This is a genomic window from Microcoleus sp. T2B6 (assembly GCF_036700475.1).
Lineage (GTDB): Bacteria > Cyanobacteriota > Cyanobacteriia > Cyanobacteriales > Microcoleaceae > Microcoleus.
In genome coordinates, this window is the sequence record NZ_JAUBOZ010000044.1 from 1 (window position 1) to 57,107 (window position 57,107).

General features: G+C 46.6%; 57 protein-coding genes and 1 tRNA gene. 32 read left to right on the forward strand and 26 right to left on the reverse strand.

Features of this window, described 5'->3' with window-relative positions:
- The first annotated feature begins 371 nt into the window (after positions 1 to 371).
- Complete coding sequence (locus tag QUA00_RS19355; RefSeq protein WP_333410860.1) at positions 372 to 2,624, forward strand: transglycosylase domain-containing protein; 2,253 nt, start codon at positions 372 to 374, stop codon at positions 2,622 to 2,624.
- Positions 2,625 to 2,931: 307 nt separating this feature from the next.
- On the opposite strand, the gene cobA is transcribed toward QUA00_RS19355, so the two are convergent.
- The gene (gene cobA, locus QUA00_RS19360; RefSeq protein ID WP_333410829.1) at positions 2,932 to 3,741 is read right to left on the reverse strand and encodes a uroporphyrinogen-III C-methyltransferase; all 810 of its coding nucleotides are present in this window, start codon (positions 3,739 to 3,741) and stop codon (positions 2,932 to 2,934) included.
- On the reverse strand, positions 3,738 to 4,472 hold the full coding sequence (locus QUA00_RS19365; RefSeq protein ID WP_333410830.1) for a sirohydrochlorin chelatase: 735 nt from the start codon (positions 4,470 to 4,472) through the stop codon (positions 3,738 to 3,740). Before QUA00_RS19365 ends, cobA begins: the two co-directional genes overlap by 4 nt.
- 153 nt (positions 4,473 to 4,625) lie before the next feature.
- Between QUA00_RS19365 and QUA00_RS19370 the strand changes: the two genes are divergently transcribed.
- Positions 4,626 to 4,868, forward strand: a complete 243-nt coding sequence (locus QUA00_RS19370; protein ID WP_333410831.1) for a hypothetical protein — start codon at positions 4,626 to 4,628, stop codon at positions 4,866 to 4,868.
- 44 nt (positions 4,869 to 4,912) lie between these two features.
- Here the strand turns inward: QUA00_RS19370 and QUA00_RS19375 are convergent, their stop codons facing one another.
- Both QUA00_RS19375 and QUA00_RS19380 read right to left on the reverse strand, forming a co-directional pair.
- Positions 4,913 to 5,596, reverse strand: coding sequence for a manganese catalase family protein (locus QUA00_RS19375; protein WP_333410832.1), 684 nt, complete (start codon positions 5,594 to 5,596; stop codon positions 4,913 to 4,915).
- 196 nt (positions 5,597 to 5,792) lie between these two features.
- Positions 5,793 to 7,322, reverse strand: a complete 1,530-nt coding sequence (locus QUA00_RS19380) for a serine/threonine-protein kinase (protein WP_333410833.1) — start codon at positions 7,320 to 7,322, stop codon at positions 5,793 to 5,795.
- Between the two features lie 607 nt (positions 7,323 to 7,929).
- On the opposite strand from QUA00_RS19380, the gene QUA00_RS19385 reads away from it, so the two are divergent.
- From QUA00_RS19385 to QUA00_RS19405, 5 genes are all read left to right on the forward strand, one after another.
- Positions 7,930 to 8,002: transfer RNA gene (locus QUA00_RS19385), tRNA-His, on the forward strand.
- A gap of 368 nt (positions 8,003 to 8,370) precedes the next feature.
- Positions 8,371 to 12,675: an AAA domain-containing protein gene (locus tag QUA00_RS19390; protein WP_333410834.1), complete on the forward strand. Its 4,305-nt coding sequence runs from the start codon at positions 8,371 to 8,373 to the stop codon at positions 12,673 to 12,675.
- Positions 12,653 to 13,555: a hypothetical protein gene (locus tag QUA00_RS19395; protein ID WP_333410835.1), complete on the forward strand. Its 903-nt coding sequence runs from the start codon at positions 12,653 to 12,655 to the stop codon at positions 13,553 to 13,555. Before QUA00_RS19390 ends, QUA00_RS19395 begins: the two co-directional genes overlap by 23 nt.
- Before the next feature lie 129 nt (positions 13,556 to 13,684).
- The gene (locus QUA00_RS19400; protein WP_333139445.1) at positions 13,685 to 14,101 is read left to right on the forward strand and encodes a XisH family protein; all 417 of its coding nucleotides are present in this window, start codon (positions 13,685 to 13,687) and stop codon (positions 14,099 to 14,101) included.
- Positions 14,089 to 14,424: a XisI protein gene (locus QUA00_RS19405; RefSeq protein ID WP_333139447.1), complete on the forward strand. Its 336-nt coding sequence runs from the start codon at positions 14,089 to 14,091 to the stop codon at positions 14,422 to 14,424. Before QUA00_RS19400 ends, QUA00_RS19405 begins: the two co-directional genes overlap by 13 nt.
- Positions 14,425 to 14,600: 176 nt before the next feature.
- Here QUA00_RS19405 and QUA00_RS19410 read toward each other — a convergent pair whose 3' ends face one another.
- Both QUA00_RS19410 and QUA00_RS19415 read right to left on the reverse strand, forming a co-directional pair.
- Entirely contained in the window at positions 14,601 to 14,948 is a 348-nt protein-coding gene (locus QUA00_RS19410; RefSeq protein ID WP_333410836.1) for an S-layer homology domain-containing protein, read from the reverse strand.
- 219 nt (positions 14,949 to 15,167) lie between these two features.
- Positions 15,168 to 15,911: a DUF3747 domain-containing protein gene (locus tag QUA00_RS19415; protein ID WP_333410837.1), complete on the reverse strand. Its 744-nt coding sequence runs from the start codon at positions 15,909 to 15,911 to the stop codon at positions 15,168 to 15,170.
- Between QUA00_RS19415 and QUA00_RS19420 the strand changes: the two genes are divergently transcribed.
- Positions 15,903 to 16,097, forward strand: a complete 195-nt coding sequence (locus tag QUA00_RS19420; RefSeq protein WP_333410838.1) for a hypothetical protein — start codon at positions 15,903 to 15,905, stop codon at positions 16,095 to 16,097. The two genes, QUA00_RS19415 and QUA00_RS19420, sit on opposite strands and share 9 nt — an antisense overlap.
- 247 nt (positions 16,098 to 16,344) lie before the next feature.
- On the opposite strand, the gene QUA00_RS19425 is transcribed toward QUA00_RS19420, so the two are convergent.
- Complete coding sequence (locus tag QUA00_RS19425; protein ID WP_333153616.1) at positions 16,345 to 17,337, reverse strand: ribose-phosphate pyrophosphokinase; 993 nt, start codon at positions 17,335 to 17,337, stop codon at positions 16,345 to 16,347.
- Between the two features lie 288 nt (positions 17,338 to 17,625).
- The gene (locus QUA00_RS19430) at positions 17,626 to 17,787 is read right to left on the reverse strand and encodes a hypothetical protein (RefSeq protein ID WP_333410839.1); all 162 of its coding nucleotides are present in this window, start codon (positions 17,785 to 17,787) and stop codon (positions 17,626 to 17,628) included.
- Here QUA00_RS19430 and QUA00_RS19435 point away from each other — a divergent pair.
- The 5 genes from QUA00_RS19435 to QUA00_RS19455 all read left to right on the forward strand — a co-directional run bounded on the left by QUA00_RS19435 (position 17,775) and on the right by QUA00_RS19455 (position 22,804).
- Positions 17,775 to 17,993 (forward strand): hypothetical protein, encoded by a 219-nt coding sequence (locus QUA00_RS19435; protein WP_333306763.1) that lies wholly within the window; start codon positions 17,775 to 17,777, stop codon positions 17,991 to 17,993. The two genes, QUA00_RS19430 and QUA00_RS19435, sit on opposite strands and share 13 nt — an antisense overlap.
- A gap of 81 nt (positions 17,994 to 18,074) precedes the next feature.
- The gene (locus tag QUA00_RS19440) at positions 18,075 to 18,533 is read left to right on the forward strand and encodes a GatB/YqeY domain-containing protein (protein WP_190661707.1); all 459 of its coding nucleotides are present in this window, start codon (positions 18,075 to 18,077) and stop codon (positions 18,531 to 18,533) included.
- Between the two features lie 423 nt (positions 18,534 to 18,956).
- Positions 18,957 to 20,645, forward strand: coding sequence for a serine/threonine-protein kinase (locus QUA00_RS19445; RefSeq protein WP_333204542.1), 1,689 nt, complete (start codon positions 18,957 to 18,959; stop codon positions 20,643 to 20,645).
- Positions 20,646 to 20,705: 60 nt separating this feature from the next.
- Entirely contained in the window at positions 20,706 to 21,413 is a 708-nt protein-coding gene (gene bioD / locus QUA00_RS19450) for a dethiobiotin synthase (RefSeq protein WP_333107093.1), read from the forward strand.
- A 173-nt stretch (positions 21,414 to 21,586) separates the two neighbouring features.
- Positions 21,587 to 22,804 (forward strand): M20 family metallopeptidase, encoded by a 1,218-nt coding sequence (locus tag QUA00_RS19455; RefSeq protein WP_333204539.1) that lies wholly within the window; start codon positions 21,587 to 21,589, stop codon positions 22,802 to 22,804.
- Positions 22,805 to 23,012: 208 nt separating this feature from the next.
- Here QUA00_RS19455 and QUA00_RS19460 read toward each other — a convergent pair whose 3' ends face one another.
- Both QUA00_RS19460 and QUA00_RS19465 read right to left on the reverse strand, forming a co-directional pair.
- Positions 23,013 to 23,993, reverse strand: coding sequence for an aldo/keto reductase (locus QUA00_RS19460; RefSeq protein WP_333410840.1), 981 nt, complete (start codon positions 23,991 to 23,993; stop codon positions 23,013 to 23,015).
- 346 nt (positions 23,994 to 24,339) lie between these two features.
- Positions 24,340 to 25,731, reverse strand: a complete 1,392-nt coding sequence (locus tag QUA00_RS19465; RefSeq protein WP_333410841.1) for a glycoside hydrolase family 10 protein — start codon at positions 25,729 to 25,731, stop codon at positions 24,340 to 24,342.
- 283 nt (positions 25,732 to 26,014) lie between these two features.
- Between QUA00_RS19465 and QUA00_RS19470 the strand changes: the two genes are divergently transcribed.
- From QUA00_RS19470 to QUA00_RS19480, 3 genes are all read left to right on the forward strand, one after another.
- Positions 26,015 to 27,283, forward strand: coding sequence for an FAD-dependent oxidoreductase (locus tag QUA00_RS19470; RefSeq protein WP_445305753.1), 1,269 nt, complete (start codon positions 26,015 to 26,017; stop codon positions 27,281 to 27,283).
- Positions 27,284 to 27,409: 126 nt separating this feature from the next.
- A complete protein-coding gene (locus tag QUA00_RS19475) occupies positions 27,410 to 28,072 on the forward strand; it encodes a DUF2834 domain-containing protein (RefSeq protein ID WP_333139469.1) in 663 nt (220 codons plus the stop codon).
- Positions 28,073 to 28,274: 202 nt separating this feature from the next.
- On the forward strand, positions 28,275 to 29,027 hold the full coding sequence (locus QUA00_RS19480) for a gamma-glutamyl-gamma-aminobutyrate hydrolase family protein (RefSeq protein WP_333410843.1): 753 nt from the start codon (positions 28,275 to 28,277) through the stop codon (positions 29,025 to 29,027).
- A 4-nt stretch (positions 29,028 to 29,031) separates the two neighbouring features.
- Here the strand turns inward: QUA00_RS19480 and QUA00_RS19485 are convergent, their stop codons facing one another.
- The 9 genes from QUA00_RS19485 to QUA00_RS19525 form a co-directional block, all read right to left on the reverse strand.
- A complete protein-coding gene (locus QUA00_RS19485) occupies positions 29,032 to 29,220 on the reverse strand; it encodes a CPXCG motif-containing cysteine-rich protein (protein WP_006635525.1) in 189 nt (62 codons plus the stop codon).
- Positions 29,204 to 29,686 carry an SRPBCC family protein gene (locus QUA00_RS19490; RefSeq protein ID WP_333410844.1) on the reverse strand — a complete coding sequence of 161 codons (483 nt, stop codon included), beginning with the start codon at positions 29,684 to 29,686 and terminating at the stop codon, positions 29,204 to 29,206. The genes QUA00_RS19485 and QUA00_RS19490 overlap by 17 nt, the downstream gene beginning before the upstream one ends.
- Positions 29,687 to 29,699: 13 nt before the next feature.
- Positions 29,700 to 30,053, reverse strand: coding sequence for a transcriptional regulator (locus QUA00_RS19495; protein WP_333410845.1), 354 nt, complete (start codon positions 30,051 to 30,053; stop codon positions 29,700 to 29,702).
- Positions 30,054 to 30,057: 4 nt separating this feature from the next.
- Positions 30,058 to 30,387 carry a type II toxin-antitoxin system RelE/ParE family toxin gene (locus QUA00_RS19500; RefSeq protein WP_333410846.1) on the reverse strand — a complete coding sequence of 110 codons (330 nt, stop codon included), beginning with the start codon at positions 30,385 to 30,387 and terminating at the stop codon, positions 30,058 to 30,060.
- A gap of 41 nt (positions 30,388 to 30,428) precedes the next feature.
- Entirely contained in the window at positions 30,429 to 30,842 is a 414-nt protein-coding gene (locus QUA00_RS19505) for a transcriptional regulator (protein WP_333410847.1), read from the reverse strand.
- A 20-nt stretch (positions 30,843 to 30,862) separates the two neighbouring features.
- Positions 30,863 to 32,518, reverse strand: a complete 1,656-nt coding sequence (locus QUA00_RS19510) for a radical SAM protein (protein WP_333410848.1) — start codon at positions 32,516 to 32,518, stop codon at positions 30,863 to 30,865.
- Between the two features lie 205 nt (positions 32,519 to 32,723).
- Positions 32,724 to 33,233 carry a signal peptidase II gene (gene lspA, locus QUA00_RS19515; RefSeq protein WP_333410849.1) on the reverse strand — a complete coding sequence of 170 codons (510 nt, stop codon included), beginning with the start codon at positions 33,231 to 33,233 and terminating at the stop codon, positions 32,724 to 32,726.
- Positions 33,234 to 33,476: 243 nt separating this feature from the next.
- Complete coding sequence (locus QUA00_RS19520; protein ID WP_333139483.1) at positions 33,477 to 34,055, reverse strand: biotin transporter BioY; 579 nt, start codon at positions 34,053 to 34,055, stop codon at positions 33,477 to 33,479.
- 123 nt (positions 34,056 to 34,178) lie between these two features.
- Positions 34,179 to 34,394: a hypothetical protein gene (locus tag QUA00_RS19525; RefSeq protein ID WP_333410850.1), complete on the reverse strand. Its 216-nt coding sequence runs from the start codon at positions 34,392 to 34,394 to the stop codon at positions 34,179 to 34,181.
- A 141-nt stretch (positions 34,395 to 34,535) separates the two neighbouring features.
- On the opposite strand from QUA00_RS19525, the gene pstS reads away from it, so the two are divergent.
- The 5 genes from pstS to QUA00_RS19550 all read left to right on the forward strand — a co-directional run bounded on the left by pstS (position 34,536) and on the right by QUA00_RS19550 (position 40,555).
- Positions 34,536 to 35,723, forward strand: coding sequence for a phosphate ABC transporter substrate-binding protein PstS (pstS, locus tag QUA00_RS19530; protein WP_333139621.1), 1,188 nt, complete (start codon positions 34,536 to 34,538; stop codon positions 35,721 to 35,723).
- 333 nt (positions 35,724 to 36,056) lie between these two features.
- The gene (gene pstC, locus QUA00_RS19535; RefSeq protein ID WP_333410851.1) at positions 36,057 to 37,013 is read left to right on the forward strand and encodes a phosphate ABC transporter permease subunit PstC; all 957 of its coding nucleotides are present in this window, start codon (positions 36,057 to 36,059) and stop codon (positions 37,011 to 37,013) included.
- 34 nt (positions 37,014 to 37,047) lie between these two features.
- Positions 37,048 to 37,941 (forward strand): phosphate ABC transporter permease PstA, encoded by an 894-nt coding sequence (pstA, locus tag QUA00_RS19540; protein ID WP_333139489.1) that lies wholly within the window; start codon positions 37,048 to 37,050, stop codon positions 37,939 to 37,941.
- A 91-nt stretch (positions 37,942 to 38,032) separates the two neighbouring features.
- Entirely contained in the window at positions 38,033 to 38,833 is an 801-nt protein-coding gene (gene pstB, locus QUA00_RS19545) for a phosphate ABC transporter ATP-binding protein PstB (RefSeq protein ID WP_333139491.1), read from the forward strand.
- 471 nt (positions 38,834 to 39,304) lie between these two features.
- Entirely contained in the window at positions 39,305 to 40,555 is a 1,251-nt protein-coding gene (locus QUA00_RS19550; RefSeq protein ID WP_333139493.1) for a transposase, read from the forward strand.
- Positions 40,556 to 40,584: 29 nt separating this feature from the next.
- Here the strand turns inward: QUA00_RS19550 and QUA00_RS36885 are convergent, their stop codons facing one another.
- Entirely contained in the window at positions 40,585 to 40,848 is a 264-nt protein-coding gene (locus QUA00_RS36885) for an NblA/ycf18 family protein (RefSeq protein WP_445301031.1), read from the reverse strand.
- Positions 40,849 to 40,983: 135 nt separating this feature from the next.
- On the opposite strand from QUA00_RS36885, the gene QUA00_RS19560 reads away from it, so the two are divergent.
- The 3 genes from QUA00_RS19560 to QUA00_RS19570 all read left to right on the forward strand — a co-directional run bounded on the left by QUA00_RS19560 (position 40,984) and on the right by QUA00_RS19570 (position 43,309).
- The gene (locus tag QUA00_RS19560) at positions 40,984 to 41,580 is read left to right on the forward strand and encodes a phycobiliprotein lyase (protein WP_333139497.1); all 597 of its coding nucleotides are present in this window, start codon (positions 40,984 to 40,986) and stop codon (positions 41,578 to 41,580) included.
- 272 nt (positions 41,581 to 41,852) lie between these two features.
- Positions 41,853 to 42,611 (forward strand): phycobilisome rod-core linker polypeptide, encoded by a 759-nt coding sequence (locus QUA00_RS19565; RefSeq protein ID WP_333139500.1) that lies wholly within the window; start codon positions 41,853 to 41,855, stop codon positions 42,609 to 42,611.
- Between the two features lie 272 nt (positions 42,612 to 42,883).
- Positions 42,884 to 43,309, forward strand: coding sequence for an NERD domain-containing protein (locus QUA00_RS19570; protein ID WP_333410852.1), 426 nt, complete (start codon positions 42,884 to 42,886; stop codon positions 43,307 to 43,309).
- On the opposite strand, the gene QUA00_RS19575 is transcribed toward QUA00_RS19570, so the two are convergent.
- Positions 43,298 to 43,420: a hypothetical protein gene (locus QUA00_RS19575; RefSeq protein ID WP_333306770.1), complete on the reverse strand. Its 123-nt coding sequence runs from the start codon at positions 43,418 to 43,420 to the stop codon at positions 43,298 to 43,300. The genes QUA00_RS19570 and QUA00_RS19575 overlap by 12 nt on opposite strands.
- An 18-nt stretch (positions 43,421 to 43,438) precedes the next feature.
- On the opposite strand from QUA00_RS19575, the gene QUA00_RS19580 reads away from it, so the two are divergent.
- On the forward strand, positions 43,439 to 43,678 hold the full coding sequence (locus QUA00_RS19580; protein ID WP_333139504.1) for a hypothetical protein: 240 nt from the start codon (positions 43,439 to 43,441) through the stop codon (positions 43,676 to 43,678).
- On the opposite strand, the gene QUA00_RS19585 is transcribed toward QUA00_RS19580, so the two are convergent.
- Both QUA00_RS19585 and QUA00_RS19590 read right to left on the reverse strand, forming a co-directional pair.
- Positions 43,673 to 44,107, reverse strand: a complete 435-nt coding sequence (locus tag QUA00_RS19585) for a transposase (RefSeq protein ID WP_333139506.1) — start codon at positions 44,105 to 44,107, stop codon at positions 43,673 to 43,675. The two genes, QUA00_RS19580 and QUA00_RS19585, sit on opposite strands and share 6 nt — an antisense overlap.
- Positions 44,082 to 44,891: a transposase gene (locus tag QUA00_RS19590; RefSeq protein WP_333410853.1), complete on the reverse strand. Its 810-nt coding sequence runs from the start codon at positions 44,889 to 44,891 to the stop codon at positions 44,082 to 44,084. Before QUA00_RS19590 ends, QUA00_RS19585 begins: the two co-directional genes overlap by 26 nt.
- A gap of 592 nt (positions 44,892 to 45,483) precedes the next feature.
- Between QUA00_RS19590 and QUA00_RS19595 the strand changes: the two genes are divergently transcribed.
- Positions 45,484 to 45,687, forward strand: coding sequence for a hypothetical protein (locus tag QUA00_RS19595; protein ID WP_445252010.1), 204 nt, complete (start codon positions 45,484 to 45,486; stop codon positions 45,685 to 45,687).
- A 227-nt stretch (positions 45,688 to 45,914) separates the two neighbouring features.
- On the opposite strand, the gene QUA00_RS19600 is transcribed toward QUA00_RS19595, so the two are convergent.
- The 3 genes from QUA00_RS19600 to QUA00_RS19610 are packed head-to-tail and all read right to left on the reverse strand — an operon-like array spanning position 45,915 to position 47,148.
- Positions 45,915 to 46,316: a biopolymer transporter ExbD gene (locus QUA00_RS19600; RefSeq protein ID WP_333139509.1), complete on the reverse strand. Its 402-nt coding sequence runs from the start codon at positions 46,314 to 46,316 to the stop codon at positions 45,915 to 45,917.
- Positions 46,300 to 46,959, reverse strand: a complete 660-nt coding sequence (locus tag QUA00_RS19605; protein WP_333139512.1) for a MotA/TolQ/ExbB proton channel family protein — start codon at positions 46,957 to 46,959, stop codon at positions 46,300 to 46,302. The genes QUA00_RS19600 and QUA00_RS19605 overlap by 17 nt, the downstream gene beginning before the upstream one ends.
- 15 nt (positions 46,960 to 46,974) lie before the next feature.
- Positions 46,975 to 47,148 carry a hypothetical protein gene (locus QUA00_RS19610; RefSeq protein WP_333139514.1) on the reverse strand — a complete coding sequence of 58 codons (174 nt, stop codon included), beginning with the start codon at positions 47,146 to 47,148 and terminating at the stop codon, positions 46,975 to 46,977.
- A gap of 568 nt (positions 47,149 to 47,716) precedes the next feature.
- On the opposite strand from QUA00_RS19610, the gene QUA00_RS19615 reads away from it, so the two are divergent.
- The 6 genes from QUA00_RS19615 to QUA00_RS19640 all read left to right on the forward strand — a co-directional run bounded on the left by QUA00_RS19615 (position 47,717) and on the right by QUA00_RS19640 (position 56,605).
- Positions 47,717 to 49,345, forward strand: a complete 1,629-nt coding sequence (locus QUA00_RS19615) for a TonB family protein (RefSeq protein ID WP_333139516.1) — start codon at positions 47,717 to 47,719, stop codon at positions 49,343 to 49,345.
- 102 nt (positions 49,346 to 49,447) lie between these two features.
- Positions 49,448 to 50,521 (forward strand): hypothetical protein, encoded by a 1,074-nt coding sequence (locus tag QUA00_RS19620; protein ID WP_333139518.1) that lies wholly within the window; start codon positions 49,448 to 49,450, stop codon positions 50,519 to 50,521.
- A gap of 32 nt (positions 50,522 to 50,553) precedes the next feature.
- Positions 50,554 to 50,841: a penicillin acylase family protein gene (locus tag QUA00_RS19625; RefSeq protein ID WP_333300296.1), complete on the forward strand. Its 288-nt coding sequence runs from the start codon at positions 50,554 to 50,556 to the stop codon at positions 50,839 to 50,841.
- Between the two features lie 964 nt (positions 50,842 to 51,805).
- Positions 51,806 to 54,616, forward strand: a complete 2,811-nt coding sequence (locus tag QUA00_RS19630) for a TonB-dependent receptor domain-containing protein (RefSeq protein ID WP_333410854.1) — start codon at positions 51,806 to 51,808, stop codon at positions 54,614 to 54,616.
- Between the two features lie 383 nt (positions 54,617 to 54,999).
- Entirely contained in the window at positions 55,000 to 56,181 is a 1,182-nt protein-coding gene (locus QUA00_RS19635) for a PepSY-associated TM helix domain-containing protein (protein ID WP_333139524.1), read from the forward strand.
- A gap of 259 nt (positions 56,182 to 56,440) precedes the next feature.
- Positions 56,441 to 56,605 carry a hypothetical protein gene (locus QUA00_RS19640; RefSeq protein WP_333410855.1) on the forward strand — a complete coding sequence of 55 codons (165 nt, stop codon included), beginning with the start codon at positions 56,441 to 56,443 and terminating at the stop codon, positions 56,603 to 56,605.
- Positions 56,606 to 57,107: the final 502 nt, after the last annotated feature.

Sequence of the window (57,107 nt, forward strand, 5' to 3'; positions counted from 1 at the left end):
GCATAGGGCATAGGGCATAGGGCATAGGGCATAGGGCATAGGGCATAGGGCATAGGGCATAGGGCATAGGGCATAGGCATAGGACTCACCCCATACCTCACCACGCTTGAGAACCGCTATAAATGTTATCGAAAGTATTAATTTTTGGGCAATTTATGATAATTTAATTTCCTGGTGAGATCGGGATTTGTTGTGGTTGGGTGGAGATTTGCTCAATCAACTGCAGGCCTTCCGGGTTCACCAATAACCCCAAAATCGATCGCCACTAGCCGACGATAGCCGATCGAGTGTGGGCAGATCGTGAAATTAGCCAAAAGTTGCGAGTAGAATGGTGCAAGAGCCGATCGCTCGATCGTAGTGCACAGCGAAATATGACCCCACCGCCGCCGCCCCGCAAACCTCAAACCGTCTTGGGTGCGATTACCCAAGCAGTCCAGACTATTGCTAAGGTTAATTTTAACCAGCTAGCGCTGAAACCTAATGCCAAAGTACCCGAACTGTGGGTGCAGGATGCGGGTGCAGCTAAAGCTGAGGTTTATCCGCTGTTGGGCGATCGATATTTGTTAGGTCGATCGTCCAAATCTTCAGATATTGTAGTTCGCAATCCCGTTGTCAGTCACGTACACTTATCCCTGTCGCGGGATAGTCGGCGGCGGACTCCTTTTGTCATCAAAGATGAAGACTCCACAAACGGCATTTACAATGGCAAAAGGCGAGTTAAAAGTATGTCCCTGCGTCACGGAGACGTGTTCACTTTAGGGCCGCCGGAACTAGCCGCCGCTGTTAGAATTCAATTCGTATATCCGCCGCCTTGGTATTTGGAACTTGTGCGTTACAGCTTTTACGGCGTCAGCGGAATCACCGCTTTGATTGCCGTGTTGGTAGGCATGGAATCCACAAAGTTTCAAGTGCGGCCTCTGCCGAGAAGTATCAATGGCCCCGTGATTGTTTACGCCCGCGACGGGCAAACTCCACTGCGTCCTCCTCAGAATAACGCTCACTTAGAATTAAAGCGATTGCAGGATTTTTCGCCTTATTTATCCAAGGCGGTACTTGCTTCGGAAGACAGCCGCTACAATTGGCATTTGGGGGTAGATCCGATCGGAGTTTTGCGCGCGCTTTTGACCAATGTTCGCGGGGGAGGAATTCGCGAAGGCGGGAGCACTGTGACGCAGCAGTTAGCGAGGAGTTTGTTTCGAGATTATGTGGGAACTCAAGATTCGGCAGGGCGCAAGTTACGGGAAGCTGTAGTTGCCTTGAAACTGGAGAATTATTACAGCAAAGATGAACTGTTGCTGACTTATTTGAATCGCGTCTTTTTGGGAATTGACCTTTACGGTTTTGAGGATGCGGCTCGGTTTTATTTTGGCAAGTCTGCGAAGGATTTAACTTTGTCAGAGGCGGCAACTTTGGCGGGCATTTTGCCGGCGCCAAACAGTTTTAATCCGATTCAAAATTATCAGTTGGCGGTACAGTATCGCGATCGAGTGATCGAACGGATGCGGGCCCTGGGGACGATTTCTCAGGAAGAAGCCGATCGCGCGAGGCGATCGCGAATTGAGATTAATCCCAAAGCACGCCAATATCTGCAAAGTACGATCGCTCCTTATTTCTACAGTTATGTATTTGACGAATTAGAGTTTTTGCTGGGGGAGCAGTTAGCCAGAGAAGGCAATTTTATTGTAGAAACAGGTTTGAATCCCGGCCTGCAAAAAGTGGCTGAAGCTTCCCTCAGAAATGCTGTTGAAAATGCCGGAGCAAGTGCTGGCTTTTCTCAAGGAGCCGTGGTAACTCTCAATAGTACAACCGGGGAAGTCTTAGCTTTAGTTGGGGGCGTAGATTACTTGAAAAGTCAGTTTAATCGGGCTACCCAAGCTTTGAGACAGCCCGGTTCTACATTTAAGATTTTCAGCTATGCAGCCGCCCTGGAACGGGGAATCTCACCCGATAAAACTTATTCTTGCGCGCCCCTTTCTTGGGGCGGACAAAGTTACAGCGGCTGCGAAAGAACCAGCGGTAATGCTGATATGTATCGGGGTTTAGCACAGTCGGAAAATGCAATTGCGTTGAGAATAGCACAAGATGTCGGTTTAGACAATGTAGTGGGAATGGCCAGACGTTTGGGAATTACTTCGGAACTGCGTTCTAACCCTGGTTTAGTATTAGGTGAAAGTGAAGTTAATGTATTGCAATTAACGGGCGCTTTCGGGGTTTTGGCCAATCGGGGTTTGGGAAATCGCCCCCACGTAATTAAGCGAATTATTGACAGCAGCGATTGCAAAGATCGAAATGATTTTAAGAGTTGCCGGGTGATTTATGAGTATCAAAAAGATGGCATTGCCAATCGGCAGTTAGTTTCGGAAGCCGTAGCGGATACGATGACTGATATGCTGCAAGGTGTGGTGCGGGGAGGTACGGGTAGCAGTGCTGCTTTGGGGTTGGGAGAAGCTGGAAAAACAGGTACGACTAATGATAATAGAGATTTGTGGTTTGTCGGTTATATTCCGAGTCAGCAACTGGTGACTGGAGTTTGGTTGGGAAATGATGATAATTCTCCGACTGGGGGAGGTAGTTCAAATGCCGCTCAGTTGTGGGGGGAATATATGCGGCAGGTGGCGCGTTAAGTCATTAGTCATTAGTTTGGTAGGGTGCGTCGCTGCGATATCTTAGATAAAACTTGCAGATTTATAGATGGCGACGCACCTTACAGGGGATCTCGTAATATTGTGTGTATCACATATACCAAATCCGGGTAACATATCCCCTTTATTAGTGGTAGGGTGCGTCGCAGGGCAATAGTCGCCATCCGCAGGATCTACTGGTGGCGACGCACCCTACGCCTGAGAAATGATAAAAGGGTTCCTTACGCCCCGGATTTGATATAAGGTGCGTAGCGCGCACCCTACGAGGATTTAGGGGCAATTTCCCCGCTTATTCTACAGTCTGAGAAACAGGCCGACAGCCAGACAATATCGAGTGCAAATTGACAACATTTCCGATGACCGCGATCGCAGGTGCTGCAAATCCGACCGCCTCAACTTGCTCTACAATACTACCCAAAGTTCCGATCAATTCTTCTTGTTCCGGCCGCGTTCCCCAGCGCACTAATGCTATGGGCGTTTCTGCACTTAATTCTGCTGCTGTTAACTGGCCGATAATGTAAGGCAAATTGTGGATTCCCATGTATACTACAATGGTTTCGGAGCCGCGGGCGATCGCCTGCCAATTTACTTCCGGTCGATATTTTCCCGCTGATTCGTGGCCGGTGACAAAGGTGACAGAGGAACTGTACGATCGGTGTGTTAAAGGAATTCCCGCATAAGCAGGGGCCGCAATCCCAGAAGTTACACCGGGGACGACTTCTACTGAAACTCCAGCTTTTACCAACTCTTCCATTTCTTCGCCGCCGCGGCCGAAGATAAACGGATCACCGCCTTTGAGACGAACTACGATCGCATTATCTCCAGCTTTTTCTATCATTAACTGAGTTGTTTCGTCCTGCATTAACGAGTGACGCCCTTTGCGTTTTCCGGCATCAATTCGTTCTGCTTCGGGGTTGATTGCTGCCAAAATTTGAGGGCTGACTAAAGCGTCGTAAATCACCACATCCGCACACTCTAACAAAGCTTTTCCCTTCAAAGTCATCAAACCCGGATCTCCCGGCCCCGCACCTACTAAATACACTTTTCCTAAAGACATTTTTCTTTCTTCCTTTACCTCTTCTGTGCCTCTGCGGTTCATTTTTGAATTAAATCCCTAATTAAGTCTGCTAATTGTACACTTGGGCCTAGAGGATTTGCGAGATGAAGTTCCGCCGCAGGAAATTGCTGCTTTAGCTGTGCGACATTTTTGGCGATCGCATCTGTAATTCCTCCATTAAATAAGAAGTATGGCACAATTCCTATTTGCTGCTGTCCACCACGAACCAAACTGTCAATTTGTTCTGACAAACTCGGCTTTACCGACCAATAAGCGGTCTGTACACCGAGTTTGCTGGCGATTTTCTCAACAGTCGAGTTACCTCCGGGCCGACGGCTGCCGTGAGATAATAAAATCCATTTTGGCAATAGCAGATTGGGGAGAAAAGCCACCTCTTCCATCTGACTTTTCACCAATTTTGTTAAGCCTGCTTCCTGAGAACCTAAATGCGGGCGCAATTCAATTTTTAGCTTGTCACCAAAAGTTTGTTGGGCAATTTCCACCTCGGCCGGTATGTCTTCGGCGACGTGAACTCCCGGCAATAAAAATACAGGCAGTATTTGCAATTCTGTCAGTCCCAGGGACAGTGTACGTTCGCCAAAACTGCAAATTTGTTCGTGCAGCGGTGCGGGGCCGAGTTCTAAGGTGGCGGTTGCTACTGCGGGGAATGAGTCAGCCAATTTTTGAGACAGCAGTTGACCTAGGTTTTCCAAAGCTAGTTGGGGTCTGGGGTCACGGCTGCCGTGAGAGACTAATAAATATGTCGATCGCAATTTCAATATGGATTTGATGTTAATGTTCGAGCCGGATTTCAAATAATTATAACACCGTTGGGCGCGTGACTTGAAAAATACTCAACCCTCAACCTGAAGCTTGCGAGTCACGCACCTCGGGAGCATCTCACTTATGCAGCCCTCCGCTAGAAATTGGAGCCAGGAGTCAGGAGTCAGGAGTCAGGAGGAAAGAAGAAGAAGGAAGAAGAAGAAGGAAGAAGGAAGGAGGAAGAAGGAAGGAGCCATAATAAGTGTTTTTACAAATATGAGATGCTCCCCACACCTCTAACAACTAAAGCAAAGTACCCGGCTTGGAAATTAATCAACACAGGGCTTAAATCTTCTAAGCCGCGCACCTTACAAAAGAAGGTGCGCGGCTTAAAAATTACTTACTAGAGGGCTTAAATCTTCTAAGCCACACATCCTAAACAAATCTCAAATTAAGCTTTGGGAGCGGGATCGGCAATGTATTGGAAAGTAGGTTCCGAGTTCCAAGGCCCGCGTTCATCCTTGCCATTTGTGGACAAGTTAAAGTAGAGATCCACAGTGGAATCGGGCGGAATATTGCCGAACATCGGATCGGTGAGTTTGCCCAGCGCTTCCAGAGCTTTCATGAACATTTGAGTGTGAGAAATTTCGCGAGTCAGCAGAAACTGCAACGTCTTTTTCGTTCCCATATCCGGTGCTAGTTTAATCAACTCTTCGTAGGTTTGGCGGGCTCCTGCTTCCGCACCGATATTAGCACGCAAATCGCGCACCACATCGCCGCCTTCGTTGACATAAGCTGCCGTCCAAGCTTGACCTTGGCTGTCCAACAAGTGTGGGCCTACGCCACGCACCGCAAACAAAGTGCTTTTGTAAGCTTCTGTTTGGTCAACGTTTTTGGTGTGCATTTCTATGAGTTGACCCACCATTTCTAAGTGGCTGAATTCTTCTATTGCAATATCTTGGAGCATATCCTTAATCCCTGCATCTTCACAGTGAAAGGACTGCACCCAGTATTGCAGAGCTGCTGTCAGTTCTCCGGTTGCTCCGCCAAACTGTTCTAGCAGCAATTGGGCAAAACGGGGGTTGGCTTCGTCTACAGTCACCGCAGCCATTAATTGTTTTTTGTGAAAAAACATGGATTGATACCTCTCTTTAATTCTGTTGTTACAGTCTCAGGATCGCAGACTTGTAGCTGTGTTCACCTTCAGCATCCATTGTGCGACAATCGATCGCACCGAGCCTCGGTCGATGGATACATCTAGCTCGACAAATTTCTCTGCTTTCAGGTAGAGTTTAAATATGAAATTTTACTTAGTGAGTCGGTAGACCAAATTACAATTTACAAGCAGGATTATTGTCGCACTCGGTTAATTTTGCTGACAGGGCATCGAGGTGTCGCAGCCACTGAATGCCGCCAACCCAACTGCGAGAGGGGAGGTGTCCGATTGGTGCTTGCTGACTAAATTTAATCTGCCCTAAAGTAGTAGCAGAATTGTAGGTTTGCCAGTTGACCCGATCGCAAAATCTGATATAGTCTCCCTTAACGCTTTCGTAAATTTGTTTTTGGACGCTGAAGCCAAACCGACCTTGACTGTAGTGCAACCAAAGGCGATCGACTGTTTGCAAATCTTCGCAGGGTAGCTGGTAAATTTGGCTAATTTCTAGCTGAGTTCCCGGTTGCTGGGAAAGAGATTGACACATCAAGCCCCAAGTTTCGCGATCGGCTTCTTTCCACTTTTTGTTTGACAAAAAATCTCGCAGTTTGGTATAATTAATTCCCCGTGCAGAAATCATGGTCTGATCGAGATTGGAAGTAACAGATAAGGGAAAAGTTTCTGCGGAATTGGCTACGGCATTTGTGGGTAAAATCGGAGAATCAGGAGTTGGTAGCGCGCTGATATCGGCCGAGTTGTCGCTATTATTAAGAGCAGGAGCGATGATCGGCTTTTTGGGCGAAAGCAAATGTTGATGGCGAATATCTAAAGCTGCTGTGATATCTTGCAAAACTTCCGTAGCAAAACTGTAACGCTGAGTGAGACGAGTTTGCAGCAATTTATCTAAAATTTCACCTAACTCGTCGCTAATACTCGTGGCTTTGGGAAGAAACTCGCGCCACCACCAACGCTCGTTGTTGCAGTCGTACATATCCAAGGGAGGAACTTGCGTCATTAGGCGAATGCAAGTAACCCCTAAACTGTAAAGGTCGCTAGCAGGAAATACTTTGCCGCGCATTTGTTCGGGAGCTACATAATCTTGACTGCCGATGAGCGTTGCTGAACGGAGTATCGCTGAATCAGTCAGGAGTTTGGCAATGCCGAAATCGATCAATACGAGTTTGTTGTCTGACTGTCGGCGGATAATATTTTCGGGTTTGATGTCGCGGTGAATTACGCGCTTGTCGTGGATAAATTGCAGCACGGGCAATAAGTCTTGCAGCACTTGCCAAATTTGCTCTTCATCGTATACACTCTTGTCTAATTCTTGTTTAAGAGTCGCTCCCTCTATAAACTCTTGAACTAAATAAATATGACCTTCTTGTTCAAAGCAGGCTAATAATGTGGGGATTTGCGGGTGTTTTCCTAGTTCGTCTAAACGGACGGCTTCTTGGCGAAATAATTCAACGGCTTTGTTGAAAATTTCGGGGTCACGGTCGTAAAAATAAAATTGCTTGACTGCACAGCGCGGTACAGATGGGATGTCTTGATCAATTGCTAGGAAAGTTTTACCAAATCCGCCTCTACCTAAAAGTTCAATCGGGCGATATCGCTGTCTCAGCAACAGGTTAAAGCCGCAGTTTAAGCAAAATTTGGCGGTGTGGGAGTTTTGAGGATTTTGACATTCTGGGTTGATACAGTAGCTCATATCGATTTTAGATTTTAGATTTTAGATTTTGGATTGCGGAGAAGAGTTTTTTTTAAACGAACCGCGAAGACGCGAAGCGGCGCGAAGGAATAGGGAAGAGAGAAGAGACAGAAGAGAGAGGGTTCATAACTGTCCCGCTTCTGGCGTTGTATTTTTCGGGCTGGACACCCCACAAGCATTTCATCTGAGATGTTGCACCATTCTCAATCAGGCTTTTAGGGGCGGGCTAGAAGAGCCCACCCTAAAAGAAATTCATTCTTTGTGGAACAGGCCGGAAAGCCTGTTCTTAAAAATGGTGCCAGAGGTGAGTTTTACCAAACTGGACTTTAGATGCGCCTGGGCTGATAAGGCTATTTTAATGCGCTGGATCGAATCGGGACGCTGCCAGAGCTGCCGAACCCACGCCGCATAAGTGCTGAGGGCGAGATAATTGCCGATCGCACAGGCCGATCGCGCGGAGCGAAAATTGTGCTATAGTCTTACTGTGCTTGGAACTTGAGGCACCATCGATCTGTCCGGTTCAGGGACGCTCAGAAATATTTCAAAATATTTTTGCCTTACCCCTAGACTTGTGCTGAGATATGATGCTATAGTTAAAACAGATACGGCGAGCGTAGCCAAGTGGTTAAGGCAGTGGTTTGTGGTACCACCATTCGTGGGTTCAAGTCCCATCGTTCGCCCTTTTGATTCTCAACTGTTTAATTCGATCGCCTCCGGGTGGGCTTCGGCACACCTTAATCTTTGGGATTTAGCGGTTCTGTCGGCATCATTTGTGTCAACTTAACGTTAAAAGTAGTATGGGTCTGCTGTTTGACAGTTAGGGAGCGATCCCCCCTAACCCCCCTTAATAAGGGGGGGACAAGAGCGTACTCAAAGTCAACCCCTACTCCCCTTATTAAGGGGGATTTAGGGGGATCTAGACTCAGCGAAAAGCGAGATTTCTCAGGGGTTTCAGGCTGGTTATTGACACCAATGTGTCGGTACAAGTTCCGATGTGCTAATCTTAAATCCAATCTAAAATCTAAAATCTAAAATCTAAAATCTAAATATGCCATCTTTAGTAACAGAAGATTGGGGATATAAATTTAGTGGCGATCGCACAATTAATAAGTTTATTCGGGATATAGAAGGAGAAGCGGCTTTAGGGAAATATTGCGATTGGGAATGCAGAGAACGTGCGGAAATTCTGATGTCGGAGATAGCTGGCAAATCCCACAATCTTTTCTACGTGCGTCGCCAAAAGGTAAATGAGAGATTTTCGGAAGAAGAAATCTGGGAATTGCTGCTTGCTACGGATGGAGATGATTTTGAATTACCTCAATTGTTGCAAAAAGCCGATCGCACTTTGCGGTTGTTAGCAACTGTACGCTGTGAAGACGGAATTGGCGGTTTAAAACTGCTGGATGCTGGTTTGGTGGCGGTTCCCAGAGGGAGGAAAGATGGGTATTCTTTGCCGGTTCAGTTGCGACTTTTGGCTAACAGTAGAGCGCCAATTCCTGTAAAGTCGATCGCCCGCGTCCAACAAATGCCATTTTGGGACGACAGACACATACCAACTACGGAACAACTAAAAGTTTGGCATACTTTTTTAAATGTGGAAAAACGCATCGCCGAAGCGCGTCAATTTTGTGTACCTTTCCGAGGACACAATTACGGTTCCGGCTTCAAAATCGTCACTTTTGAAATTGAGCGTAATTCCGCAACTCTTGATGGCTATGAGGAAAATCCCTTAGAATTGGGCGACTTTCGCGAAAGGCTGAAAAAAGCCAGAAATGAAGAAATTATCCTGTTTGATTCGCCGCCCGGAAGCAGAAGCAGCCGCGATGGAGAGACATTAGGCAGCATCGCCGAAATAGACTTTGAACATGGTAAATTACGGATTAAGTTAGATGTTGATTTAGGATCTCGCATGGCGGGCGGCAGATATCAAATGCCCAAACAAGGATTCTTGTATTTTGAGGCGGCGGGCGATATCAGTCAGATTGAACGTAAGAAAAAAGCTTTAAAAATGCTGACAGATGGCCGCGCTCAAAATCCCTATTTGAGTGAGTTTTTATTCGACTCTTCTCAGGCGAGAATGCCCGAAAAAATGATTAAATTGGATCGGGAAAACTTATTAAATCGCAATGCTAATGACGATCAACTGGCCGCCGTAGAAACGGTGCTTTCGGCGCGGGATTTAATTTTGATTCAAGGCCCGCCGGGAACGGGCAAAACGACTGTGATTGCGGAGATTTGCTATCAAATTGCCCGTCAGGGTGGCAAAACGCTCATTGCTTCCCAAGCAAATTTGGCTGTAGACAATGCTTTGAGTCGGTTAGTTCACAATCCGGCGATTCGGGCTTTGCGGAAGGGAAAAGCTCATAAGGTGCAGGAAGAAGGGCAGCCGTTTTTGGAGGAAAATGCGATCGGCACTTGGCTGCAAAATACGGCGACTGACTGCGAACAAAAGCTCTCGCAGCGCCTGACTAATGTCAAATCTTTGCGGCAGTTGGTGGCAGACTCAGAGCGATTTACCGCCTACTGTGCCGCAGAGAGAGATTTTTTTAATGAATTAAAACACCTGCACGACAGTAAAGCAAATATTGAGGAAAAGTGCAACCAGCAAGCAGCAGATTATGAACGGAATTTAACCGACAAAAGCGAGCTTGAATCTCTAGTTAGTGGGTTAGAAAATCTGCTGGATGCGCCTAATGTCAACTGGGAATCTCCCGAAGTTGCCGAGTTTATGCCCCGACTAAAACCCTATTCAGAAGGCAATGTTTTAGTAGAAAACTTTATGGCAAATGTGCGGATTGCCGCTAGCCATGCTATTCAAATAGGCTTCGATCGCCCTGCTTGCGGCGCGTTTGGGATTGCTGTTTGGCTGCAGGAAACTGTAGCGGCGCAAATATCGGAATTTAAGACGGCATTCGATCGCGCTGATGATATTTGTCACGCTATGTCAACGGTTGCAGAGTCGTTGCGGGTGTCGCGGCAGATGTCTGAGGCTGTGAATCAACTCGAATTGGGCGATCGGCAAAATCAGATACACCGCCAAAATCTCGAACAGAAAATCAAGAATTTGGAACTGCGAAAAGCGGAAATTGCAGCCGTTGTCGTCGCTGTTGCACAGTGGATTGAGACGGCTGATACGGGGCTCTATGAAGTTGTGAAAACTTGCTGGGAAACGGGCGCAATGCTGACGGATGATATGGTAGAATTGCCCGCAGGATTGCTGAAAATTGCCCGATCGCTCAAATTGCCGATCGTGCCGCCCAAATGCAAAATCAATTTGCCCGATTTGGATCGGTTGCAAAAGGCGATATCCCACGAAGAAACCGCAGGTTTTAAGGATCTACAAGGGCAACAGTTCCGGTTTAGCGAGTTTCTGCACCTAAATTTGAGTCAAACGCCGATCGTGCTCTCTGCGGGCGATCGAACACAGTGGCAGCAACTAGCCAAAGACTTCGCCAGCTACTCCCAAGTCAGCCAAAGTCAGCGCAAATTTATCATCGAAAAAGCTCGCACTTTCTTAGGTAGCATTCAACAATTTTACAGTCAATCCTTGCAGCCAAATCAGATCCAGGCTACCTTCGATCGCCTAGTCAAAGAATTGCTGCACAGTATCCTCGCCAATGCGCGTCAGTGCGTGGTTCCCCTGAAAACCGAAACCGAACAGCAGCTTATCAAACAGCAACAATTATTAGATAAAATCGGTCAAACCTTGAGCCAGCAGCAAATAGCCGCCGCTAAACTTCAGGTAGAAACAGCGCAGCAAGAGGCAAACTTAAAAATTAGCGAAGTTACTAATTTATTGCAAGCAATTGTCCAACAGCCAAACGTCCCTGAAAAATTGCGAATTTTAGCCGAACAATATCTCGCCCAAAAATCGAATATTTGGGAGCAACCGCAGCAGTTTGTCAAGCAAGTTGAGGCTTGGAAAGCCAGCCTGATTCAGCTTGAAAAATCAATTGCTGACTTAGATCCTTTTGGGGTTTTGGAGACTATCAAAAATAGTCTTGACGAGCATTTATCCCCGCTGCAAACTGCGGCTGCAACTTCGCAGCAGCAACTCGCCGAACTTCAAGCAGAGTTGAGCGAAATTAACGCTCAACTGCAACAGCAGCAACCGACAGCAGCATTACTTGTCGAAAGAAATTGGTGGGAGTCAGCATGGCAAACTATCCCGACTCAATATCAGCCAGAAGTTCCGAATACAGGATTATTCACCGTAGCTTTTTTGAACAAAATTAAGCGTTTATTCAAAACTTGGCAGAGGAAATTAGAACAAGAAGAAACAGCGCTAAATCGTTCTCAAACCTTTGTGACAGATTGGATTCAAAAACTCCGCAATCCATCAGAAAAAGACCGCAACGATTTAAAGCAAATTTATATTGACAATGCCAACGTTATCGGCATTACTTGCGTGCAAGCTGCCAGTTTCGATTTTACTAAAAACTTTCCCAGCTTTGATGCAGTCATCATTGACGAAGTTAGCAAATGCACTCCCCCAGAGTTGTTAATCCCCGCTTTGAAAGGTAGAAAGTTAGTATTAGTGGGCGATCATCGGCAATTGCCGCCGATGTTTAATCAAAGTACGATCGACGATATTGCCGAAGACATCGGTTGTACCGGAGACGAATTAAGTTTTATCAAAGAATCTTTGTTCAAAGTATTGTTTGAAACTGCCAGCGAAAGCATCAAAAAAATGCTGACAACTCAATACCGAATGCACCCGCAAATTATGGGCGCCATCAATCAGTTTTACCAGCAAAAACTCAACTGTGGCATTCAGGAAGCAGACACCAAACGCGCCCACAACCTCGCAGGTAGAATCATTCAAGAAAATAATCACATTCTCTGGGTGAAAACGCCCGTGGCACAAGGGTTTGAAGAGGAAAAACAGGGTACTTCGCGGTTGAATGTCAAGGAGATTGATGCGATCGAGCGTTTGTGCGAACAAATGGAGATAGCTTGGCAGCCCAAAGTTGCCGACGGTGAACCACCGAAAGAAATCGGAATTATCACTTTTTATGCTGCTCAATTAAATGCAATTAAAGACAGAATCGAAGGCGATAGATTCCCTGCTTTGAGTATCCGCACTGGTACGGTTGACATATTTCAAGGCATGGAAAGGCCTGTAATTATTGTCAGCACAGTGTGCAATAATGTTAGGGGCGATATTGGATTTGCTAAGGAACCGGAACGGGTGAATGTGGCATTTTCCCGCGCTCAAGAATTGCTGGTAGTTGTCGGCTGCCACGATTTATTTACCCAACAAACAGGTACAGTGGGAAAAATGTATCAGGAAGTTTCAAAAACGGTGCGTCACTGCGGAGGTTTTGTAGATGTTTCTAGCGTCCTCAACTAAACCAATAGACTCGAATTTAAGTTCGCTAGCCGAACAAATTGAGCAACAAAATCCGGGTTTGTCTGTGTTGGCGGCGCGTCAATTCCGCTTCGCCATCCGCCAAACTCCGCTGGAGGTGGCGATTAGCGAACCGCGCGAGTTTAACGTGTTGGAAGAGTTCATTTTGCGGGCGGGTGTTGAGTTTGAACCTGCACCAACTTTGAAGGAATTGGCGGATTTGCTGGGGTTGGACGAGATTTTTGTGAAGACTACGGTGGCGACTCTGGTTAGTTTGGAAAGCTTGGAGGTGGCTGAAAATGGGCAAATTGCGATCGCCCCGCAAGGTAGAGATTTTTTCGCTAAAGGTGCGGTTAGTCGATCGCAAATTCAATCACTTTATGCCATTTCCGATCCGCTGAATCAAACTCTTACCTTTAAATTCGATGCTTTAGCGGCCGAATCGGTCAACTTGCCAGATTTAGCAGATTTAGTATCGCTCGAACATAAAATTACTGACCTTGCGGATTTAAGTATAGCAGAAATCCAGCCGTTAATTCAAGCTTCCGGCTTAGGAATTCACGTCCCCGAAAACGGCAAAATTGTGTCTGAGTGCGCTGTCATCGGCGACGATTTAGATATTTGGCAAACAGTCTCGATTTTTGTGTTGTTAGATGCGATCGAAAATAAAACTACTATTCAAGTTCGACAGGGAAAGCAAATATTAGAAACCGCATCAAACTTGCTAAACGAACTTGAATCCCAGCAAAAACTTTCCTTAAATGACTTGTGTAAAGTAACCCCAGACAGCGCACAGCAAGAATCAGAGACAATCCCCGTTCCGAAAAATCGGAAACCAGCCTCTAAGAAGAAACGCAAGGAAACAGAGTCAGGAAACAAGTAATATGAGGACTTTAGTCCTAATTAACTTAAAAATTGAAACTATTTATACAATTAGTATTGTACCGATTGACAATATACCGCGATTTCGGTATAATTAATAGTTATTTGCAATCGCGCTGAGAATTTGTTTGTGTCTGCCAAAGATACTTTCCACGAATCCGTAAAACGGGCACTTGAAAAAGAACAGTGGGTGATTACTGCCGATCCACTAAAGTTTAAGTTTGGCAATATTAAATTTCAGGTCGATTTGGGAGCTGAAAGGTTAGTCGCAGCGGAGCGAGGAGGGGAGAAAATTGCAGTCGAAATCAAAAGCTTCCTAAATCCCTCTGCAATTACAGACTTTTATGCTGCATTGGGACAATTTCTCAGTTATCGGCTGGGCCTGGCATCGGTTGAACCTAATCGGAAATTGTATTTGGCAGTACCCATTGACGTGTATCAAACATTTTTTCAGTCTCAGTTTACTCAAACTGCGGTACAAGAGTATCAGGTGTTGCTAATCGTATACGATCAAAAAAATGAGGTGATTGTGCAATGGACAAGCTAGCTCAATATCGTCAATATGTTCAGACATTAATGAGCCGTTATGCCGAAGAAGATGTTTCTGATGATGAAGTCGAAGTGCAACTTATCTGCGACACAGAACGAGATCATTATCAGTGGATGAATGTCGGCTGGGAACACTTAACCCGGATTTATCAAACCTTCATTCACATTGACATCAAAGATGGAAAAATCTGGCTTCAGCAAAATTTGACAGAGCAAAATCCTGCGGAGGAATTAGTTGCAATGGGAGTACCGAGAGAGGATATTGTTTTGGGATTGCAACCCCCATATAAACGACCGTATACTGATTACGGTGTAGCGTAAACAGTTGACAGTTGACAGTTGACAGTTGACAGTTGACAAATGTCCACTTAATATAGGGTCAGTCTCTTTAGAAAACACCAATTATTTTGTACTTCCTCCTGTGACGTACTATTATCATGTAGGGTGAGTCACTTGGGAAAATCCCAATTATTTTGCATTCGCTTCCGTGACGCACCCTACAATAATCCTACTAAGCCTTGACGCATTTCAGCATCCGTAAAGTAGCCGCCGCGTAATTGCGCTTTGCAGAATTCTCGAAAACAAACCGAGCCCATTTCGTTAATAGCAGCAGCAACAGAACAATAAGAAGACATTTGAGTAATAATAGAAGCAGCCCAATAATTCTGAATGTCTGAAAAAGTTTTAGACGGCTCTTTAGCAACTAAATTCGGCTGCATTCCCGCCGACAAACCAAATTCCGCCGCTCGACGGCGCACCGCACTCAATTCAGCGCGAGTGACGGGCTGCGTAGGTTTAAAAGTTCCATCTTGATAGCCACTAACTATCTTGTTGTCCCGCGCCAAGAGAACTTTTCCCGCACTCCAGCGGGAAATATCAACTTCGCTAAATGGACGGATAGAAATATGGCTAGGAAATGTGATATTAGCGCCTTGTATTCATTTCAAAGATTCCCAAACTAAAGATACCAATTGCTCTCTGGTAACAGCAAGTTGCGGTCGAAAGCTATTGAAGAGTAGATATCATCGGTAGCTATCTCCGAATGGTACAAAAGCCAGTATTGCCTACGGTATTGGTATTTCCTGCGGTATGGGCTGCGGTATTGGCTGCGGTATTGGCTGCGGTATTGGTATTGGTATTGGCTGCGGTAATGGCTGCGGTAATTGCTGCGGTAAGGGCTGCGGTATGGGCTGCGGTATTGCTTCGGTATTGCCTCCGGTATTGCCTCCGGTATTGCCTCCGGTATTGCCAATTTCTCCCGGTGCGGGTTCATTGGTAGTGAAATAAAAGTGACCTAATGTGCGGCCTTGATAAGCTCTTTTACTCAAGCGCCAAGCAGGATCGAGAGTAATTTTCATGAATTCGTTAAGATCGCCATTTGTGCGACCGATAATCACAGATTTACCTTGGTAATCTACCGGGGTTCCCATTAGTAGAACATTACCATCAACACTTTCCAAAGTCAGGGTGTATTTTAATGCTAAATCTGTTCCGGCCATGCGAATTGAAAAGCCGTTGCTGTCTGTTGCGCGACCACAAATACCAGTAAAATCAAAAGTAACTAATAACGGATCGACTTTCACGGGATTAGATCCGCTTTCGCTCCAGCATTTTCGCTTGTCAGATACTTGTTCTACAATTAGCAATTGGTGGCCGCCGTAAGGGCGGGGTTGGGCGATGACAATTACTCGCTCTTGGTTAATTTCGGTTTCGTCAAAAGTAAATGCTTTAGCCGAACCGATCGCGCCAAGTGTTAAAATTGCTGAACCTGCCAGTGCTGCCACTGTTCGTAGAAGTGAATGTTTCATGATTTTTCCCTATTGGCTCCTTATTGTGATGAGACTTATCTAGAATATAAAAAAGTCGCCCTCTTCCAACAACAAGATAGAATTTTACCATCTCTTGTTCCGGTGGTACCAAGTGCGATCGATCGGCGATCGTCACATTGGTTCGTAGTGAGAACTAAAGTCCGAGCGAATTTTATGAGGACTTGAGTCCTTACTACAAACTTATAACCGTTATTTTACCGAGGAACTGGATAAGCTGTTGGGCATCTAAATTGTATTTTCCGGGCGGGCGGGACGCCGACTCCACAAGAATTTGATGGGACTTGACAGTAAAATTTAGATGCGCCTGGGCTGATTACTTGCGGGAAACGATCGCACTATTGGGCAAAAAAACGGTGCGTTACACTCTTGTTAACGCACCCTAAAACAAACATTCAAAAAGCGCCTTTCCTGTCTAGCGGAACATACTACTTACAGAACTATCTTCGTGAATCCGCCAAATAGTTTCTCCGAGCAAATTCGCTACCGAAAGCACCGTCAACTGCTCAAAACGGTTCTCTTCCGGCACAGGAATTGTATTTGTAACAATTACCTCTTCCAAAATCCCGCTAGACAAACGCTCGATCGCCGGAGGCGAAAACACCGCATGAGTAGCACAAGCATAAACCTGCCTCGCACCCTCGCGGCGCAACAATCTCGCACCTTCAGAAATCGTGCCGGCAGTATCGATCATGTCGTCCACCAACACAGCAGTTTTGCCCCTGACATCACCGATGAGGTTCATCACTTCTGCCACGTTGTGAGCTTGGCGGCGCTTGTCAATAATTGCCAGGGGAGCATCACCAAGCTTTTTGGCAAAAGCTCTCGCCCTAGCGACTCCGCCAACATCCGGCGAAACCACAACAATATCCGTCAATTGCTTGCTCGCCAGATAATCCAAAAGCACCGGCGAACCGTAAACGTGATCGAAAGGAATGTCAAAATAACCTTGAATCTGAGCCGAGTGCAAATCCATCGCCAAAATGCGACCTGCCCCAGCTTCCGTAATCAAATTAGCCACTAATTTTGCCGTAATCGACTCTCTTCCGGCCGTTTTGCGGTCAGCCCTAGCATATCCGTAATAGGGAATGACAGCAGTAATTTGTCTAGCCGAAGCGCGGCGACAAGCATCGATCATAATTAACAATTCCATGAGGCGATCGTTTACCGGACAGCAAGTTGGCTGAATCAAGTAAACATCGCAACCCCGAATCGATTCTTGAATTTGAACGTAGAGTTCCCCATCAGCAAACCGCTTGCGAACCATCGGCCCCAAATCAATCCCCAGATAGCGAGCCACCTCTTGGGCGAGGGGAATATTAGCAGAACCGGAGAACAGCCGCAGACGGTCATGAGCGGAAACCGGCGGCTCGGGAAGCGGAAGCGGTAAAGTAGCAGAACGGATCACAGCAGGCCTCTTGCAGGACGTTTATTCCATCGCTATCTTACCATCTGAAACTAGAAATATTAGCCAATTTTTTAATAGATTTAACTTTCGAGGCGACCACAAGTGTTAAGTTAGGCCAATTGAATAGCACTTGCAGAAATATGTCCGAGAAACCGGGTTTCTAGCCCACTTTCGGCACCCTCAACGGTCACAATCGGTTTTTACTTATTTTTATCCACTAATAAAACTATAAGTTATACTAGAATACCGTACATTAACGGATAAATTACTTTTTAAGGGCATAATTTATTACTGTAAAGATAGAGCATTCTGCGTAATTATGCTGTGTGACACCCCCAGCGTGTGGAATGTGGGTTCTAGCTGAAAAGTTGCACCATTGTCAATAAGCTTTTTAGGAACAGGCTTTTCGGCCTGTTCCACAAGAAAATCTACTCTTTGTGGAACAGGCATCTTGCCTGTTCTTGAGAATGGTGCAAGATGTGAGTTCTAGCGAACTCTGTACTGGCCGAAGTACGATCGCACTTGTGCCCCTGCGTCTAAAAATTCTAGCGAGAGTCAATTTGGGGCTGAGGCTGCAAGTGCAGCCACCCCAAATTCAGGCGAAAGCCCAAGGCATCCGGGTTCAAGGCGATAAAAATGCCACCAACAGGCAATAAACTGGAAAAATACTGTAAAAAAAGTTAAGAATCGGAGCATACTCCAGATTTTTGATATCGGGCAAAGCAAGGTAGAAATCGATGAGCTTAAGAGAACGCATTGACGCAGAAATCAAAGCAGCCATGAAGTCCAAGGACAAAGTTCGCTTGGAAACAGTTCGCGGCATCAAGAAATTTATTCTCGAAAAAGAAGTCAGCCTTCGTCCCTCCGGGCAAGAAACGCTGACAGAAGCTCAAGAAATGGAAATTTTGATGCAAATAGCCAAACAGCGCCGGGATTCGATCGAACAATACCGCAAAGGTGGCCGCGAAGATTTAGTGGCACAAGAGGAGGCGGAGTTGGCAATTGTTGAAGAGTATTTGCCGCCACAAATGTCCGACGAAGAGGTGAGTCAAGTCGTTGACGAAGTGATTGCTTCGGTTGGCGCTACTTCTGCAAAAGATATGGGCAAGGTGATGGGTAAGGCAATGCAGCAGCTTAAGGGCAAAGCAGACGGTAACAGAATTCAAGACATGGTGAAAGCAAAGCTTAACAGTTGACAGTTGACAGTTGACAGTTGACAGTTGGCAGTTGGCAGTTGGCAGTTGACAGTAGTCAGTAGACATCTCCCATAAATAATCTCAAGCTTTATAGAGATGTAGGGCTTAGGCCGGGGGGCGACAATTTATTAGGGCTAAGGCCAAAAAACCCGGTTTCTACGAAAAATCGTGCATTTCTCCCTTGAGATATTGACGCAGAAACCGGGTTTTCGATCGGATATGCAGGTGGCAACCTCTGTGTTTTCGTGAAAAAACCCGGTTTCTGACCATCATGGCGTCCAAGAATGTCAAAAAAATGTAAAATACTAACTTTGGTCGGGACTGGGGACTACAGAGAGTGAAGTCTGCTCAAGAGCATTAAAGACCTAGCATTACTAAGTCTGTGAGCGATCGTCTATTTTTTAACAGTTTCTACTTAAACTTATGCAGCCACCTATTGCTATTGGAACTCTCCTACAAAACCGCTACCGTTTGGTGAATATTTTAGGTCAAGGAGGATTTGGCAGGACTTATTTAGTAGAAGATTTGGGACGGTTTCAAGAACGCTGCGCCCTGAAGGAATTGATTCCGGTGCAAAGCGGGCCATACGTTTTGGAAAAATCGAAGGAATTGTTTCAAAGAGAGGCGGCAATACTTTACCAAATTGGGCACCCACAAATTCCCCAGTTTCGGGCAATATTTGAAGAAAACCAGCGTTTGTTTTTAGTGCAGGATTACGTGGAAGGGATGACTTACCGCGAACTAATGCTCGATCGAACTTCAAATGGTCGCACCTTCACCGAAGCCGAAGTCTTGGTATTTATCCGGCAAATGCTGCCGGTACTCGCTCACATCCACGCCCGCGGCATCATCCACCGCGACATCTCCCCAGAAAATATAATTCGGCGCGAAAACGACCAAATGCCGGTGCTGATTGACTTTGGAGTGGTGAAGGAACTCGCCACCAAAGTCCAGTCTCCCGAAGGAACAGCCCACGCAACAACTGTCGGTAAAATCGGCTACGCGCCGATGGAACAGTTGCAAAGCGGGCGGGCAACAGCCAGCAGCGACCTCTACGCTTTAGCTGTAACGGCGATCGTCCTGCTGACAGGCAAAGAACCGCAGGAATTGCTCGATCAAACAACGCTGCAGTGGAATTGGCAGCAGCAAGCGCAGGTGAGCACGGGTTTGGCTTTGGTGCTCAATCGGATGTTGAGCCGGTCTCCGGGCGATCGATATCAATCTGTCAGCGAAGTCGCCCAAGCACTCGACGCCCAAACTAATCCTAAACCTAGCCAGCCAACTGTACCGCCCGCGCCGCCAGCAGTGGTACCGACAAACCCTTCGCTAATAGCAACGGTGGCCGTGGGCAGACCGCCAGAGCCCGTCGCCCAGAGTTCCCACCCGCAAAAAAACCAGCCAGACCCGTTAATTGAGCCTGCTGCCGAGTCTTTTTGGGACAATCCCATTGCTGCGATCGGACTGCTGGCCGGCTTAGTCATCTTGACAGGCTTCGGTTCCTGGGCTTTAGTCGGCTCATTTCTCAACAATTCGCGCCCCAAACCCACTCCGACTACGCCAGCACTCATAAATCCCACGCCGACACTAACTCCGATACCAAACCCGCTACCTTTGCCAACCCCAACCCCGCAACCTTTGGCAACCCCAAGCCCAGAACCTGTGCCAGAACCAAGCCCAGAACCTTTGCCGGAACCAACCCTAGAACCTTTGCCGGAACCAAGCCCAGAACCTTTGCCGGAACCAAGCCCAGAACCTTTGCCGGAACCGAACCCAGAACCTTTGCCGGAACCAAGCCCAGCACCAACTCCGGCACCAACTCCGGCACCCAAACCGACGCCCGCGCCGACTCCCGCGCCCAAACCGGCGCCCAAACCGGCGCCCGCACCAACTCCCGCACCCAAACCGACGCCCGCGCCGTCGCCAACACCCGCGCCAACACCCGCGCCAACACCGGAACCGGCTCCAACACCCGCACCATCGCCGGAACCTGCCCCAACTCCCGCACCGTCACCGGAACCTGCCCCAACTCCTGCACCGTCGCCGGAACCGGAACCGGAACCAGCGCCGGAACCGGAACCAGCACCAACACCCGCACCATCGCCAGAACTCTAAACTTCTGGCAAAATTCCCCTAGACTGAGGTTGAGGCCAATTACTTGTTAGCTATTTGTCAATGAACTCGCTGCTAATTGCTGGAACTGATACCGACGCGGGCAAAACTGTTTTGACCAGCGCTCTGGCTGCTTATTGGCAAATGTATTTTCCCGATCGCAGTTTGGGACTTATGAAACTCATGCAAACAGGAACGGGCGATCGCGAACTCTACACCCGTTTGTTTTCCCTCGACCAATCCCCCGAAGAACTCAATCCGCTGCACTTTGATGCGCCTCTAGCACCGCCGATTGCTGCGGAACGGGAGGGGAGACGTATCGAGCTCGAAAAGGTCTGGACGGCGTGGCAAAGCCTCTCTGAGCGCAAGGATTTTGTATTAGTGGAAGCTTTGGGAGGGCTGGGATCGCCTGTAACGCGGGAACTGACTGTGGCAGATATTGCCAGGGATTGGCGGCTGAGGGGGGTTTTGGTAGTACCTGTGAGGTTGGGGGCGATCGGGCAAGCTGTGGCGAATGTTGCTCTCGCCAGACACACTGGTTTTAAGCTGAGAGGAATTGTGCTCAATTGCGTTAAAGCTTATTCTGAACAAGAAATTGCCGATTTAGCGCCCGTTGATTTGATCCAGTCGCTGACTCAAATACCTGTGTTGGGTATTTTGCCGCATTTAGATGACCCGACTGACCTTGCTAAATTAGCTAAAATTGCTTCAGATTTAGATTTAGAACAGTTACTGCCAGGGGTTAATTTAGTTCCTCAGACTTCTAAATAACCCTATTCTCAACACCTCTCTTTCTCATTCTTCTCTTCCTCTGCGTACTCTGCGTCCTCTGCGGTTAAAAACTAAGATTTTATTTTAACCGCAGAGAGCGCAGAGAGCACAGAGAAAGAGAAGAGAGAGTTTCACAAATTATTCATTCAGAATTGCTATAAGGAGAATAAAAAATGGTTTCTACTTTACCGAATTTCACCTCTGTCGATTTATCTCAGTTGCGGCTGGAAATTAGAAATTTGCAGCCTCAGCTAGTCGAATGGCGTCGCCTTTTGCATCAAAGACCGGAGTTGAGTTTTGATGAAAATTTAACGGCGCAGTTTGTCTCGCAAAAGTTGCAGGAATGGGGAATTGAGCATGAAACTAATATTGCTAAAACTGGTATTGTCGCCACTATAGACAGTGGCAAACCGGGGCGGGTTTTGGCAATTCGGGCGGATATGGATGCTTTGCCTATTCAAGAAGAAAATGAGGTGGATTATCGATCGCAGCATGATGGAATTATGCACGCTTGCGGTCACGACGGCCACACTGCGATCGCCCTCGGTACTGTCTGTTATCTCGCAAAGCACAAACACAGCTTTTCGGGTAAAGTAAAATTTATATTTCAGCCCGCCGAAGAAGGGCCAGGAGGCGCAAAACCGATGATTGAAGCGGGTGTTTTGAAGAATCCTGATGTTGATGCGATCGTCGGCTTGCATTTGTGGAACAATCTACCTTTGGGCACTGTAGGCGTCCGCAGCGGCGCTTTGATGGCGGCTGTGGAAGTTTTTGACTGCACGATTTTTGGGAAAGGTGGACACGGCGCAATGCCACATCAGACTGTGGACTCGATCGTAGTTACAGCCCAAATTGTCAGCGCTTTGCAGGCAATTGTCGCGCGGAACATTGACCCGATCGACTCAGCGGTAGTAACTGTCGGCAAATTCCACGCAGGCCACACCCACAATGTGATTGCCGATACTGCTCAAATCGCTGGCACGGTGCGCTATTTCAATCCAGCATATCAAGGTTATTTTGCACAGCGGATCGAGCAAGTAATTGCCGGAATTTGTCAGAGTCATGGGGCCAATTACCAATTAGATTATTGTGCGCTTTATCCGCCAGTTATTAATGATTCGAGAATAGCTGAATTGGTGCGCGACGTGGCAGAATCAGTTGTAGAAACTCCTGCGGGAATCGTTCCAGAATGTCAAACAATGGGCGGCGAGGATATGTCGTTCTTTTTGCAAGAAGTTCCCGGTTGCTATTTCTTTTTGGGTTCAGCAAATCCAGAGAAAAACTTGGCTTACCCGCACCATCACCCGCGTTTTGATTTTGATGAAACTGCGCTGGGGATGGGTGTAGAAATGTTTGTGCGCTGCGTGGAAAATTTTTGTGTGAATCAATGAAAGATTGTGTCATCCGGTGGGGGCGGGTTTATGAGATTATTGATTTTAGGCAATGATAGTTTGTAAAACCCGCCCCTACAGCAATCATATCTATTTAACCCGATCTCTTGCACCCGCAGTCAAAAAACTGTAGGGGCGGGTTCACCAAAAGATTTAAAGAATGCAGACAGCTTAAATAAACCCGCCCCCACCCCACGCGAGAGTCTTTTTACCGAGTTTGAAAAATATTCTGCACCATTTTTTTATCTACACTCGCCGCCGCCTTATCCAATTCTGCAATCTCCCCGGAGTCTAACTCCCAGCCCAAAGCACCAATATTATCCCTCGCCTGTGCCGCAGATTTCGCCCCCGGAATCGGAATAGTTTCTTTGCAGATGCACCAGTTAATTGCTACCTGGGAAACAGTCTTGTTTCTGAATGCCGCTATTTCTCGCAAACATTCCAAAAGCGATCGCATTCCCGGAAGTAGCTGCTTGCACGCCAAACCTCGAATACCTTTAGGAAGAGATCCATTTTCAGAATATTTACCCGTCAGCAATCCCAAGGCTAGAGGACTGTAAGCAATCAATTTTATCCCCAATTCATCGCAAACATCTTTCAATCCGAGTTCTGTCACTGGATAGGTAGAAAGTAGCGAATATTGCACTTGTAAAGTAACAATAGGAATTTGGCGATCGCTAAATCTTTGATGCACCCATTTCAGCCGTTTCGGCCCGTAATTAGACAAGCCCACTCCCTTAACTAATCCTTGCTCGTAAAGGTCAGCCAAACCATCTAAAAGAGCCCCCTCTTGCCAAGGAGCGTAATTAGCTGTAGACCAGTGCATTTGCACCAAATCTACATTTTTTCCGAGGCGCGCAGCCGAGGCTTTGCAAGCCGATATCATTGATTGTCGCGTCAGTCTCCAAGGATAAGCAGCTAGTTTTGTCGCAATACAAATACTGTCTTTATTTGCACCTTGATATTGTTGAGAAAACTGCCCCAAAAGCTGCTCGCTGCGTCCATTTAATTTCCCAGTTCCGTAAGAGTCGCCGGTATCGAATAAAGTGACGCTGTTACTAACACAAAGATTGAAAACGGCTTGCAATTCCTCGTCCATACTTTCATTGTAGCCCCAGAGCAATCTGTTGCCCCAAGCCCAAGTGCCGCAGCCCATTTTTGGAAGTAAAAGTTTTTGGTTAGTTGGCATTTTTATTGATGGTAGTTGTTGGTAATACGGATATTTTATAGGAACATAACTCGGTATCGCCTAGCCCCCAGTATAGCTGTTTCATTCTGCCACGGGCCGCCAGGGACTCAAGTCCCTGTCTAATAGCATAAGTCGGTTAAAACCGACTGAAATAGTAATCTCAATTTGGAAAATTAGAGTTACACATATATTCGGCGCTAACTCTCTACAAAAACAGCTTTGATAGAATTGCTACAGTCGTCTTTAGACGACTTCAGCTATGAGACAGGGGTTTAAACCCCTGTCGGACTGTCGGACTAATGGCACACCCTACAAAATTACAATGACTGATGACTCTTTAATTCTTTTACGTGGTTGGTGATGGCGAAGGTGGGCTGTTTTTGGTAGGTTGCTCTGGCTTAGCTTTGGGGTCTGGTTTTGGTGGCGCAGGCGGAGGGAAAGTCGCCGCGCGTCTGGGTATTTGTAGCGCTGTTCGGAATGCAGAAGACGGGAAGAAACCGCTAAATTGAGAAAGTCGAACTGCTAGAGGTTCTGGTGCATATTCCCACAAGCTTTCGTAGTAGAAGAAAGCGGCGCCTAAGCCGTATTCTTGGACTGCTTGCACCTGAGATTTAATTTGCTGAATCGGTACTGGGTTATTTCTCAAACCTGTCATAATCCCAACTCCGGTGGGAATTTTTTGCTGCGCTTCTTGCATTTCTGGACGGTTAAGCTTGTCTACAAATGATTCTAGATTGGAACGGTAGACTTGCACGATTAGCTCGTCGGCAATATCCAAACGCACCCAAGTCAGCCAATCTTGTAGGTGATGTTTGTAAGCAAACTCGTAGTAATTGGGAGAAATTGAGAAAATTGCATTGGGTTTGACTGCTTTGACGGCTTGATTTAGCTGCGACATAAAAGCGGTAATTTTATTGGCTCGCCATTGCACCCATGCTGGGTTTTGAAAATCTTTGGGCGGAGCTTTTTTTGTTTCTTTGGTATACAAAGCAACTGTGTACTCATCGTATCCAAATTCCGACGGCAAACTCATGTGATCGTCAAATTGAATACCGTCGGCGTTATATTTAGTGGTGATTTCTAGTACGAGTTGGGTAATGAATTGCTGCACTTCTGGATGAAAGGGATTGAGCCAAACTACTTCGCCACCTGCACCGATTGATGTTTGGCTGCCGTCCTGTTTTTGTGTCAGCCAATCGGGATGATTTAAGGCTAATTCTGAGGTGGGAGGAGCCATGAAACCAAACTCAAACCAAGGAATTACTAGCAGGCCTTGGCGGTGAGCTTGAGCGATTAAATCTCCGATCATATCCTGTCCCTCTAACCCTCTGTAAATAAAGGGTTGAATGTCTTTTTGCTGCGCTACATCGCTGGGATACATTGCATAGCCCGAATTCCAGACAACGGGATAGATTGTGTTGAAATTTAACCGTTTTAGTTTGCTGACAGCATCTCCTAGTTTGCGACGATCTCTGAGGATGTCTTTGTCGTTTGTCGTCATCCAAACGCCGCGAATTTCCTGGCGGGGTTGCTGGGCGATCGCCGGAATGAAGTTGTTCGCCAGCAATACTATAATGAATGAGAGGGCAAACAGAAGCGGGAAAAGAGTTTTAATCGATCGCTGCCAACTGCGCGGAATGATGCGTAATGTCATAGTTTTGAATGGTGAGTTAGCTATTGAAACACACCCTGGCATAATTTGGTGATAAAATTTGCTCGCTCTACAGTCTACAGCCATTTGCGCTGAATGTGGAATCGGTTAACTGAAATGGGTGAAGTGATGTTATGCGATCGCAACTGAGCTCAGTATAATCTCTGAGACAGAGGGTAAGTGACAGCATTCTGTCTAACTCCTGGGAAATCATTAATTACGCACTGCCAGCTATCCTTACCGGACTGTGCTGCCCAAGGAATGCGAGTGCTGTACAATATCGGTGCTGGAATATCTCGATCGAACATCTGTAATTGTGAAACATTTAGTGTTAATTGGCGGCGGTCACAGTCATGCTATCGTATTAAAAATGTTCGGTATCAACCCGCTGCCGGGAGTGCGTTTGACTCTGATTAGCGATGTGCTGCACGCGCCTTATTCGGGGATGCTGCCGGGACACGTTGCCGGGTTTTACGATTATGATGAATGTCACATCGATTTGCGATCGCTCGCTGAATTTGCCGGATGTCAAATATTAATCGATCGGGCGATCGCGATCGACCTTAACAAAAATTTAGTTATTTGTCAAACTCACCCTCCCCTTAATTTTGATGTGCTTTCGGTGGATATCGGCAGCACTCCTGCGACTTTATCTGTACCGGGTGCGGCAGAATATGCAATTGCAGCTAAACCCGTACCGGAGTTTTTAGCTAGCTGGAATCAGTTAATTTCCGAAAGGCAAAACCATCCCCAAAAACCGCTGCGTATAGCTATTGTAGGCGGCGGTGCAGGCGGCGTAGAATTAGCCTTAAATATGCAATCTCGATTGGGGAAGGAAGAGGGAAAAAGGAAGAGGGAAGAAGGAAGAGGGAAGAAGGAAGAGGGAAGAAGGAAGAGGGAAGAAGGAAGAGGAAAGAAGGAAGAGGGAAGAAGGAAGAGGGAAGAAAATTTAGAAAATTTATCATCAGAAATTCATTTGTTTCACAGCGGTGCTGAATTAATGCCGGGACATAACAAACGGGTGCGCCGCCGCCTGAAAGAAATTCTGATTAGTCGTGGGATTAAACTGCATTTAATGGAAAAAGTTAGTGCTATAGAAAAGCCAGAAACGATTGACATAGAAGATAATCAAGAATGCCCGATGCCCAATGCCCAATGCCCAATGCCCAATGCCAAAATTTCCTGTCAATCAGGTTTAGAATTAGAGTGCGAGAGCCTTTTTTGGGTGACACAAGCATCGGCAGCCAATTGGATAAGAGAATCCGGTTTAGCAGCCGACTCAAACGGCTTTATGCAAGTCAACGATTGCCTGCAATCCGTCTCTCACCCCAACGTATTTGCGGCTGGCGATATCGCTGCGATGGTTAATTATCCGCGTCCCAAAGCAGGCGTGTTTGCCGTGCGTCAGGGCAAACCGCTGTTTGAAAATTTGCAGCAGTTTTTATTGGGAAAACCGCTGAAACCCTTTGTACCGCAAGAACAATACTTAGGCTTAATTGGTACTGGGAATAAAAGGGCGATCGCATCTCGCGGATCTTTGATGTGGGAATCGGCGCTGCTGTGGTACTGGAAAGATTGGATCGATCGCCAATTTATGCAAAAATTTAGCAATCTGCCCAAAACCCGCAATACCAAATAGCAAGACATTCAGATATTCTCCTCTCTTCCTCTGTGTCAAGAGCGTCCTCTGCGGTAAATAAAAAAAGTCTTATTGAAAAACCCTTTAAGCTTGCTATAGTAATATCAGAAGTAAGAAAAACTAACTATGTTCAGAAAAATTGGATTTGGGCTGCTTTGGATTGCATTTATCACCTACGCCTTTGTATTTGCACCACCCGACAGCCCAGAAAAAACCATCACACTAATTACCAATATTTCCACAGGCAAAATAGCAGACATCAACCCTTTAATTGTAGCGTTATTCAACCTCATGGGAGTCTGGCCGCTCATCTACAGTTGCGTCTTATTTGCTGACGGCAGGGGCCAGAAAATACCTGCATGGTTATTTGCCACTTTATCCTTTGGCGTCGGCGCTTTTTCCTTGCTGCCTTATTTAGCCCTGCGCGAACCGAATCCAGAATTTCCCGGTCATAAAAATATCTTTTTAAAGATATTAGACTCCCGTTTTACTGGAATTTTCTTAACATTAGCTGCGGTTGGTTTAGTTGCCTTTGGCTTGACAAACGGCGATTGGTCTGATTTTATTCAGCAGTGGCAGACTAGCCGCTTTATCCATGTAATGAGTTTAGATTTTTGTATGCTTTGCCTACTATTTCCTGCCTTATTAGGAGACGATATGGCGCGCCGAGGAATGCAGAACTCTACAGCATTTTGGGCAGTAACATTAGTACCGCTGTTCGGGCCGCTGGCTTATCTGTGCACGCGCAAACCCCTACCGGAAATTAATACTGAAACTGTTACAAATTAGACAGCAGTGCAGGGAATTTTCAGTTTAATCTAGAAATCCATCACAAGTAATCAGACAAGAAACAGGCAAGATGCCTGTTTCACAACCATAAGTAAGTTTTATTGTGGGTCGTTGCTCCTAGTAGCCCGCCCATGAAACACTGATTACAAATACTGCCAAATCTGAGTATTAATGTAAATAATTATCTCCCAGTCTCTAGCAAATGAAAAAATTTCCTATTGTTGGCATCACAACATACAACCGCTGTTCAGCAGGCGAATATCGCTTAAATGGAACTTATATTGATGCAGTTCAGGCGGCTGGTGGCATTCCGATTTTACTGCCGCCCCATCAATTAGATCCCGCTAGTATTTTTGATGCAGTAGATGGTTTGATTTTTTCCGGCGGCGGAGATATCAACCCAGAACTTTATGGCGGTTATGTCGATCGCACAGTTTACTCGGTTAATGCAGAACGCGACAATTTTGAATTAAGCTTAGCAAAGCTAGCTTTGAAGGCTGACATACCTGTGTTGGGGATTTGCCGGGGAATGCAAATTTTGAACGTAGCCAGCGGCGGCAGTTTGGTGATTCACGTACCGGATGCTTACGGAGATGAGGTTAATCACGGATCGGGAATTCCCCCGCGTGCGATCGAGCATACCATTGAAATTGAGCCAACCAGTCGGCTAGCCAAAATTATGGGAAAAACTTCAACAACCGTTGTTTCCTGGCATCATCAAGCAGTGCGGAAGGTAACATCCGATTGGCAAATAGTAGCCAATGCACCTGACACTTTGGTAGAAGCAATGGAGCACTCCTCTCACCCTTGGATGATAGCAATTCAATGGCATCCGGAAATGTCGCCAAACTGTTCATTTAACTCTCGAATTTTTCAGGCATTCGTAGAAGCAGCAGCTTCAAGATTTATGAATTCTACCAAGTCAGCATCAAAGGCAATTCCTACATTTTTGTAGTCCCTTATTCTTGATAGTCAGTATCTATTTCAATATCCAGGGTATCTTCATCTATTCTGACATAAAGAACATTCGGGCGACAGCAAACCTGACAATCTTCGATATATGATTGCTCCATACCGCCGCTGATATCAACAAAAGTTGTACTCGGTTCGCCGCAGAAAGCACAGTAATATTCAGCCGTTGTTTGCATTTTTCTCGCACTCTCTTTTTGTGACTTCGTGGCGGTAGCGAAACATATCTGTTAACCGCATTTCCACCCACCAACCTAACAGCAAATCGACAATCGGGCCGCCCGGTATCGAAAATGCGTTAGCGAAGCCCTCGAAGAGGATCGCATCTGTCAATCTAGTCTTGCCATTTTCTGAGGTAAACTCGTGTCGGTGAACCCAACTTGCCATTGGCCCCTCAGTTTGTTCATCAACAAACAAGCGATATTGTTCGCACTCAGTGTGAGTCGCCACCCATTTTACAGGAATCGGCCCCAATAACAGGCGAAATTCTGATACAGCACCCACATCGAGTCCCCCTTCGCGGCGAATAATTTTCACCGGTTGCCAAGGCGGAGTCAAAAGTTGCAGAATATCCGGCCTTTCGTGAAAGTTCCAGACAGCTTCAACGGTGGCATTAATTAAGGATGAGTATTTAAAATTGGGCATTTTCTAGATTAAGTTAAACAGTTATTTGCGATCGCGTTTCAGCATTTGCAGTATTATCCTCTGTATCAGTACAAACAGCAACAGTTAGTTTCAATCCCAAAGCATTCAGCCAAGTTCCCAGATGGTAAATCGCATCACTTCCTTGCTGTGACAGCAATTCATCCAGTTTTTTTAAGTGCAATTCATATTCTTCAGGACTCATTTTTGGTTGGCCAAGAGCTTCTGCTACATCGCGGAGAGCTCGTTTTAGCAGTTCAGCTTCCGGCTCTTCCTCCTCTAATGTCGCCGTTATATAGGCTGCTGCTAGTTCTGGCTTTTTTCTGAGAGATTCAATCAAAAATGGATGATAAGGTAGGCTTTTAGGCATTGTCTTAACTCCTATAATCTGTCCAGTATTCTTTAGCTTGGCGGATATCTCTGTCTTGAGTGCTTTTATCGCCTCCGCAGATGAGAATCACAATTGTCATTCCTATTTGTCCAAAATAGATTCGGTAGCCAGGCCCATAATTTATTTTGAGTTCGCATACGCCTTCCCCCACGGAGCGATAGTCTCCTAAATTACCATCAGCAATTCGGTTAAGCCTAGATATAATCTTGGCTTGAGCATTTATATCTCTCAGTGAATCAAACCACTGATCGAAAGGCACTTTGTTATCTGGCGTAGTATAACGCTGAATTTCTCTCGGCTGGACTTCGGGCATAATTATATTATAGTGCGTCACTCATCCCAGTATCCTGGCAATTAATTATACTCAAGAAATGCCACAGGGGAAAGATGGAAAAACTTAGCTAACTTTTGAATTTGACTCGCCGTCAGTTCCCGCTTTCCATCCATCATCTCAGATACCCAAGACTCGGATTCAAAAATATCAACCAAATCTTTTTCTTGAATATTGTCTTCAACCATCAATGCTTTCAGTAGTGCGATACCTTTCAAGACTGGCATTGGCTCATGTTTTTGTTCGTAATCATAAACAAGAGTACCCAACACGTTTAAGTAATCTCGATCGTCCTGCGTGAGATGGCTCCGACTCACAATAGAATCAATCCGATTTTGTGTAGCGATTAACTCAGCTTCACAAGTAATTGGACGCGGTGGAAAAGTTGTGATGATCTCCATATAGTAGCTACTAGGAGTTTTTAAACCCGTCGTCATTTTTCCAGTTCTCCTTTTTACTAAACGGGACTTAGTGAATTCTCACATTCTTGATTTGGCTGTCGTGTTGTATGACTCATCGCCTCAGCCAAATGCTTCTTCAAAGTCGCCTCCGGTAGCGGCCCTTTTAAATGACTCCAAGGCAAAACCTGATCCAATTCCCACTCTTGAAAAATATAAAAATCCATATCCGGCAACTGTCCCCGCAACTCCTTAAAAGCCCGCCGATAACTGCCCAAAGTATCGCCGTAATGCCGAACTAATTCCAACAGCCGAGACAACCGCCGATCGCCCTTTGACAACAAACCCTGAATCACCGACCAATTATAGCTTTCAGGTCTAAATTCTAAACCTAACTTCCGCAATTCTTTATCTAAAAACTTCAGCCTCTTCTCCGCATCTTTATTCACTCCAAACCACTGAAAAGGAGTGTGAGATTTCGGAACAAAAGTGCTGCATCCCAAGGTCAACCGCAAACCGGGAGCGGCTTTTCTAATCGCCCGCATCATCTCCACCGTCTCCTCTAAATCCTCCATTTCTTCGCCGGGAATTCCCGCCATTCCGTAAAGTTTAATTCCCTTTAACCCCCCCGCTTTAGCATTGATAGCAGCTTGAATAATTTCGTCATTTGTGAGTTTTTTGTTAACGATTTTGCGGAGGCGATCGCTCCCGCTTTCCACCGCAATTGTCACAGATTTGCTGTCTCTGTTGGTCAATATTTCTGCCAATTTAACTGTCACCGTATTCGTCCTTACCGAAGAAAGACTCAACCGCACGCCGTCGTATTTCGGATGATTCAAATGATCCAGCAACGCTTCAAATTCCGGGTGCTGAGTCACCGAAGCACCCAACAAACCCAAACGATTAGTCACAGTTAAACCGCGATCGATCGCTGGAATTAGCGAACCCTCCAAACTCGCAGTTCTAAACGGCAAAGTCAGATAACTTGCCAAACAAAAACGGCACATTTCTGGACAACTCCGAACCACTTCCACCATGTAAATATTTTCCCAAGCCGCTTTTTCTGTCACCACAGTGGAAGCAGATAAAGTATTGCCACGATAAGTTTGTTTTTCAACCATATTGGGAATTCCCGAATCGACAGGCTGAATCGATTTAATCCCCTCAGCCGCATCCAGATAAGTTACTTCGTACAAACTGGGGACGTAAACTCCCGGAACTTGGGCTAAATGCCGCAATTTAGTTTGTCTGTCGGCGGTACGGACTTCTTTATAAGCATCAATAAAATTGTCAATGAGATGTTCGCCATCTCCCAGCAAAATCACATCAAAAAAATCGGCAAAAGGTTCTGGATTCGCAGTAAAAACCGGGCCGCCCCCGAATACTATCGGATGATTATCAGTTCGTTTTGACGCCCAAATCGGAATTTCGAGAGATTCCAATAAATTTAGAATATTTACATAGTCTAGTTCCCAAGAAAGCGAAAATCCCAGTAATTCTGGATGTCGGGGAAGCTGTTCGCGGATATCAGTAAATAAACGGCCCACTTCAATATCCGATCGCACAGCCAAAGTTGCCCACACTATCTGATAGCCGAGACTGGTAATACCCACCGTGTACTCGTTGGGAAAAGCAAAAATAGTCGGGATAGCATCAGCATCGGGGGTTGCTGGGGCAAATAGTAAGCGTTCTTGAGCAAATGGATTAGGATTCACGGGCAAATTTAGTTTTAACAATAGGTCTGTTCTTATCTCATTTTAAGCCATTTCCAAAGTCATTGTAGGGTGCGTCAGGGTTGAATTTGGCGACCACAAACTAAGAATCTCCCCCCTGACGCACCCTACAGTTAGTTAGCTGTTACATCCGTTACATCCGAAAAAAGCGAATCGGTTGGCGAACTTCCTTATTGCTTCTTCAAATTTACTCTGAAATAGAATCGCCATCGTCTTGCCTTCTCGGCGGCGGTGGACTGTGAAAAGTTGCAATCAGCAAACAGATAATCCCAGCATTAATAAACACATCCGCCAGATTAAATACGGGGAACCGAATTATCCGAAAATCGATAAAATCTACAACATGGCCCGAAACAAATCGATCGATCCCATTGCCCAGTGCTCCCCCCAAAATCAAACCGTAGCCAGCTTGTTCCCAGCGGTTAATTCGCGGCCCGAACCAAGCTAGTACCATCAATCCGACACTAACGCCCAAAGACAGCCAGCGCAACCAAATCGCCCCGCCATTGCTGAACAGACTAAAAGCCGCACCGGTATTAACAACATAAGTGAAGTGAAACACCCCAGGTAACAGTGGCTGCGTTTGTGGAGGAACCGTCAATTCAAAATTTTGCACCACCCAAAACTTAGCCAGGTGGTCTAAAACTAAACTGATAACAGCAGCAACCCAGAACAAGGGATTTCTTTTAAAACGCATGAATTAAGCAATAGAAAATGGGGCATCGGGCCTGAGAGAATTTACTCCAATCTCACTTGTCATTGCGAGCAGAATGCAGTGGAGCAAAGCAATCCCAGCCGCAGCGAGATGACTCTCCCGTTTGGCAATGTATAGTATAACCTTATTTTGCACCATTACCAGTTACCTCTTCCTCCTTCCTTCTTCCTCCTTCCTTCTTCCTCCTTCCTTCTTCCTTCTTCCTCCTTCCTTCTTCCTTCGCAATTAATAAAACATCAAGCGGCGCAAAGTAAATGACAGCACTGCGATCGCACAAACTACCGCCAATTGTCCCGGCAGAGGATAAACCGAATATTTAAGAATCTCATCGAATAAAGGTGTTGTTTTTGCCGGAGGCAGCAAGTAAGTAAAAATTAGATAAATTAAGCCGATCGCGTGAACAGTGAACAAACCGCACAAACAGCTAAAAGCCATAGATTCCAGCCGCGAAGCCACCTTAAAAGCCACCCAGCCGCACACCCAAGCACCAGGCACAAAACCCAGCAAATACCCAAAACTCGCTTCTTTGAGATAGCCGATGCCGCCGCCTTGAGAAAAAACTGGCCACAAAGTTAATCCTAATGCCAAATAGGCAATTTGCGAGAGAGCCGCAGCATTTTTCCCCCCCATGCAGCCTACTAGCAAAACGGCTCCAATTTGATAGGTAACACCTAAAGAGTACGCTTGAAGTCCTCGATCGTCCCACAACCCAATCGGAATTGTGACAGATGCAGGCAAAAAAGTGCCTCCTATCGTCAGGAGCAAACCAATAACAGCCCAGATTAATTCAATAGGAGCAGGCATTATAGCAGAAGAAAGAAGGAAGACCGAAGTTGCAATCGACCGTTTATGTTTGTGCAATTAAGAACGTCCTAACCGTCAGGGCGGTTGCTATATCATCAAACGGCATTCCTCAGAATGTATTTGTCAGATGCAAGCTTCAATGCCCGCAGCTTTTAAATTCTTAATAATAGCACTACTATCAAAATAACCACCATTGTATTGTTTTCTGATTCTCAAGCCTCGATCTTGTGATAATTTAATAGGGAATTTTTCGCGATCCTCTTCGAGGGCTTCGCTAACGGGCGATCGACTGCTTGTTTCCGTAGCTCGGTTTCTGCCATATACCTTATATGTTGACACTTGTCAAGCTCATATATAACATTAATAATATTAATTAATATTAAATTGCCATTAAGTGTAAAGATTCTTAACCTAACCTTTACTTTTGCGCGCTATGCTGATGCGGGACACCCATATAACGATCGCAGATTTTTTATACCTATGCTTTTTCGTCTCAACTTGATTAATCCAAAGCGTCTGACTACAGCAATTACCGTAATGGCGATCGCCCTCAGTGTAGCAGCTTGCCGCAGTGACAGCCCAAACACGAGCACCAGCCCCAGCCCCGGCGGCGACACCGCAGCATCCCCCGGCGCATCCCCCGTTGCAGCCACGGGCACAGCGGAAAACACCAAACTCGCCCTAGCCTCAGACGTAGCCATCACCGCAGCCGGCGCCTCATTCCCCGCCCCCCTGTACCAGCGTTGGTTTCAAGACTTCAACAAAATCAACCCCAAAGTACAAATTAACTATCAATCAGTAGGCAGCGGGGCCGGAGTCGAACAATTTACCAAAGGCACAGTAGACTTTGGGGCCAGCGACACCGGCATGAAAGACGACGAAATCGCCAAAGTTCCAGCAGACAAAGGCGTGATACTGCTGCCCATGACAGCCGGCAGCATCGTCCTGGGCTACAACCTGCCAGACTTAACCGAACCACTGAAACTGCCGAGAGACGTTTACACAGATATCTTCGCCGGTAAAATTACCAACTGGAACGATCCCAAAATTGCAGCGGCAAACCCGGGCGCTAAATTGCCAGACCAAGCCATCACCATCGTCCACCGTTCCGACGGTAGCGGTACCACCGCCGTCTTCACCAAACACCTGAGTGCCATCAGCCCCGACTGGAAAAGTGCAGTAGGCGACGGCAAAACAGTACAGTGGCCCGTAGGCGTAGGCGCAAAAGGCAACGAAGGCGTCACAGCCCAACTCCTGCAAACCGTCGGCAGCATCGGCTACGTAGAATACGGCTACGCCAAAAACAACAATCTCAAATTTGCATCTTTGGAAAACAAAGCAGGCACATTTGTAGTACCTAACGACGAGTCAGCTTCTCAAGCTTTAGCGACTGTGCCGCTGCCGGAAAACCTGCGAGCATTTATCGAAGACCCCGAAGGCGCTCAATCCTATCCAATTGTCACCTACACTTGGATGCTAGTCCCCAAAACAGTTACTGACCCCAACAAAGCCAAAACCATCGAGGCAATGGTTGAATACGGCTTGAATGAAGGTCAAAAAGTTAGTTCCGAATTGGGCTACGTTCCTCTGCCCCAAAACGTTAAAGAAAAAGTAGCCGCGGCCGCTGACGGCATCAGCCCAGACTACAAGATTGAGGTTGCCAAATAGTAAGAGAAGTCAGTGGGCAGTTGACAGTTGGCAGTTGTTAGTTGACAGTTGGCAGAGGGAAAAAAGGAAGAGAGATATTTCTGTAGGGGCGGGTTCACCGACAATAATTGCCTAAAATCAATAATCTGATAAACCCGCCCCACCCAACGGTAAATCGCCATCTACCTCTTTGAAAATACAAGGGGCGGGTTTTACCAGCAATATTTGTTGAAAACTCAGGGGATTAATAAACCCGCCCCTCTTTGACTTTATTTATCGTCTTTCTTTCTGCTTCCTTCTAGCTTTTTCCGAAACAGGCTATTTTCCGCTACTATATATTTGGTTTTTTTTTCTATGATTTCAGATAATAACAGCGCTCCATCACAGAGCCGATCGCGCTCTGGGGCAGAAAAATCCTTAGATCAAGGCTTTATCTGGCTGACGCGGATTTTGGGAATAGGAGTTGGTGTAATTTTGCTGGTAATCGCGCTCACCGTTGCTTATCGGGCTTTACCGGCGATTCAAGAGTACGGTTTGGGATTTCTATTTGGCAGTAGCTGGAATCCGGTTAAAGAAGAGTACGGTGCACTGCCGATGATTTACGGGACGATCGTCAGTTCGGCGATCGCGCTCCTAATTGCTGTACCATTAGGAGTAGGGACTGCCATCTTCTTGAGTGAAGATTTTTTGCCGCTGCCAGTCCGCACAGCTTTGGTTTTTTTAGTAGAACTTTTAGCTGCCATTCCCAGCGTAGTCTACGGTTTGTGGGGAATTGCTGTATTGATTCCCCTGATTACCACTCTCGGCAAGTTTCTCAACGGCACTTTCGGATGGCTGCCGATTTTTAGCACCTCGCCAGTTGGGCCGGGAATGTTACCAGCAGGAGTAATTTTGGGAATCATGACTTTGCCCATTATTACTGCTATCTCCCGCGACTCTTTGGCAAGTCTCCCGCCCGATTTGCGACAAGCATCTCTAGGTTTAGGGGCTACTCGGTGGACAACGATTTTTAGGGTACTCGTACCGGCGGCTTTTTCCGGCATTGTCGGCGGAATTATGCTTGGGCTCGGTCGCGCGATGGGAGAAACAATGGCTGCGACTCTGTTAATTGGCAATTCCAATCAGTTAAGTCTTTCTGTGCTAGCTCCGGCAAATACTATTGCTTCTCTGATGGCAAATCAGTTTGCGGAAGCCTCCGGGTTGCAAGTAGCAGCTCTGATGTACACTGGGCTAATTCTGTTTATTATGACACTGATTGTTAATATTTTGGCAGAGTGGATTGTTTCTCAAGTAAGAGCGAAGTACAACTAGAAGTTTGCCGCCATTTCCTACATATTTTTAGTTTATGTCAAATAGCGTCTCCGATGAGAATCCTTTGGTATCGAAAACAGGCAGTTTAAAGAAGGTTAAAAACAGCCCGCAAGCGCTGTTTAGTCTGGGGATGACTGTACTGGCTGGAGCTAGTCTGGCCATCACTCTGCTGCCTTTGTTTGCAGTTCTTTCCTATGTCACCGTACAAGGTTTCAATCGCCTGAATTTAGACTTGTTTACCAAGCTGCCACCGCCGCCCGGACTATCGGGAGGCGGTATTGCTAATGCAATTCTCGGTACATTGATGACGGTGGGAATTGCTTCTTTAATTGCTGTTCCTTTTGGCGTATTGGCCGCCGTTTATTTGTCGGAATTCAGCAGCGGCCAAGTAGCTCGCTGGGTACGCTTTGCTACTAATGTCCTCAGTGGCGTTCCTTCGATTATTGCAGGGGTATTTGCCTACGGTTTGTTCGTGGTAAATATGGGAGGTTTTTCGGCAATTGCAGGGGGCGCGGCGCTGGCCGTGCTGATGTTGCCGACGATTGTGCGGACTACTGACGAAGCTCTACAAATCGTCCCGCAAGATATTAGATGGGCGTCGGTTGGTGTGGGTGCTTCTAATTATCAAACGGTGTTGCAGGTGGTTTTGCCTGCGGCAATTCCGGCTATTTTAACGGGTGTGACGCTGGCAATTGCTCGCGCTGCTGGAGAAACTGCTCCTTTGATTTTCACGGCGCTGAATTCGCCTTTTTGGCCGGCAGGATTTGATAAGCCAACTCCGAGTCTTTCGGTTTTGGTGTACAACTTTGCAACGGTTCCTTTTAAGGCACAGAAAGAATTGGCTTGGGCTGCATCTTTGATTTTGGTGTTTATGGTTTTGCTGACGAGTATTCTTTCTCGCTGGGCTACTCACAAAAAAGTGTATTAAAGGGTGAGTTTTAAAAAGGCATTCATGCACTTATGGTGAAGGCCGAATGTAACCCAGGTTTTGAGTAAAATTTGAGAGGATTGTTACCTGTATGATGATGGATTTAGACAAGCAAACGGAAACAGTTTTGCGGACAGAGAATATCAATATTTTTTACGGCGCTTTTCACGCGGTTAAAAATGTTTCAATGGAAATTCCTAAAAATCGCATTACTGCCTTGATTGGGCCGTCTGGCTGCGGTAAAAGTACAATTCTGCGATGTTTTAACCGCCTCAACGATTTAGTTAACGGTTTTCGTTTAGAGGGTAGAATTGATTACAAGGGTCAAAATCTTTACGATCCTGATATTGATGCTGTGGAGGTGCGCCGCAAGATTGGGATGGTGTTTCAAAAGCCGAATCCTTTCCCGAAGTCGATTTATGACAATATTGCTTACGGTGCGAGGGTGAACAATTATAAGGGGGATATGGATGAGCTGGTGGAAAAATCGCTCAGCCAAGCTTATTTGTGGGATGAGGTGAAGGATAAGTTGAAGCAAAGCGGTTTTTCTCTTTCGGGTGGCCAGCAGCAGCGTTTGTGTATTGCTAGGGCGATCGCGATTAATCCTGATGTAGTGTTAATGGATGAACCTTGCGCTTCTCTTGACCCGATTTCTACGATTAAGATTGAGGAGTTGATGCGGGAACTCAAGGAGAAGTATACGATTGTGATCGTTACTCACAATATGCAGCAGGCTTCTCGGGTTTCTGACCTCACAGCTTTTTTCAATGCTAAACTTTCTGACGATGGGAAGCGGTTTGGCTATCTTGTGGAGTGTGACAAGACTGAGGTAATTTTCCAAACTCCGAAGGAAGAGTCTACTTTAGATTATGTGAGTGGCCGTTTTGGTTGAGTCCCCGACAGGTTGAAACGTGTCGCTACAAAAACTATCGTCCCTCTTTAAGAGACTAAAAACATTTAATTTACTGAGTCTGGTAGCGACAAAAAAAACCTCGTAAAACTTTTCTGAATTTAGAATCCCGCTTTCTTGGAGAAGGCGGGATTCTGGGTTTTATGTTTAATAGCTCGATCGCATTTTTTGCAGATACAAGCCGCTGATTTTTGTGAAGAAATGCTCGAAGAGTTCACCAAAAAACTGGGCGGAGCGTAGCGGAGGGCTGAAGCCCCGTCCTTTCAGGACGGCTTTTCCTTAACCTTGAGGCTCCTGATTGACTATAAATACATCAGTTTTAGTTCTATCTACAGATTTGCAGCGATCTTCAACGAGTGCCAATTTAGATTCCTGCCTCTAAAAAATCTCAACGTTTGTTCACGCTCTTTTCCGGTGTTTTGCTGTATTATATTACAACAAGGAGGACTACTCATGTTTGGCTGTCAACAAAATGTAATTCGGGCTGATTCAGATGTTCAAGCTATTCTTGAATACCTGTGTTCCGAAGCTGCCAAGCTTTCTAATTGCGGAACTTACTATGGCCGCCAGCTATACTTTAAAACTGGTAAAATCCCAAGCCGTGCTCAGTTGCACAAAGTTTTGGGGACTGAAAATCGGAACCGACACTATCAAGCGTTCTACTCTGATACTGCCCAACAAATATTGACGGGCGTAGCAGAGTCTTTTAAGTCATTTATGGGATTACTAAGAGCTTTTAAAAGTGGGGTAATTACGGAACGCCCGAAACTACCAAAATATCGTCAAGGCGGAAGGGCACTTGTGACATTTACAGGTAGGTCGGTAAAACTCAAAGATGGAATGTTGAGATTCCCCCTTGGAAGCAAGGTTAAAGCGTGGTTCGGCTTAGATGCGTTCTTTTTACCGATACCCTCTAATCTTGATTTTAAGTCGATTCGAGAGTATCGCATTCTTCCTCGTAACGGCTGTTTCTACCTAGAATTGGTCTACAAAGTAAACCAAATACAGGCAGATATAGACCCGACTAAGTGCTTAATGATTGACCACGGCGTAGATAACTGGCTAACTTGCGTGAGCAATGTCGGTACAAGTTTTATTGTTGATGGCAGGCATTTAAAATCGCTCAATCAGGGATACAACAAACGGGTGGCATTTCTGATGAAGGGAAAAGCTAATGAATTCTGGTCTAAAAGACTTGCCTGCTTAACAGAGAAACGTAACCGCCAAATGCGAGATGCCGTCAACAAGGCAGCAAGGAAGGTAATAAACCACAGCTTAAAAAATCGGATAGGAACGATTGTATTCGGCTGGAATAAGGGACAAAAAAAATCTGCCAATATGGGAAACACAACTAATCAAAAGTTTGTGCAAATCCCTACGGGCCGATTAAAAGATAGAATTGCTCAACTTTGTGAGCAGTACGGATTGAAATTTGTGGAAACGGAAGAATCTTATTCATCCAAAGCGTCGTTTGTTGATAATGATTCGCTACCTACATTCGGCGAAAAACCCGAAGGGTGGCTTCCAACTGGCAAACGAGTTAAGCGTGGTTTGTACAGAACAGCTCAAGGTTGGTTGATTAATGCAGATTGCAATGGTTGTGGGAACATTGGTAGAAAAGTAGCGATAATGCTTGGACTCGATCTAAGCGGAATCGGTAGGGGTGCTTTGTCAGCGCCTTTAAGACTTAAATTATGGTCTTAAGAATCCCCGCAGCTTCAGCGCGGGGAGTGTCAAATATTCTTCATCCAATGCTTGAACAGGTTTTCTTTGACCATACTTTGCCGCATAACTTCGAGCAAGTATTCCTGAGCTTGGTCTTGGCTTAACCTTTTGACTTCTTCGCGCAGCACTTGAAGTTTGAACTGCTGTTCCATGCTGAGGCTGGTTGTAGGCATATCCATAAATCGCTCCTCCAGTTTGCTGAGATTAATGCGAAATTGATCGGAATGACGTTTCGCAGGATTTGTTGTGTCTCCTACATTGTAAACTATCATAACATTCCCTTGACAATATGTCCAAAGTAGACATTTTGAAACTAATTTGTGTCGCAAAAGTACATCAAAGTGGGGGGAGCCTTATCATAAAAAGGCGTAAAGACAGGGAAGCCTAAGCCAAAGGAGCTAGTTCGTATGGATGCAATGGAGTTTTTTCAAAGCAGTGCTGGGGAGTGGCGTTCTCAGCGCAGCACTCACCACCTCGCTTTCCGCCAAGCGGAGATTGGGGATTCAAATATTCAGGTAACGGCGCTGGGTGCGGATGACGCGCGAGTGGCCGATATTTGCAAGATGCACGAAGTCGATCCGAGCCGGGCTGCTGGGGGGGCTTTTGTGACTTGGCACGGCTCGATGGCGTGGGATAAGGATGATGAGAATCATAAAGGGTCTACGGTGTTCGCGATCGTCCCCGATCCTGAAAATCCCCGGCAGGGGTTGATGTTGCGGGAACGCGGCTATGCGGAAATTGTGCCGGTGGCTGGCCGTTTTGAGATGGATGATGAGGATGGGCTGCTGCTGATTACCGAATACGAGACGATGAGTTCGATCGAGCGTTTCTGGTTTGCTAATCCGAACGTGCGGATGCGGACGAGTACCGTAAAGCGCTTTGGCGGTTTCAGCACATCGACTTTTTGTACCGAAATTCGGGTGCAACCAGACTCGGATGCAACATCAGAAGCGGCCGCAGATCAAGTGGCCGCCAGCGAGTTTTATTCGGCTCTGGGTTGGTAATTTGGCTGTTGGATGTTGACTGTGGACTGTTGACTGCTGACTGCCCACTGCCCACTGCCCACTGCCCACTGCCCACTGCCCACTGCCCACTGCCCACTGCCCACTGACAACTGACAACAGTCAACAAATGTTACAGATTGTTGCAAAAATTCAGGAAAATCAGATTTAGATTGCGGGAATCCCCTAATCTGTATGTTGGTTAGTTGTATCCGTTATGCTGGCAGCTCACGGTGTCAACTATTTCTGAAATTTGAGATAACGGAGATTTTAACGTGGCGCTTCCTTTATTAAGCTACGCCCCCAAGAGCCAAAACCAGCGCGTTGCGGGTTTTGAAGTAGGCGGCGACGAGCAGCCGAGAATTTTCACAACTGAAAATGTGCTCTCGTCTGGAGACATGGAAAATTTGATTTGGGCTGGATATCGCCAGATTTACAGCGAACACCAAATCCTCAAGAGCAACCGCCAAAAGTCTTTGGAGTCGCAACTCAAGTTCGGCCAAATTACTGTGCGGGACTTTATTCGCGGTTTGGCGACTTCTTCTCCTTTCTTGGAGCGGAATTATCAAACTAACAGCAATTACCGGTTTGTGGAAATGTGCGTGCAGCGCATTTTGGGCCGGGATGTGTACAGCGAGCGCGAAAAGATTGCTTGGTCGATCGTGGTAGCCAATAAGGGGCCTCAAGGCTTTATTGACGAGTTGGTCAATAGCGAAGAGTACCTGGAAAAGTTCGGCTATGACACAATACCTTACCAGCAGCGCCGAATTTTGCCTCAGCGAGTTGGAGGGGACACTCCTTTCAACTTGAAGACGCCCCGCTACGGTGAGTACCACCGTTCGCAGCTTGGCTTCCCGCAAATCATCTGGCAAACCAGTGTCCGCCGTTTTGTTCCTCAAGAACAGCAGGCGAAGGCTGGCGATCCGTCCAACTATTTGGGTATGGCGCGCAATATGCCCATTCCTACTACTCCGCCGCAGCGCGTGGCTCTGGCTAATATCAATATCGAGACGATGGTTCCCCGTCGCCGGTAATTGATGCTGCCCTGATGCGATTATTTGTGTCGGGCGATCGACTGAATCGATCGGCTTTTAGGCTGAGAGAGTTTTGAGTCTTGAGTTTTGAGGTTTGAGTTTTTTGATAAACTTGGAATCCAAAACTCGGGACTCATAATTTTTTGTCATTAGTCATTAGTCATTAGTCATTAGTTATTAGTCATTAGTTATTAGTCATTAGTCATTAGTCATTAGGAAGAAAAATAATTCGACCTTTTCTCATTGTTAACTATAAGTGCATAGGTGCATTTATGCAGCCGCAATATAACGAAAATGCTGGAAAATCATTGCGTCGCCATGCTAAAGAGCTTCGTACCAAAGCCTTATACAGGTACGGTGCCGCAACAGGGTTGGTGTTGTTGCCACTGCTGGTATACGCGGTAGCACCTTTTGCTCCTTTATTTTTATTTTTGGTCGCGGCTATTTTGATAGGGGCATTAATCGCCCTTCCGTTGATTGAGGACGGGAAAACGTTTTGGAAGTCGTCTCAGAGATTTGACCAAGGGGCCTGTGGTGAAGAAAAGATTCAGCAAGTTTTGAAGTCCCTAATCCAATCTGGATGGATAGCTGAGTACAACTTAAGATTGCCGGAAGTAGGCGATATCGATGTGTGGCTGCGATCGCCTAAAGGAGTCAATTTTATCCTTGATGTGAAGGGGAGCATCTCATATTTGTAAAAATACTTCTTCTGGCTCCTTCCTTCTGGCTCCTTCCTTCTGCCTCTTTCCTTCTGCCTCCTGCCTCCTGCCTCCTGCCTCAAAACTCCAATTTCTAGCGGAGGGCTGCAAAGGTGAGATGCTCCCGATGTGAAGTCTCACTCAACCGTAGTTCTGTTGGATGGGGATGTGCTCAAGCGTCAATCTTACGGGAAATTGATAGATTTTAAGAAAGATTTTCTGGCACAGATTGCCAACCAAGCTACGGCCATCAAAAAAGCTAAGAAGTTAACCAAGGTCACTCCAGTAGTTGTATTTAGCGATGCCAAGGTGAGTTTTAGCAACAAAACGAAGATTAGGGGTGCTTACTTGACACTCCCCATCCTATAAGGACGGGGATTCTTGGTTCAATGAGTCGCCATAACCTAGCAGGGTTTCCCCAACTAAACTAGAGGGCATCTCTCCCCAAGCGTTAATTTCGGCGTGCCCCGCCGTATTTTGGGCGCGTTTCAAGATGTTAATTGCTGCGTTGGTGTCTCGATCTGCCGAATACCCGCAATGCGGACAAATGTGCGTTCTAGTTGATAGAGACTTACTGACTTTTTTGCCACAATTCGAGCAATTCTGACTGGTATTGTGGGGCGATACAGCTACGGTTTTTGTTCCGTAGACGCTCCCAAAATAATCCAACCACGTCCGAAACTTAGACCAAGCGGCATCACTAATCGACTTAGACAGTTTTCGGTTCTTTACCATGCCCTGAACATTTAAGTCTTCATAGGCGACCAAATCGTTAGATTGGACGTAACGGAGTGCCACTAAGAGTGACAAACTCTTCTCGCTGCCTACTTACTCTTAGATGTTTCCGAGCATACCGATTTTTGGCCTTCTTGTAGTTATTAGATTGCGGTTTACCCTTTTTGAACTTTTTGGACTTTTTCCGGTTGGCGCGGTTTAATTGCTTTTCTGATTTGCGATAAAATTTAGGATTTTCGACTATCCCTCCCTCACTATCAGCCAAAAAGTATTTAATTCCGACATCAATTCCTACCGCACGATTGGATGACTTGCAATCTTTGAGAGCGCTCCGAGGAGCATCGACACAGAATTGCACGTAATACCCATCACTACGTCGGACAATCCGTACCCTTTTAATTTGCTCTATCTGATAAAAATGCAAGTCTCGACTGCCTTTTAATTTCAGCATCCCGATACCTTTCTTATCAGTAAAGTTAATGCGTTTCCGGCCTGATGAAAGTTTCCAGCCACCAACCTTGTACTCGATCGAGCGACTGTTTTTCTTGAACTGCGGATAGCCCTTTTTACCCGGCTTTTTGTTTTTACAGTTGTCGAAAAACCGATCGATCGCGCGTTGGGCATTTTCAACAGCAGCTTGACAAGCATGACTGTACAAGTCTTTGACAAGGCCAAACTCTGCTCGCAATTGAGTGCAATATTTATACAGTTCTTTTCTGCCGACACCGCGATTGTCCATCCAGTACCGCAGGCATTTATTCCGAATAAATTGCCCCGTGCGAATAGCTTCATCGATCTTGTCGTATTGTTGCTTTTTCCCGTAGGCTTTGAACTCAAAAACTAGCATGGTTCGACCTGGGCAGGCTGCTGTCTTATACTACCATATATTTGACGTTAATTCCAGAATTTATAGAATTAAAGCCGTCCTATAAGGACGGGGCTTGTATCCCATTCTTTTGGTCATGGAACTGGGCAATCTGGTGTCAGGGTTGCAAGAACTCGATCGCACCTAGAGGAGTAGATAAGATTGGGAGAAATGAGATAAACGGCTACATTGATATGTTGGACATCAACCAATTTGCACACAGCAGTACATCCCAGACTTGCACTAGCATCTAACCCACATTCCGCACCCCCAACTCGCACACACGCAGTTGCGGTGCCTCTTGAGAGTCCTTAGCCCAAGATAATAGTCAGTAAAAATACCCTGAATTCTGTGTCAGGAGCACATCAACCAGTTGGAGGACTCTCAAAATTGACCTTACGGGCATGATTCATATCTTTTTAATCTATAAAAACTCAAAAATCTAGTTCTAACTCAATACGCTTGGGCCCGTGGAAAATTGTAACGCAAATGTTGGGCGGAGTGAAACCGAGGGTTCGTTTTTCAACCCAACCTACGCACGATCGGTTTTTTTAGCACTAACCCAAGCGTATTGGTGGAACATCTTCCTCTCTATTCTCCAGAGTTACAACCAGCCGATCGGTTATGGAAATTGGTGGATGAACCGTTGGCTAATACTTGTGTTGAAACTATAGATGAACTCCCAACAATATTAATTGAACGATGTCGGTTTCTCCAGGAGAATATGCAGGTAGAAATTCGGAATCTAACCAACTATCATTGGTTAACCTCTGACTAATTTGTTTCAGACTTTTGAAAGCCGGATTCCGTATAATGTGCCGCCACAGGTTCAACCAGTCATTGAGAATAAAGTGGACAGCCAGTGATTAGGTTTCAACAAGCTTGGTTGACAGCCCCGCAAATTCGCCGCCGGGAGTCACCCAGCCAGCTTTTTGAGTACATTTGCACCGAGGAATTTCACTTTAAAAGTATGAGGGATTACAAATTAGGAATTATATTAGCTCTCTACTTTGCGGTAGCAATCCCTAACTTAGCTCCCTTAATTCGGCGTAATCGATCCATAACTTCCACCACATTTCCGTGATTGACGTTTTTATCCGCATTCAGCACAATTAATGAGTTCGGATTTGACCCCATTACCTGTCGCACTGTACTCTCAATCTGCTCTAAGTTGACTAACTTTTTATCAACCATTAATTTTCCCCGATCATCAATGGTGACGGTAATTTTAGCAGGCGAGTCCTGAACTTGAGAGGTTGAGGCTTTCGGTAAATTTACGGGCAAACCCTCGGATTTGGATAAAGACAGAGAGGAAACAATTAAAAACGTCAATATCGCGAAGACCACATCAATCATTGGCACGATGTTAATCTGGGGAATACTATCAGGTTCATCGGGTAGGCGCATAATTAGATTCTCTTGGTAATTTTTCGTAGCGGTGACGGTACAATAGCTCTAACTGGCCTCCAGCTTCCTGAATAAAAGCAATCTGCTGTAAGTAAAACCCGCGAAACATATTGGCAAATAAGAGCGTAAAGATTGCCACAACTAACCCTATTGCCGTAGAAACGAGGGCTTCGCTAATCCCAGAAGTAACGCCTGTGGCATTGGTGCCCGTGGCATTCCCCAGTTTGAGGGAGGAAAACGTGGTAATTAACCCCAAAACTGTTCCGAGCAACCCAAATAGTGGGGAAAGGCTGATAATGGTGTCAAATATTGTATTGAATCGCTTCAGGATGGGGATTTCTGCCTGAGCGCCACTCTCTAGGGCCAAACGAAATTCTTCGATGTTGGGCGAGTCTAATTCTAAAGCTTCTAAAAAAATCCGGGCTAGGGGCAAATCGCCGTTTACTTGTAACTTTTTGATGGCGGAATCGGGGTTTTGACTGTAAAGCTGTAGCACTTCTCGCACCACTCGCCGCTGCCGCCTATTTACCCTAAACCAAAAGGCAAGACGCTCTACGATCAGCGCGACTGCTGCGATTGACGAGGCAAACAGCGGCCAAGCAACAATGCCTGCGGCGCGAAAAATGTAAATGAAACTATCCATTGCTTTGTACTCTCGCTAGCTCTGTTGAGTGATCGCAAGCTGCCTAATGGTGCAATTAGCCCGTGAGAAGGCTGGTAGAGTTTCTGCGTCAAGTCGGCACAAGTGATTCAGGCTGCGAATTGTTTTACTCAAGCGCGATCGCAAGCGCGATCGCACTACCTGTATGTGACTATCTTCGTCTGTACCCAAAATGCTCCTACTGTGATCCCGACCGAGCTCGCGACAGATTGTTCTGCCAGTGCTTCTTTGCTAAATATTTGCGTTAGGACTTGACAATAACCTTCAATAATTCAAAAGATTCTCAACTAGGTTTCCACAAAATTTAGGGTTTGTCAAGTCATGAGCCACCCTATAAGATAATCATTATTTATTAAATATATCAATTTAATTGGTTTTGCTAATTAATTAAAATTTATGAAAAGCTTGAGAATGTGGAAATTCGTTGGTTGATTACGGGCGAGAGTATTGCCGTTCAGGCATTTTGGCACCTAGCCCTGCCAGAATCAGAACATTGACAGCACCCACGAGAGCGACGTGCACCCAAAGGAAATGCTGATTGATAGCGTCTAGTCGCTATCTTACAGTTTAATAATGAAAATTAATTGCAAGAGTCTTGAACAGGGTGACAGTCTTCTTATAGGATGGGTAAGTTCATCATTGATAGCAAGCTCAACCCGCAGTTGGTAGCTTGTTTCGGGTTATGTCGGGGAGCCAGCGAGGACGTTGCCAACCCATCCATCAAGGAGATTCATAAGGCATGAGTTTTTCAAATGTTTCGGCGACGCAAAGACAACAACAAGAAGAAGCTCTCAAAAAAGTTCTGGCGATCAGTCTGTTAGCCTCAACCTTACTGCACGGTGTCGCACTGCCGTTGAGCCTCAAGTTGGTCAAACCTGCGGAATTTGCAGAGGATGCAATTGAAATTGTTGTGCTTGATGAGCCCAAAGTAGAGGAAACCGAGCCAGAGCCGACTATTCCAGAAAAGGCATCTCCCCCGCCTGAGACGTTTAAACCAGAACCGCCACCAGAGCCAACTCCCGCAGAGGAGCCTCCGGTAGCGGTAACGCCACCGCCGATTCCAGAGGAGCAGCCGGTAGCGGCAACGCCACCACCGATTCCAGAGGAGCCACCCGTAGCGGCAACGCCACCGCCGATTCCAGATGAGCCTCCGGTAGCGGTAACGCCACCGCCGATTCCAAAGGAGCAGCCGGTAGCGGCAACGCCCCCGCCGATTCCAGAGGAGCAGCCGGTAGCGGTAACGCCACCGCCGATTCCAGAGGAGCCACCCGTAGCGGTAACGCCACCACCAGAGATTAAGAAAGAGCTGCCCTTAACGGAAACTTCGCCACCAACTCCCATCGAGCCTTCCCCCCCACCTCAACAGGATTTCAATTCCCCAGAAACTCCTAAAACCCCGATCGCCAAGGAACCGGATACCCCCTCGCCCGATCCTCCAAAAAGCGAACCACCCGTTACCGCCTCCCGCCCCAAGGGTGCTGGAAGTTCCACAGACTTTACAAAAGATGCTGGAAATCCCAACTCCTCCGACAGCCCTGAAAAAAATAACCCGCTCTCGTCATCTGCTTCGGCGGGTAGCGGGGAGCCTTCTGATGAGCCATTAAATCCTTCTTCCGGGCCCCTACAGCGATCGCCCGCGGCTGGCTCACCAGTCACAGCTACTAGGCCAGGAGGCGGTAGTAACTCTGGAAATGCGATCGGGGATCTCACAAACCCTTCCTCCTCTGGTAGCCCCGGAGGAAGTGCGCCGAACTCACCATCCGGTGCCAGGGAAAATGGCAACATACCTTCGTCAGATCCATTTGCGACTGGTTCGGGGCGATCGCCCCGAACACCTGCAGCTGGCTCGCCAGTCACGGCCACCAGGCCAGGAGGCGGTGGCAATTCTGGAAATGGGAGCGGAGGTTTAGGAAACCTCGCCACCTCTGGTAGCCCTGGAGGTGGAGGCCCTGGAGGCGGAAGCCCGGTCGGAAGTGCGTCGAACTCATCACCCGGTGGAGGTGGAAATGGCGGCGGAGGTTCGTCAGGGCCATTTGGCAGCGGTTCCGGGCCAGTGCCAAAACCGACAAATCCGGGAAGAGGGGGGAGTCCTTCGGGCTCTTCCGGCCGGCTTCCCGACACTTGCATTAGCTGCGGTAGACCTGAATATCCGAGCGCAGCCAGAGAAGAAGGGCGGCAAGGCGAAGTGGAAGTCGTGTTTGACATTGACCCCAACGGTAAGCCATTCAACATCAAGATTTCGACTCCTAGCAAATACAACGACTTGAATCGCGCAGTGATTAAAGCAGTAGAAAAATGGAAACTTGCCTCATCAGAGAGTGGCATTAAAGGAGAAAGAGCATCCATTACCTTCCAGCTCGATAAGTAGGGATTTTTTTGAAACTCTAGCAATTTGGCTGGGAATTCTATAGCACCGTCCAAGGAATAGCAAAATTAAAAGTTGAATTTTTTGTGAATTATGAATTTGGGAATGTCGTCAGCAATATTAAGTAAACTTCCGCGAGTTGGACTCGCTCTCTTACTTGGTTCCAACTTGGGAATGGCTTTGTTGTTTGCCAACCCTCACAGCGCAATGGCAGGAGTAATTACTTTACCCGATGGCGGACGTTGCGAGGGAGAATTGAGTGAGGGAAAACTCAGCGGTTCCGGCATCTGTCAATATGCCAACGGCGATCGCTACGAAGGCCAATTTATCAACGGCAAACCTCACGGTCAAGGCATCTATACCTTTAAAGAAGAAGGTCGATACCAAGGAGAATTTGCCTTGGGTGAATTCAACGGTAAAGGTGTCCGCGAATTTGCTAACGGCAACCGCTACGAAGGTACTTTTAAAAACGGTGAGTTCGACGGTACAGGCACTTTTACCTCAACTAACGGCATTCGTTACGAAGGCTCTTTTACTAATGGTTCTCCCAGCGGCCGAGGGGCTTTTACCTTCAGTAATGGTACTCGTTGCGAAGGAGATATTAAAGAAGGAAAAGTTAACGGCAAAGGGGTCTGTCAATATGCTAATAAGAACCGCTACGAAGGAGAGTTGCTGAATAACTTGCCTCACGGGCCGGGAATTTATACCTTTGCTGAAGGAGGCCGTTATGAGGGGCAATTTAGTGAAGGGCAATTTCACGGTAAAGGGGTTCGCGAATATCCGAACGGCAACCGCTATGAAGGAGAGTTTGTGAAGGGCAACACTCAAGGTCAGGGGTTGTTTACTTTTAAAGAAGGGGGACGTTATCAAGGGCCGTTTGACAATGGAGAATTTAGTGGTGAAGGTGTCCGTGAGTTCGCCAATGGAAATAGCTATAAAGGCACTTTTGTCAAGGGTAAGATGAGCGGGAAAGGAGTTTACGTTTTTAAGAATGGCGATCGCTGCGAAGGCGAATTTAGCGATGGTCAGTTCAACGGTAAAGGTACCTGCATTTACGCCAATGGCGATCGCTATCAAGGTGAATTCCTCAACGGGCAAAAACACGGGCAAGGTTCTTATCTATATGCAGATGGAACGAAGGTAGAGGGAAATTGGCAACAGGGACAGCTCCAAAAATAACCTTAGTCTTCCGATTGCCTGGGGAGGCGAATTTGGCTGCAAATGAAGCTGACGGTGCTTTGGGTGTATTTCGCTCAGTATGGTTCGCTCCAGGGAAAGACGATCGCTTTCAAGCGGTTGCGGGCGATTCTTTTGTCGCTGCGATTGAGTTCTCTCTTCCGGTGAAAGCGATGGCGCTAAACAGTTACGGCAACGCCACTCCACCTGGTTCGCCCCACGCCGGCGATCGGTGGCAGCTCTTTGCTCGTAAGGAATTGCGCCCTGTATGGCGATCGCGATCGGAAATTGAAGCTCACCTGAGTTCGCGCCAGAAACTATAGCAGAAGGAACAAGGAAGAAGGAAGAAGGAAGAAGTTAAAAAGGCGTTGCATAATTGCGGGATGATTTTGATTGTTTTGTGAGATGGGCCCATGAGCCCGAAGGCGTGTATTTTCACAGCAGGCGGGACGCCTAACCCCTACTCCCCACAAGAATCATCCTCAAATTGTGCAACGCCAATAAATCTTGTTTGCAGTACGCCAACCAGTTGGGTCAAATTCTTTCCACATAGACTTTCTGTGAACAGTTGTCGGGCGTTACGAGTCTCTCATCAGCGCGTTTGAGTCTTCAATCCGGGTATGAGCGCTTGTTTTCACGTTTTGTTGTCGGGCTGTTCGGCTGCAGGCTCCGGGGCGATTTCAGTCCCAGCCAGCTTCGATATCAGCTTCAGGGGCTTTACGGCTATCGACTTTAAGCATATTAGGCTAGATGACATTAATTATCAAGAGTTTTCAGCCAATTTGTTGACTGTTATCGTTTCCTATATGAAAATCTTTCCTAACTTTTGCCCTAGCATTTTAGGCGATCGTTTGTCTGATCCTGACCATAAACCATAATAGGCAAGTGGTGTGTAACTAGAGTAAGGGGTAACACCCCCTATCCAAAAAATGCAAAAATTTTTCATTAGTTAACTCTTGACAGATGCAAGTGCTCTGTTATCTAATTAAGGCACTTTCTCATTAAGCGCCCAGCGATTACTTCCTTTAACCGAGTCCGGTGCCAACCGTGGTCGATCGTCCAGAGCGCCACCGGAATGAGGCTTTCGCCCTCACGCGCCTCCTGTATTCCCAGACAAATGCCACTAGCGACGGGAGAATCGGATCGAACTGCGCCCGACAACTGGGCCGGATCTTGGGCAGGTCAGTTTCAAGAGACACAGAAGAGCAGCAACGCTGCCACAAATCATGTTGTGCAAGCAACGCAAACCACATATCCGAAGTTCCATTAATTGTTGATTCAAGAGTAATGAAGAGATCGCAGAAATTATTAAATAGCCTTGGGCTGGCAGGAGTCGTGTCGGCGTTAGTCGCTGGGCCCGCGTGCGCTTCCAACATCGCGCAGGTGACGGGCGTTCGCCTCAACCCCACGTCAGAAGGCATTGAAATCATCCTAGACACTGAAGATGGAAGACCCCTGCAAGTCTTCAGCGCCAGCTTTGGCGAAACTTTACAAGTTGATGTCATCACCGCTCAACTGCGACTACCGGGGGGAAATGAGTTTCGTCAAGACAAGCCTGCTGCCGGAATTGCTTCTGTCACCGTTACTCCTTTAGATAACAACAGCATCCGAATCAAAGTCGTTGGCGAGAGGGGTCAACCAGTGGCACGGGTGATTCCTAACGCTGCAGGTCTGATTCTGGGCTTAAAACCCACCTCGGAGATGACTGCTCGCCCGTCTGCACCTGCTCCTACAACACAGGCACCAGGTACACCCGGAGAACCCTTGCCGCCGACAGGGCAGTCGGTAGAGATACCCGCAGAACCCTTACCGCCTACAGCGCAGCCACCTGGGACACCAGGAGAACCCTTACCGCCTACAGCGCAGCCACCTGGGACGCCCGGAGAACCCTTGCCGCCGACAGCGCAGCCACCTGGGACACCCGGAGAACCCTTACCGCCGACAGCGCAGCCACCTGGGACACCCGGAGAACCCTTGCCGCCGACAGCGCAGCCACCTGGCACGCCACAGGTGGGGAGATCCCCGATTGAAATCGTCGTCACTGCAACACGAACCTCACAAAGAGTGACGAACGTGCCACGCTCTATAACGGTGGTAGACTCAGAAGAAATTCAGCGGGACACAGGGCCATCGAGAAATGTCGGGGAAGCTCTGGCAAATCAGGTTCCCGGTTTTGCGCCGCCCACTCAAACTACGACCACTTATGGACAAACTTTGCGGGGTCGCGACGTTTCCGTTCTGATTGACGGCGTGCCACAAACGACCAATCTTCAATCTTTTGGCAGAGAATTCAGAAACATCGATCCCAGCGCGATCGAGCGTGTTGAAGTAGTGCGGGGGTCTACCGCAATCTACGGCGCTCAGGCTACAGGTGGCGTGATTAATATTATTACTCGTCGCCCAACTGAGGAAAGGCTAACTGCTGTTACTGAAGTGGGCGTCAGTAGCGCTTTAACAAACACAAGAGATGCTTTAGGCTTTAACGCTCAGCAGACGATTTCTGGCCGAAGTGGCAATTTCGATATGACCGGCACTGTCTCGCTCTCTAGAAGTGGAGCTTTTTACGATGCCAAAGGCGATCGCATTCCCTTGTTTGAAATCGGCGGAGATAGCAGCACGCTCTTCAACGTCATGGGCAAAGTCGGGGTAGATTTGGACACCAACCAGCGGCTGCAACTAACGGTCAATCACTATCGCGAAACCCAAGATCCTAATGTGATCCCAGACGTTAGCGTTGACGACCAGGAAGGACGGCAAAAAGCCCGCGCCATCCGAACCGGAGATTTGGATATTGACGGGGAAACACCGGGAAATAAAAGTACACAGATCAACCTAAGTTACACCAACCAAAACCTTTTTGGCAGCACCCTTCAAAGTCAAATCTACTATCGAACGAATTCCAATGTAGGTGTTCCTTCAGATTACCGCACGTCCGACTTCTTTGGGCCGTTTGTCGGTGTTACTCGTTCGCGAGCCGAGAACGAACAGATAGGAGGTAGACTGGCGATCACCACTCCTTTATCCCGTGCCGAAAATCTTCGATTAACTTGGGGTTCTGACTATATTACTGAAGATAGCAGACAGCGTTTCGACCTGTACGACCCGGAGAGATTTGACGCAAGTGGCCGCCGGGTTTACCGGAAAATCTCCGAGCGTCCTTTCGTCCCTCCTTACACTTTCAACAGCCTTGGCTTTTTCGGTCAAATGGAATGGAATATTGACGATATCGTCATTTTAAGTGGTGGGATACGTCACGAACGCCTCGGGTTAAACGTCAATGATTATACGACTTTTAATGAGCGCCAGATCGAAGGAGGCGATCGCAAATTTAACGCCACCCTATTTAATACAGGGGCTGTCTATAAAATTAATGACACCTTCAACATATTTGGCAACTTTTCTCAAGGTTTCTCAGTTCCAGATTTCGGCCGCATACTCCGCCAACCCCCCGATGATTTTGTCGGAATTGAATCTTCGTTAGAAGTAACTCAACCGCAAAAAGTCAACAGCTACGAAATTGGCATTCGAGGAGGGTGGCAATCCGTGCAAATGTCGCTTGCCGCTTTTTACAATACCTCGGATCTAGGAGTCCGTTTTGAACCAGTTGGCAACACAGGCCGCCTGGAACTACAGCGCGCCCCAGAACGCATTTACGGCTTAGAAGGAACTGTGGATTGGCAACCTGGACGAACATGGTCGATCGGTGGGACTGCTACTTATATTCAAGGCGAATATGAGGATGACAACCGTTACATCGCCATCGATAGCAGCCGAATTCCACCGCTCAAGCTAACAGCTTATGTTCAAAACGAAACTTTGCCGGGATGGAACAATCGGTTACAGTTATTATATTCTGGAAATCGCGATCAAGCCTTCAAAGACGGCTCGGATGGCGGCCCGATTAGCAGCTATCTCACACTGGATTACGTCAGCGCGGTTAAAATTGGATCGGGGCTGCTACAAGTCAAAGTCGAGAATTTATTGAATAATCAATATTTTCCTGTGCTGTCGCAATACTCCGCTGGATTTGGATTGGACAGCTCTAATTATGCAGGGAGAGGTTTGACTCTCAGTGTTAATTACCGCCTTAACTGGTAATTACAGCAGATTGCAGGTTTATGAGGTAGATTCAATATCCCCGTAGGGACACTCCAAGAACCCATTGGTGTCAATTTAAGCTGTTATATCATTTCCGGTTACACCGGAATGATGTTGACTGTTGACGGTTGACTGTTCACTGTCAACAGCCAACCGTCAACAGTGAACTCGAATTTACTATTCCGATGCTAACGGATTTGATATTAGTCTGCCAGTCCTCGCGCCCACCCGCTAGTCCGCCAGGGGTTGAAACCCCTGTCTAATAGCTAAAGTCCTCTCAAGAGGACTAATGAGTTGAAAAGTGTTTTTCTCAGTCCTCATAGCGAGGACTTTAGCTTTGAGACAGGGAATGAATTCCCTGTCGGACTATCGGTTTTACCTTAATGAGAACAGTTAACGGCTTCGAGGAAAATTTCGAGATGAAGTTCCGCAAACTCGCATTCAAACTCCACTTGTATTTGGGGTTGGTAGTAGGAATATTTCTAGCAGCAATTGCTTTAACCGGCAGCTTACTGGTTTTTAGTCCCGAAATCGAGCGGTTCTTCAATCCCCAACTCCTGCAAGTAATTCCTCAAGTCGAACGGATACCGCTGGAAAATGTCCTGCAAATTGTCGAAAAAGCTTATCCGCAAAATCAAGCTCTTAGTATCTTGCTGCCGCGATCAGCGAAGGAAGTTTGCCAAGTTTCGATGCTGTCAAAGAGTGAGGAAATAGTTAACGTTTATGTCAATCCTTACAGCGGAGAAATTAAGGGCGCGCGCCTTAAGAAAGAAACTTTTACAGGTTTTATTTTTACGTTACACGCGGAATTAGCGGCAGGAGAATTCGGTCATCTTGTTGTAGGCATTTGCGGTCTAGTAATGCTAGGACTAACTTTTACTGGCTTGGTATTGTGGACTGGTTGGCGCAATTTGGGTCGCGGATTTTCTATTAATTGGAAAGCTCACTGGCAGCGGACTGTATTTGATTTACATAACGTTTCTGGCATTGTCTCGGTCGCTTTTCTCATACTCATCTCCGCTACAGGGACAGCGATAATTTTTTACGCGCCCGTTGAATCGACTCTGTATTGGCTAACGAATGAAAAGCCACACCCAGCCTTGACTTCTCATCTCCACTCTAGCAGTTCGAGGCAAAATATTGATGAAATATTACACCAAGTTAATACCGTTTGGCCGGAAGCTACAACCACTTTTATTTCTCTGCCTTTGACGCCTGAAGCAATTTTTAAAGTACGTAAAAAATTTCCCAACGAGCCGCACCCAAACGGGGTTAGCACCATTTATATAGACCAATACAGTGGCGAAATATTGCAGGCTGACAGTGTAAATTCAGCTTCTGTAGCAAATCGAATTCTCAACTCACTTTATCCGCTACATATTGGCAGCTATGGCGGAATTTACTTGCGGTTGGTACACGCGATCGCAGGATTAGCAGCGTTTGTACTGTTTGTTACGGGTGTCCTGATGTGGCGGCAGCGGCATTTGGCGAAATTTTACCGCAAGGAGGCGAGACAGCAATATGAAGAATTATCTCCACTTAGCCAGCAATGGCCTTGGTTTTAATGAGAGCGGCGTGGGATTTTATGCGGGTGTCAATCGATTTTAGATTTTAGATTTTAGATTTTAGATTAAAGAATTGAAGCATTGACTTGCGCGAGATAAATTCGGGGGGCAAGTTTCATCGGATACAGGTTTTTTATTTCTGGATCCTGAGTCTGCTTTCGGAATGAATCACGTGGCGGGTATCCTGGATGCTTTCGGTCATTATCCTGCCTAAAAACCCCTATCCTCGGAATTTTAAATCCTATTAATCGCCTATTTCATGCAAAAATTTATTCAACTCTGGCTCGGACAAGCTGCTTCGATGATTGGCAGCGCTATGTCCGCGTTTGCGCTGACTATTTGGATTTGGGAGTCCACCAGTCAAGCGACGGCTTTGGCTTTGTTAAAAGTTATGAACAAGGTGATACATCAATTAGGAAAGTAGCCGCCAGATTTGATGTAAGTAAAGGGTTTTTCTTCACGGGGTGACAACGCCCTCAAAACGTCCGTCTCATCAGGGACATAGCCCTCAAGCCCTCTGAAAAAATGGTAGCTTGTTCCGTCTTATTGCCATTAATTACTCAATCATTTTTTCACAACATTCTATTTCTATTACCCAAGAATGACCATACAATCCCATCCAAAAAATACTATGTCGGCGTATAGTTCGCGGTTCTTCTTTGATGCGCCCCACATATTTTTGAATACCCATTTTTTTAGTTGTCTTGGGAAACAATTTTGGTAAAATGGAGGTGACATTGCATATATAGCAATCCTAAATGATTCAGATACATTTGTAGGGGTAGTGCTACCCCTACTCCCCGTGCCTACCCCCTATCTATCGGGCAACCACGGGGGGATTGCCCCTACAATAATTATGCAAATGATTTAGGATTGCATATAGATAGGGTTACTTATAAAATTGACCCCATCTTTTTTTACCATAA

What these genes read in the sequence shown, in the direction of transcription:
- QUA00_RS19355 (WP_333410860.1), top strand. Translation starts at nt 372, where the DNA reads ATGACCCCACCGCCGCCGCCCCGCAAACCTCAAACCGTCTTGGGTGCG.
- cobA (WP_333410829.1), bottom strand. Translation starts at nt 3,741, where the DNA reads ATGAACCGCAGAGGCACAGAAGAGGTAAAGGAAGAAAGAAAAATGTCT.
- QUA00_RS19375 (WP_333410832.1), bottom strand. Translation starts at nt 5,596, where the DNA reads ATGTTTTTTCACAAAAAACAATTAATGGCTGCGGTGACTGTAGACGAA.
- QUA00_RS19380 (WP_333410833.1), bottom strand. Translation starts at nt 7,322, where the DNA reads ATGAGCTACTGTATCAACCCAGAATGTCAAAATCCTCAAAACTCCCAC.
- QUA00_RS19390 (WP_333410834.1), top strand. Translation starts at nt 8,371, where the DNA reads ATGCCATCTTTAGTAACAGAAGATTGGGGATATAAATTTAGTGGCGAT.
- QUA00_RS19395 (WP_333410835.1), top strand. Translation starts at nt 12,653, where the DNA reads ATGTTTCTAGCGTCCTCAACTAAACCAATAGACTCGAATTTAAGTTCG.
- QUA00_RS19405 (WP_333139447.1), top strand. Translation starts at nt 14,089, where the DNA reads ATGGACAAGCTAGCTCAATATCGTCAATATGTTCAGACATTAATGAGC.
- QUA00_RS19420 (WP_333410838.1), top strand. Translation starts at nt 15,903, where the DNA reads ATGTTTCATGATTTTTCCCTATTGGCTCCTTATTGTGATGAGACTTAT.
- QUA00_RS19415 (WP_333410837.1), bottom strand. Translation starts at nt 15,911, where the DNA reads ATGAAACATTCACTTCTACGAACAGTGGCAGCACTGGCAGGTTCAGCA.
- QUA00_RS19430 (WP_333410839.1), bottom strand. Translation starts at nt 17,787, where the DNA reads ATGCCTGTTCCACAAAGAGTAGATTTTCTTGTGGAACAGGCCGAAAAG.
- QUA00_RS19440 (WP_190661707.1), top strand. Translation starts at nt 18,075, where the DNA reads ATGAGCTTAAGAGAACGCATTGACGCAGAAATCAAAGCAGCCATGAAG.
- QUA00_RS19445 (WP_333204542.1), top strand. Translation starts at nt 18,957, where the DNA reads ATGCAGCCACCTATTGCTATTGGAACTCTCCTACAAAACCGCTACCGT.
- bioD (WP_333107093.1), top strand. Translation starts at nt 20,706, where the DNA reads ATGAACTCGCTGCTAATTGCTGGAACTGATACCGACGCGGGCAAAACT.
- QUA00_RS19455 (WP_333204539.1), top strand. Translation starts at nt 21,587, where the DNA reads ATGGTTTCTACTTTACCGAATTTCACCTCTGTCGATTTATCTCAGTTG.
- QUA00_RS19460 (WP_333410840.1), bottom strand. Translation starts at nt 23,993, where the DNA reads ATGCCAACTAACCAAAAACTTTTACTTCCAAAAATGGGCTGCGGCACT.
- QUA00_RS19465 (WP_333410841.1), bottom strand. Translation starts at nt 25,731, where the DNA reads ATGGCTGTAGACTGTAGAGCGAGCAAATTTTATCACCAAATTATGCCA.
- QUA00_RS19470 (WP_445305753.1), top strand. Translation starts at nt 26,015, where the DNA reads ATGTTCGGTATCAACCCGCTGCCGGGAGTGCGTTTGACTCTGATTAGC.
- QUA00_RS19475 (WP_333139469.1), top strand. Translation starts at nt 27,410, where the DNA reads ATGTTCAGAAAAATTGGATTTGGGCTGCTTTGGATTGCATTTATCACC.
- QUA00_RS19480 (WP_333410843.1), top strand. Translation starts at nt 28,275, where the DNA reads ATGAAAAAATTTCCTATTGTTGGCATCACAACATACAACCGCTGTTCA.
- QUA00_RS19485 (WP_006635525.1), bottom strand. Translation starts at nt 29,220, where the DNA reads ATGCAAACAACGGCTGAATATTACTGTGCTTTCTGCGGCGAACCGAGT.
- QUA00_RS19490 (WP_333410844.1), bottom strand. Translation starts at nt 29,686, where the DNA reads ATGCCCAATTTTAAATACTCATCCTTAATTAATGCCACCGTTGAAGCT.
- QUA00_RS19495 (WP_333410845.1), bottom strand. Translation starts at nt 30,053, where the DNA reads ATGCCTAAAAGCCTACCTTATCATCCATTTTTGATTGAATCTCTCAGA.
- QUA00_RS19500 (WP_333410846.1), bottom strand. Translation starts at nt 30,387, where the DNA reads ATGCCCGAAGTCCAGCCGAGAGAAATTCAGCGTTATACTACGCCAGAT.
- QUA00_RS19505 (WP_333410847.1), bottom strand. Translation starts at nt 30,842, where the DNA reads ATGACGACGGGTTTAAAAACTCCTAGTAGCTACTATATGGAGATCATC.
- lspA (WP_333410849.1), bottom strand. Translation starts at nt 33,233, where the DNA reads ATGCGTTTTAAAAGAAATCCCTTGTTCTGGGTTGCTGCTGTTATCAGT.
- QUA00_RS19520 (WP_333139483.1), bottom strand. Translation starts at nt 34,055, where the DNA reads ATGCCTGCTCCTATTGAATTAATCTGGGCTGTTATTGGTTTGCTCCTG.
- pstS (WP_333139621.1), top strand. Translation starts at nt 34,536, where the DNA reads ATGCTTTTTCGTCTCAACTTGATTAATCCAAAGCGTCTGACTACAGCA.
- pstC (WP_333410851.1), top strand. Translation starts at nt 36,057, where the DNA reads ATGATTTCAGATAATAACAGCGCTCCATCACAGAGCCGATCGCGCTCT.
- pstA (WP_333139489.1), top strand. Translation starts at nt 37,048, where the DNA reads ATGTCAAATAGCGTCTCCGATGAGAATCCTTTGGTATCGAAAACAGGC.
- pstB (WP_333139491.1), top strand. Translation starts at nt 38,033, where the DNA reads ATGATGATGGATTTAGACAAGCAAACGGAAACAGTTTTGCGGACAGAG.
- QUA00_RS19550 (WP_333139493.1), top strand. Translation starts at nt 39,305, where the DNA reads ATGTTTGGCTGTCAACAAAATGTAATTCGGGCTGATTCAGATGTTCAA.
- QUA00_RS36885 (WP_445301031.1), bottom strand. Translation starts at nt 40,848, where the DNA reads ATGATAGTTTACAATGTAGGAGACACAACAAATCCTGCGAAACGTCAT.
- QUA00_RS19560 (WP_333139497.1), top strand. Translation starts at nt 40,984, where the DNA reads ATGGATGCAATGGAGTTTTTTCAAAGCAGTGCTGGGGAGTGGCGTTCT.
- QUA00_RS19570 (WP_333410852.1), top strand. Translation starts at nt 42,884, where the DNA reads ATGCAGCCGCAATATAACGAAAATGCTGGAAAATCATTGCGTCGCCAT.
- QUA00_RS19590 (WP_333410853.1), bottom strand. Translation starts at nt 44,891, where the DNA reads ATGCTAGTTTTTGAGTTCAAAGCCTACGGGAAAAAGCAACAATACGAC.
- QUA00_RS19600 (WP_333139509.1), bottom strand. Translation starts at nt 46,316, where the DNA reads ATGCGCCTACCCGATGAACCTGATAGTATTCCCCAGATTAACATCGTG.
- QUA00_RS19605 (WP_333139512.1), bottom strand. Translation starts at nt 46,959, where the DNA reads ATGGATAGTTTCATTTACATTTTTCGCGCCGCAGGCATTGTTGCTTGG.
- QUA00_RS19615 (WP_333139516.1), top strand. Translation starts at nt 47,717, where the DNA reads ATGAGTTTTTCAAATGTTTCGGCGACGCAAAGACAACAACAAGAAGAA.
- QUA00_RS19620 (WP_333139518.1), top strand. Translation starts at nt 49,448, where the DNA reads ATGTCGTCAGCAATATTAAGTAAACTTCCGCGAGTTGGACTCGCTCTC.
- QUA00_RS19630 (WP_333410854.1), top strand. Translation starts at nt 51,806, where the DNA reads ATGAAGAGATCGCAGAAATTATTAAATAGCCTTGGGCTGGCAGGAGTC.
- QUA00_RS19635 (WP_333139524.1), top strand. Translation starts at nt 55,000, where the DNA reads ATGAGAACAGTTAACGGCTTCGAGGAAAATTTCGAGATGAAGTTCCGC.
- QUA00_RS19640 (WP_333410855.1), top strand. Translation starts at nt 56,441, where the DNA reads ATGCAAAAATTTATTCAACTCTGGCTCGGACAAGCTGCTTCGATGATT.